The sequence below is a fragment of the Alphaproteobacteria bacterium HT1-32 genome, from assembly GCA_009649675.1.
Classification (GTDB): domain Bacteria; phylum Pseudomonadota; class Alphaproteobacteria; order Rhodospirillales; family HT1-32; genus HT1-32.
The window spans coordinates 2,248,860-2,305,040 of sequence record WJPL01000001.1 but is presented as its reverse complement, the minus strand read 5'-3'; the positions used below and the strand labels follow the sequence as shown (position 1 = coordinate 2,305,040).

Genomic DNA, 56,181 nt, shown 5'->3' with positions numbered 1-56,181 from the left:
CAACCCAGCCGAAGGCACAAAGTTCGACATAGACAATACCCGGACGCTGTTCCGCCAGCCGTTCCGCCGACCAGCCACGGGCGGCAAGGCTGCCCGGACGATAGCCCTGCGCAAAGACATCCGCATTATGGATCATGTTGGCCATCGCCACCTCGCCAGCATCCGTCCGCAGGTCGATATGAGCGGCATACTTCCCGAAACCCGTCGCAACGACACTGTCTTCGACAAAGGGCAGGTCCGGGCTTGAGATACGGAACACGTCAGCGCCGAAGCCCGCCAGGGTGCGCCCGCAAACCGGCCCGGCGATAACGCGGGACAGATCAAGCACACGGATACCGGCAAGCGGCCCGCCTTTCTTTACCGGGGCTTCCGGCGGCGCATCGCCGATCCGCTCAATGGTGAAAAGCGGTTCATCGCGCAGCGCCTCTGCCTGCGGATGGCGTTCCCATTCCTCCGGGCTTCGCATCATCGCCGCTGCCATACCGGCATCGATCAGGGCCTGTTCCAGTTCAGGCCCATCCCGCTTCGCAACCTGCCGGGCGACATCCTCCCGATCCTCACGGGCCCCGAGAATACCCAGGATACCATCACGAAAATGCGGGAAGTTGCAGTGAAGCTGCATCCACCGGCCATCACGGGCCTGATAGTAGCCGGAAACAGACTTCCACTTATCCGGCGCCGGACCGTCATCAACATGGATATGATATTCACCCCGGAAGGCTGCTGCCGCATGGCGCAGGTCAACACTGACCTGCTGATCCTCACCCGTGCGGGTTCTGTGCAGGGCAGCCGCCGCCAGCCCGGCCACACCGATCGAGGCCCCTGCGGCTGCATCAACCCGGAACGGTGATGGCAGAACCGGTTCTTCACTGCTGAAGCTGAGGCGCGACAGATCATCCGCATCTCCTCCCGCATCACGCCAGATTTTTGCCGCAAGGTCGGAGATCGATGGTCGATTCATGATATTATTTCCTGATTAGACTTCCCGGACGGCAACGATATCAGCCTGCTTTGGAGAACATCAGCAGGCCGATCATGATCGCCATCAGCACAACCACCATGACAAAACGCCATAACTTGTTGTTCAGGGATTCAATGATGATCCGCTGGTAATTCAGATAATCTGCGGCCGTCAGCAGCATTTCAGCCTTATCCGGATCATCCTTTTCCTGTGCAGCAACTTCCTTCAGGGCATCCGACAACATGAACATTGACCGCCCCCCGTCACCCAGACCGGGCTTGCGTTCGATTTCAGACAGGGCTGCCGCGTACTTGGTCTTGCCGAAATGCTTCAGGGAAAACATGGTCAGTAACTCACAATTTTGAGACGTTCTCCCCGTTGTATCGGCGTATTCCCGGAAATGCCATTCAGTGTTGCAAATCGTTCCTCACGGAATTTCTCAAAAGGCATTGTCGAGGCCAGCCTTGAGAAACTGTCATTCGCCTGTGCCGTAATAACCCGCAGCAACAGCGGTTTGACCTCACGGGCTTCGGGGCCTGTCAGACGGCGGAAGCTGTAAGTGGTCCGGCGAAAGCCTTCTTCCATCTGCGCCGTTGCCGAAACCGGCGACACGAACAAAAAGCGGAAGATATAGCCGTCCGACCCGAAAATCGCGAGCAGACGAATGTCGGCCGCACCATTGCTGGTTTGCTGGCGAATCACCCCGGTTGCCGCCCGCATGCCGCTGACGGTTATCGCCTGAACAGCCTGCACCTGGATTTTCTCTGCCCAGACACGCTGAATATAATCACTGGGACTGACATTCGGTGCCTTTCCCGGATGAATATCGAAGACAATCTGGGCCCCGCGCGGGCCGACCGCATTCACCGACTGCGCGCCGTTGATCAGGGTAAAGCCGGGAGGCGCCTCAAAGGTAAAAGCCAGTCCCGGATGGAGGAACTTGCGGTTGCGGATCACCCCCTGTGCCGGGTCATCACCATACAGAATGCCATCAACCTGGTTCAGATATTCAGACCGTCCGATCCGGGGATTGGCGACACGCACCACCTTCGCCGCCTCGATTGCCTTGGCAACACGGTCCGCCGTTCGCGGATGGGTCGACATGATATTGGCATCATTCGCGCTGCTGTCTGACTTGCCGGCAATCTTGGCCTGAAGCGCGGAGTCCTGCTCCAGCTTCTCCAGAAAGCCCGGCATGCCGTCTGCCGTATATCCGGCCCGTGTTGCATAACGGATACCCAGAATATCAGCCTCGAACTCCTGATCCCGCGAGTAGCTCTGAATCGCGAGCCCTGCGATTCCGGCCCCCAGCTCTGCGGCACCGCCACCCAGCGCGACACCCAGCAGGGCCGCCCCCAAATTGGCAACCACGGACTTGCTGTAACGCTCCGCCGAATGCCGGGCCACCACATGACCGATCTCATGGCCAATCACGCCCGCCAGTTGCGCCTCATCATCCGCCAGCGCCATCAGACCGCGGGTGATATAGACATACCCTCCCGGCAGGGCGAAGGCGTTGACGACATCTGAATTCAGAATCGTAAAAGTGTAATTCAGCTGCCCCGCAACTTCCGTGCGGGACGCAAGCTGGTTGCCGATTGATGTTACATAGGCCCGCAATTCCGGCGACCCGTATTCTCCGCCAAACTCGGCGATGATCTGCGGATGCTGTTCTGCACCGACACGTCGTTCCTCTGCCGGTGACATCAGACCCGTAAAGGAAGACCGCCCTGTCGCCGGATTAACCGAGCAGGAAGCCAGTGGCACCGCAGCCCCGGCAACACACATGCCACAGAAATGACGGCGGTTTGGCCGGAAAGCAGCAGCCTGGGGCCGGGAGATTTCAGGCAGATGGAAATGGTTTTTCGGGGAATGTGTCATTGCGAACTCGCTGGCTCCTGATCGATCAGTTCAATTTGCTCCGGATGGGATACCTCTATCAACGCCCCATTCCGCTTTTTGATCCACCCGCGCACCCGGACCTCCCGCCCCTGATAGGCAAGCGGATCAATGGAGGACTTCCTGAACAGGGTCGCCACCCGGGGGGACAGGGATATCGTGAAGTCGGTACGGTAGTCTTCACCAAAATTCAGATAGACCCGCCCCCGGACATCCGCCGTCTGCAACACCCTGCCCTCAACGATCTGGAAACTGCCGATATCGTTTCGCAGATCATCATGCCGGCGAATATAATAAAAGGGATGTCGCCAGATACCGCGCCGCCCTGACCGGGCCTCACGCTCTGCGGTCAGCAATTCTGCTGCACAGGCCCGGTTATCCGAAAAGCTGTAGAACCGGGCCATGCCGGCGCGGATCATCTCAAGCTGTATCCAGCGCCCGTCCATATCAAACAAATGCGCCAGATCACGGTCATAACGATCCGTCCGCGAACCGCCATAAGCCAGCCGCAGAGTACGGCCCCGCGTCATCTCACCAAGCAATTCCCGGCTTTCTTCCCCCAGCGGCCAGGCCTTGAAACCCGGCCGGCCGAGCGGCAATTTCGGTGCCTGCAGGGCGACCAGCCGCACAATACGGCCATCTTCCAGTTCCAGCGTATCGCCATCAACGACCGTCACAACCTTCCCCGGATGGCCGTCGACAAGGTCGCATGGGGCGGCCTGTGCTTGCGCCACCATCCATGGAATGATTATTAGGCAGAACAAAATTCGAACCATGGACGGAGTGTAAGCTCCATCTTCGTCCGGGCCAATGCAGGATGGCTGATGACCCCGCAACGAACGACACTCTACCCCGAAATTTCTCCCTACCGGCAGGATATGCTGGATGTCGGTGACGGTCACCAGATCTACTGGGAGGCCTGTGGCAACCGAAACGGTGTGCCGGTCATCTTTCTGCATGGCGGACCGGGAGCCGGCTCTGCCGCTGTTCACCGGCGGTTCTTTGACCCGGCTTATTACCATATCATCATCTTTGATCAGCGTGGCTCCGGACGGTCACGCCCGCATGGCAGCACCGACGCAAACACCACCTGGCATCTGGTTGCCGATATCGAAAAACTGCGGGCTCATCTGAATCTGGAAAGCGCCCTGATGTTTGGCGGCTCCTGGGGATCGACGCTCGCCCTGGCTTATGGTCAGACCCATCCCGACCGTTGTCAGGGCTTCGTTCTTCGGGGTGTCTTCACAGGCCGTCAGCGGGAACTGGACTGGTTCATCCATGGTATGGGGCGCGTCTTCCCGGAAGCCCGGAAAGCCTTTCTGGAGTTCCTGCCACCGGAAGAACGCAATGACCCGGCACAGGCCTATTACCGCAGGTTGATCGATCCGGACCCGACAATACACATGCCGGCCGCCAGTTCCTGGAGCAGCTACGAATCACGCTGTTCATCCCTGATGCCATCCCGCGACAGCGGCAGCGCAGGTGGCAGCGGCGCATTGTCGCTCGGACGGATGGAAGCCCATTATTTCGTCAACCGGATGTTCCTGAAGGAAAACCAGCTGCTTGATAATGTTGACCTTATCCAGCATCTCCCGGCGATCATCGTTCAGGGGCGCTACGATATCGTCTGCCCGACCGAGACCGCGCATGAACTGGCGGCCCGCTGGCCAATTGCAGAACTGAACATTGTCCCGGACGCCGGTCATTCAGCAATGGAAAGCGGCACACGAACAGCACTTGTCGCCGCAACCGAACGATTCAAATACATCATCGGCTGACCACTTTTCAGACGTTAACCATTCGTCAAGGTTGCGCGACCGGTTATCGGTCGTAAGATGCCGCCAGAAGATGATGGGGAAGACGATGTCATTTTTAAGAAATGGTATTCTGGTTGCGTTGTTCACGGTGATCTCATCATCACCGTTACTTGCGCAGCAAACGCAATCCGGTCAGCAAACTCCGGTTCAGACCGCGCAGCAGACCAGCGCGCCTTCGGGCAAGGAAGATCCGAAATTCCTCAACTTTTCTGCCGGCTGGTTCGACATGAACCGCCAGAAGGATCAGGCTGCCGAGTTCCGGCTGGAATATCACCACGACGAACGATTCTGGATTTTCAAACCCTTTGCCGGTGCCATGGCCACATCTGACCGGGCAACCTATCTCTATGGCGGGGTGAAAATTGACGTCTATGTCGGCAATCGCTGGGTCATTACGCCCTCATTCGCACCGGGCTGGTACCGGCGCGGTGGCGGTCACGACCTTGGCTATGCCCTGGAATTCAGGTCACAGCTTGATGTCGCCTACCGGTTCGACGACCGGTCCCGTCTCGGCGTCTCTTTCGGGCATATGTCGAATGCCAGTCTGGGTGATACCAACCCGGGAACCGAAAGCCTGATGCTGAATTACACGGTGCCGCTGGGCCATTTCGAACGACTGTTCCGGTAAGATTCCCGGCTATTCCCGGAACGCCCGGGCGAACACCCTTTCAACAATCGGCTCGAACACCTCAATCGGGGCTATCGGAAGTGCCGGGTTGATCGTGTTCTGATCGTACTTCCTGACAAATTCAGCGGTCCATTCAAAATACGGATGCCCGCGCCATTGCTCCCGTTCATCCGGATCGATGGAGGGATCAGGAAAATCACCGAAATGCGCCTGCTGAAAAATGGCGTGATGACGCAGCATCCAGACCTGGCGTTCCGGCAGATAGGGTGACATCAGATCCGCTGCAAAGCATCCATGCGATGCATTACAGACAATGAAGCCCACATCGTGAAACAGGGCGGCCACCACACTTTCCTCGTCCAGCCCGTCCTGCAGACAGAGTGTCGCGGATTGCAGGCAATGCTGATAATTGTTGATCTGATAACCGAAGGTCGGTGCATTTGCCGACGCTTTGAGAAGATCCAGCGCCTGTTTCGCCGCCTGATCTTTCAGATAGGCTTCCCGCTGCGCATCCAGCGTCGCCCAGTCCTGACGGGAATAGAATTCCAGCGCCGGCGTTGTAACGAACGTCCAGTCCGGGTCCAGCAGCTCGGCTGGTTTTGCCCTGAAATCATCGGCCACTTTCATCTGACCCCATCTTCTTCTCCAGCCGGCGCACGCCCCAGGAAACCACCAGTACCAGCACCAGATACTCGATCACCAGAAAGCTGTAAATTTCCAGCGGGCGGTATTCATTGTTATTGATGTCGTTGGCTCGCCGAACCAGTTCATCCAGCCCGATAACCGAAGCCAGCGCCGACATCTTCAGAATATAGACAAACTGGTTTGCCAGTGGCGGCAAAACCCGGCGCAGCGCCTGCGGCAGTATGATGAACCACATTTTATCGGCATAAGACAAACCAACAGCCTCGGCCGCCTCATGCTGTCCGCGGGCAATTGACTGTATACCGGCGCGGAAGATTTCAGCCTGAAACGGTGATTCACACAGCACCAGCGCAATCACGGTCGCCGCAAACGGGTCCAGCCGGATATCCAGCAAGGCAGGTAATCCGTAATAGACCCAGATCAGCATCACCAGCAGCGGTATGGCCCGGAACAGTTCGATATAACCACGGGCAACCATCCGTGCGCCGGGATTGACGGACATATTCATCAGTGCAGCCACCAGACCGATCGCCATCGACAGCACCATGGCGATGATCGAAATGCCAATGGTGATCCACAACCCGCCTACCAGAAACTTCATGTTCACCGCGCCCTGCGGTGTGGACGGATTGATGACATACCAGCCCATCGACTCATGACTGGTCATCCGCCAGAGAAACCAGCCGATGAAGATCAGGGCCAGACCAAGTATCCAGTAATCAGAGACAATACTGCGTCTGCGCATGATCAGTGTCCCAGAATCTGGCCGAGGAACAGACGTGCCCGCTCGGTCTTCGGCTGACTGAAGAAATCTGCCGGTGCCGAGGTCTCGACAATCTCCCCGCCATCCATGAAGACCATCCGGTCGGCCACGGTTTTGGCGAAACCCATCTCATGGGTCACACAGATCATGGTCATGCCATCACGGGCCAGCCCCTCCATGACATCCAGCACCTCAGCAATCATTTCCGGGTCCAGTGCGGATGTCGGCTCATCAAACAGCATCACCTTCGGGCGCATGCAAAGTGCCCGGGCAATGGCCACCCGCTGCTGCTGGCCGCCGGACAGTTCCAGCGGCTTCTTGTGCGCCTGATCCGGTATCCGGACACGTTCGAGATATTCCATTGCCAGTTTCTCGGCCTCCGGTCGCGACAGCTTCCGCACCCGAATCGGGGCCAGTGTCAGATTGTCCAGGATGGTCATATGTGGAAACAGATTGAACTGCTGAAAGACCATCCCGACCTCGGCGCGGATCTGCGCCAGATGGCGGTCATCTTCATCCAGTGTGACACCGTCGACCACAATCTCACCGGCCTGATGCTGTTCCAGCCTGTTGATGCAGCGAATCATCGTCGATTTGCCAGAGCCCGACGGACCGCAAACCACCACCCTTTCTCCGGGCGCTACGGACAGGTTGATATCCTTCAGGGCCTGGAAATCACCAAACCATTTGCCAACGCCAGACAGGCGTATGATCGCCTCAGACCCGCTGGTCATGCTGTCTCCCCTGTTACCCCTGACCGCATTGTGACCTGCCTGCGGCTGTACCGCAATATTGTGCAGCGCAAAAGCGCCCGGGAATCTTTGACTCCGCCCCGCGCTCACCGGAAGATCATCCAAGGCAAGGTGGTCGGGTCCGGATTGAACCGGTGGGGGGCTGCCCAATGCCCCCGTCTGAAACACCGGCATAATGGAGGCTCTACGGTGAAAAAACTTTCCATGCTTGCGGCTGCGGCTGCAATGATTGCGATCTCGCTGCCTGCAATGGCGCAGGATTCTGCCCTGAAGAAAATTCTGGAAACCGGCACACTCCGGTTCGGTACAACCGGTGACTGGAATCCGATGAGCCTGCGTGATGCAGCTTCCGGAGACTACAAGGGATTTGATATCGATATCGCCACGGAACTGGCGAAAGATCTTGGCGTGAAACTGGAATTCGTGAAGACCGACTGGAAGACACTGGTGAACGGCATCGTCGCCGGACAGTATGACATCACCTCATCGGCTTCGCTCAGCGCCAGCCGTGCCAGGGTTGCCGGCTATTCCGAAAGCTACTTCGAACTCGCCAGCGTACCGCTGACCCGCAAGGAACTGCTCAGCAAGTTCAGTGACTGGACAGACATCAACAAACCGGATGTAACCGTCGCCACGACCTCCGGCACAACGCAGGAAGCCCTCGTAAAGGCGATCTTCCCCGATGCAACGATCAAGGTCATCGAAGCACCTGCCCGCGATTTTCAGGAAGTCCTGTCCAAACGTGCAGACGTTCATGTCACATCAAATATCGAAGCGGCGACGCTGGTAGAAAAGTATGACCAGCTGGCCATTGTTCCGGTGCAGGAACCGGTTGCTCCGACACCGGTTGCCATGTTGATGCCGCAGGCCGATCAGGTCTGGATCAATTACGTGAATCACTGGATTGCACTGAAGAAAGCCGGTGGCTTCTTCACCAAGACGGCCGCCAAATGGGGTCTCGCAACCAAATAGACGATACCCTTATCCCGGCTGTCAGATCACTGATGGCCGGGATACCGGTCTCCGGCCTTTCTATCTGGCCGGTCAGTCTTCCGGGCCACCCATATCAATGGGCACACCGGGCTGGTCCTTGGAAGTACGGATCGTCTCGAACGTTGTAACCGTGGCGACATGCGGGGCCGAGGTCAGACGCATGGTGATATCGTCACGCTGTTCCTTGTCGCGGGCGACAATCTTCAGCATGAAATCCCCGCCGCCCCGAATCATGTGACATTCACGAATCTCCGACCATCCGGAGACGGCCTGTTCAAATTCGCTGAGCACAGTCTGTGACTGGCTGTCGAGCCCGACCAGCGCAAAGAACATCTCCTTCACGTTGAGCATCCCGGCATCAACTTCCGCATGATAGCCCCGGATGAAACCGGATTCTTCCAGTGCCCGCACACGACGCAGACAGGGGGGCGCAGAGATACCGGCACGTCGTGCCAGCTCCACATTGGTCATACGCCCGTCACGCTGCAGGTCTTTGAGGATCTGAATGTCGATGGAATCAAGCTTTTCGCGATGCACGCGCAGTCTCCGATACGAAAGGAATTGCGAAAGAATATTGCGATCCGGCCAGCCAAACGCAACATCATTATCAGCTTTTATTCGCTGTCGGGTGCCTATTTATCCCTGACCAAGCAGCGGCGGGACCATCAGCATCAGCCCGCCAAAGACAATCACCACATCAAAAATCAGATCATGGCTGGTTGCTGACAGCCGGTCAGCAAGCCATTTTGCCACAAGGGAGCCAGGCGTCGCCATCACACCGATCAGGATAGCCACCAGCCACAGCGACGGCGGCAATTCACCGGCACTGTAGAAAACCCCGGTCTTGAACAGCCCAAGGAAGGTCGAGATGGCAGCATCGGTTGCGATTACCGCCTTACCGGACAGCCCGGCCGACATCAGCATCGACAGCAACATCACCCCGCTGCCCGTTGTCCCGCCCATAAGCAGCCCGTAACCAAAGCCTGAAATAGCCAGCCCCCGTTCACTCAGTTTCAGGCGAACGGCTTTCATCAGATGGCGCAAGGGTACCAGACTGATCAGCATCCCCCCGATAAACAATTGCGCATGCTCTCCCCCCAGCAGGGAAAACCCGAATGCACCGAGCATGACCGTCGGTATGCCAACCACGGACAGAATCACCGCTTTGCGACGATCCAGATATTGCCAGAAGGTAATCAGCCGTGTCGGATTGGTGATCAGTGATGCCATCGCAATCACCGGCACGACAGCCTCTGCACCAATCAGTGGTACCAGTATCAAGGGCATGATCAGCCCTGTGCCATAGCCTGCAACACCACCCAGAACCTGCGCGCCAAAGGCCACCGCGGCGATAAGAAACAGGTCGGCAAAAGCGAGGGACAAGGAATGATTCGATTCATGAAAAAGGCGATAAGGGGACTGACACCAGACCGTGGCGACCAGTTCCATATAAAATCATTCAAATAGCCGCATTGTCACCCGCAGAAAGCAATCAGCATTTATTTAGGCGCCGGGCTGTGATCAAAATCACTGCAATGAGTTTGTTTGACTCTATTCTGACCAGTCAGGGTCATGAAATATTACTTGGGAGGCGTTATGCCGGTTTTCTCGGATGCGGACCTGTTTCGCCGCATCGCCGTCGAAAACCCCTGGTGGGCTGATACCCAGTCTGCCGGTGAAGCGACACGTGGACTCGGCGCCCGCCGCCTGTTCGATGTCGTGCTGCGCGTTGTCGCCGACCGCAACCGTAAGGATATCCCGGTCATTGTCGGCCCCCGACAGACTGGCAAGACCACAATCATCCGACAGGTCATTGCCCGGCTGATCGCCGCCGGAGCTCCCGCCCGGTCCATTGTCTATCTCTCCATGAAGCGCCCCGCCTATTCAGATGTCGAACCGGCGGCCATGATCAAGCTGTACCTGTCGCGTCTGAAAACCGATGTGACCCCGCAGCCGCTGGTTATCTTTGACGATGTTCATTACCTGAAAGACTGGCGGATCCGGCTGACAGAGCTGATCGACCTGTTCCCCAGCGTGCGGTTTCTTGCGGCAACATCTCTGGGAGGCCCCACCACACGGGGAGATGCAGACAAACCCGACCGGACAATTGATCTGGCTCTCCCGCCACTGAGCTTTCAGGAATTCCTGACCCTGCGCGGTGCCGAAGAAGGCCTGTTCCGCTCACGCATTGATCAGGACCGCAACAAGACCATGCTGTATCTGGACCAGCGCGGGGTCGTGCTGCTGAATGAACAGTTCCAGCAATATCTGAATCTCGGCGGCTTTCCTGAAGTTGCCGCCGACCGCCGGTCGACTGCACATGGTGTGGCCGACAAGCTGGACGAGATCGCGGACCGGCTGCTGTCATCGGAATTGCCCGGACGGGTTGGCATTCAGGACACCCGGGAACTCCAGCGCCTGTTCTCACTGCTGGCCTGGCAGACCGGGGATGAATTTTCCATTGATGGGCTAGCTCAGGCTATTGGCGTCGCCAAGAACACCCTGAAACGCCAGCTTGATTACCTTGAATCAGCCGGGCTGATCCGCCGGACCCACCGGCTGGATGAAGATGGCCAGCGATTCCAGCGCGCCGTGACCTTCAAGGTACATCTGACAGCACCGACCATGCGTGCCGCCCTGTTCGGACCTGTCGGTGTTGAAGACCCGGTCATGACAAAAATCGCCGAGACTGCCGTTATTGGTCAGTATCTGTCCGATCCGAATCTTGACCGGGTGATGTATGCCCGCTGGACCAGCCGCAATATAGACGTTGTTGTCTGTGACCCCGTCACCGACAAACCGACCGAGCTTTACGAAATCATCTGGGAAGAAAGCGGTCTCAAGGAAGCCCGGCGCTTCACCGCCCTGACAGGTTTCAAAAAGCGGAATGAAGACGTTCTGAAAGTTCAGGCACTGACCCAGACCACGGCAGGTGGTGCCAATATATCCGGTGTCGATATCCGTTATCTGCCGGTTGCCGCCTACTGCTACTGGGTCGGCAAACAGGTCTCAGACCGTCTCGCCGACTATTATCTCGGCCCGGGAGCCAGTGCCGCTGCCTCAGAACGCCGCCCTGCCCCGGTCATCGCTTCTCCGCAACAACAGACCGCAGCCGCCGGTGGCGGCCTGTTCGACCCCGCTGCGGAGTAAATTGAACCGGCTGCATTTTCATGTCGTTTTCAGGAGGGATTGAATGAAGAAATTGCCCTTTTGGTTTATGGCTCTGGCCATCCTCTATGTCATAATCGGAATGGCTTACGGCATTCACATGTCTGCCATTGGTGATCATGTGACAGCACCTGCCCACGGCCATCTGAACCTGTTAGGTTTCGTGATGGGCGCAATCTTTGCCTTCTACTATCATCTGGTCCCTGCGTCCGAGGGCAGACTTGCCTGGGTGCACTTTGCCATCCATCAGGTGGCCGTTGTACTGATGTTCCCCGGCGTCATCCTCGCCATCGAAGGTCAGGGAGAAGAACTGGCAAAAATCTCATCACTGCTTGCCCTGATTGCAGCGCTGGTCTTCGCCGTAGTGCATTTCCGACGCGGCAGAGCAACTGCGTAATCACCGGGTTGACCGAAGACGGTGCCAGCACTGTCGTCTGTCCGTCAATCACCCCCAGCCATTGGCTGGGGATGATCAACCCGGAGGTCAGCCCTGAAGTCGGCCACGCAGACGCAGACGCAGCGCGTTCAGCTTGATGAAGCCTTCCGCGTCATGCTGGTCATAGACCGAGTCTTCTTCAAAGGTCACCACAGCCTGATCATAAAGGCTGTAGGGTGAGCGGCGGCCATCAACGATGACATTACCCTTGTAGAGTTTCAGGCGAACGTCACCGGCAACCTTCTTCTGGCTTTCGTCGATCAGTGCCTGAAGCATTTCCCGCTCTGGTGAGAACCAGAAGCCGTTATAGACCAGTTCCGCATAGCGCGGCATGATCTCGTCTTTCTGGTGCATCGCACCCCGGTCAAGGCACAGCGTTTCAATGGCCCGGTGAGCCTTCGATAGGATGGTACCGCCCGGTGTCTCGTAAATGCCACGGGATTTCATGCCGATGAAACGGTTCTCGACGATGTCTTCCCGGCCAATGCCGTTCTTGCCCGCCAGTTCGTTCAGCTTCGTCAGCAGTTCCGCCGGGCTGAGTTCAACGCCATCAACGGCAACTGCGTCACCGCGTTCAAAAGAGACTGTGACGAATGTCGGCTCATCCGGAGCCTTCTCCGGCGAGACCGTGCGCAGGAACATGCCTTCTTCGGCACCGACCCACGGGTCTTCCAGTGCACGGCCTTCATAGGAAATATGCAGCAGGTTGGCATCCATCGAATAAGGCGGTTCGTCTTCTTTGTCGCGGGCGATGGGAATCTGATGATCCCGGGCATATTCCATCAGCTTGGTGCGCGAGGTCAGGTTCCACTCACGCCAGGGGGCAATAACCTTGATGTCCGGGTTCAGGGCATAATAGCCAAGCTCGAACCGGATCTGATCATTACCCTTACCAGTCGCACCATGGCAGACAGCATCTGCACCGGTTTCACGGGCGATCTCGATCTGGCGTTTGGAAATCAGCGGCCGGGCAATCGAGGTACCGAGCAGATAGGTGCCTTCATAAAGCGCATTGGCGCGGAACATCGGGAAGACGAAGTCGCGGACGAATTCCTCGCGCACATCATCAATATAGATGTTCTCTTCCTTGATACCCATCAGGCGGGCTTTTTCGCGCGCCGGCTCGACCTCTTCACCCTGGCCGAGATCGGCGGTGAAGGTCACAACCTCGCACTGATATTCGTCCTGCAACCAGCGCAGGATGATCGAGGTATCAAGACCACCGGAATAGGCGAGGACGACTTTCTTGACGCCTTTGGACATGGCGCAGCTCCTGTTAGATGGGGATTACGTCTGGGCGGCGGAGTATAGGCAAGATGCGCCCGCCGACAAGCCTTGTAACGTCACGAAGTGACCGTATAGAGCGCAACTCTGCCGGTTTTACCCCGTATTTCGGCTTCTCCGACAGCCCGGAAGGAGAACCCCTCACCCGCCTGCTGCACGGTCGTCTCCGACAACAGGATATCCGTCCCATATTCCTTGTTCATGCTCTCAAGCCGGGCGGCCAGATTAACCGCGTCACCGTGGACCGTATAATTCTGCCGCCCCCGGCTGCCGACACTCCCCGCAATCAGTGGTCCTGTATTGACGCCAACCCGCACACGCAGGCTTTGCCCGGCGAACTGCCGCCCCGAGACGGCACCACAAATCGCCAGCGCCGCCTGCACTGCGTTGGTGGCATGAGCTTCATCCTCGACCGGGACATTGAAAGTGGCCAGCACCGCATCACCCTGAAACTGGTTGATCACACCGCCATGCCGGGCGATCGCATCGGCTGCCACATCGAAATAGACATTCAGCATATCAACAACCTGCTCCGGCTTCAGGCTCTCGGCGATGGTCGTGAATTTTGCGATATCAACGAACAGAACGCTGGCCTCCCGTTCAACCGGTGCCAGCGTTCCGCCTCCGGCGATGAGGGAATCTGCGACAGCCGCCGGCACATAGCGACCGAAGGTCCGGTTGACCACTTCCCGTTCCCGGTCACTCTCTGCCTGACGGCGAACAACAGCCCGTGCCCGGCGGGTCGCCAGCATCAGCAGCAGGGTAACCAGTATCAGGGCAATCGCTTCCTGCGCACGCGACCCAAATCCGATGAAGTGGTCGTCAAAAAATATCGCGAGATACTGTTCGCGGGTGGCCCCCACCGGGATATCCCGCCAGTCGACAACACGATCCATCTGTTCGACGATCCGAACCCAGGGGACGATCCAGGCAAAAGTGGTACAGATACCGGTCCACAGCACCAGCCCCGGTGAATAGGCGAAAGCCGCCGCTGCAATCAGCAGAACCAGCCAGGGAAACACACCGAACCGGTACAGCATCACCGGCTCCAGCCCCGGCGCGAGAAGGCTGAGATCAGTGAAGGCGATGCACAGGCCCAGCATCAGCGCATCAATGGTCGCGAACAGATATTTGACCCAGCTGTAATCATAGCGCGAGCCAAGCAGTTGCAGATGTATCAGACCGATACAGACGAAGGTCATGACAACGGCAACGATAATCAGGTTCTGCGGATAGTTTCGGGACAGCCCAAGCCAGAGGCCGATGATCAGGAGGACAATCGTCCGCCCGATCATCGCGGCTTTCAGCCCGCTTCGTTCCTCCTGCCGGAAGACAGCAGCCAGATGCTGGTCACCATCATGTCCGGAAAAGAAGGTATTCAGGCCCTGAAACAAGCGAAGCCTCCGGCTCAGCTCTTACGCTGTTTTTCTTCAACCGGCCCACCGGCTTCCGTCCAGGCACCAAAGCCACCATCCATATGGCAGACGCGGGGCACACCCATATCGGTCAGCTGTTTGACCGCCAGCGCCGAGCGCCAGGCTGCCGCACAGAAAAACACCAGCTTTTTGCCGGTACCGAACACCTCTTTGTAATAGGGGCTTTCCGGATCAACCCAGAATTCCAGCATACCGCGCGGCGTATGAACGGCACCCGGAATTGTTCCGGTGCGCTCCAGTTCCCGCACGTCGCGGATATCAAAGAAGGTCACATCCTCGTCACCCTGTAACTTCAGTCCTTCTTCAACCGTGATGGTTTCGATATCGGCCATCGCCTCTTCAACCAGCTTCTTGTAACCCTTCTTCAGCGTCATCTTGGTTCATCCCTTGTTAGACTGACCGGGACTATAAGCGGATCACGGGGAAAGATCAGCCGGAACCGACAAGCATTGTGGCAATTCGTTTCGCCCGCCCGGCTTCTGCCCGGCCTTCACCATCAACCAGTGCCCGTGCGGTTGCCCCCTCCAGCAACAGCAGCAGATCATCAGCCAGCCCGGTTGCATCGGGAAGGGATGCGGCCACGGCATTCTCAATAAAAAACCGGCGATACCATCCCTTATGGTCAGATGCAGCCTGACGTACCGCGTCATGAGACACCCCGAGCTCCCCCACCGCGCGGACAAACAGACAGCCCCGAAACCCATCACTTCCGAGCCAGTCAGCCAGCACGTCAAAAACCGCCAGCAGACGCGATGCCGGATCATCCGCCCGTCTGTTGACCCCCTCCATAACCCATGCCGTCAGATCCTGATGCCGGCGTTCCAGCACCGCCTCGATCAGGGCATCTTTCGACGGAAAGTGATTATAGAGGGTCATGCGGGCAATACCGGCCTCCGCAATAATGGCATCGATACCCGCACCATTATAACCGTCCTCATTAAACCGGGTCTGCGCCGCTGCCAGCAACCGGTCCCGCGCCGGAGACGGCCGCCTGCCTGATGAAACTGCCATTCAGTTTACCTCATGATTTTGTTACTTGAATATATAGACCGGTCTGTCTACTTTCAAACCTGAAAACGAAAACAGGAGGCGGTTGTGCCGACAACCCAGGCCTATGTAAGTGATATCGCCTTTACGCCCGCCGTAAAGCAGGAGCAGGAAAAGCGCGGATCGCGGGACGGCTATGCCCGCATGGAACAGGGGAATGGCTGGCGCAGTCTGATTGATGACGACCTTCGTGCCTATATTGCTGAACGCGACAGCTTCTATCTCGCGACCACATCATCTGATGGCTACCCCTATATCCAGCATCGGGGCGGACCGAAGGGCTTTCTGAAGGCCCTGGACGACCGGACCCTGGCGTTCGCCGACTTTGCCGGCAATCGCCAGTATATTTCCATTGGCAACTCCCGGGAAAATGACCGCGCCAATCTGTTTCTGATGGATTACGCGCACCGGCGGCGGGTCAAGATCTGGGGCCGCATCCGCTTCGTCGAAGATGATCCTGATCTTCTGGCATCACTGGCCATCCCGGACTATCGGGCGAAGGCGGAACGTGCCGTCCTGTTCACAATTGAAGCCTGGGACACAAACTGCCCGCAGCATATCACCCCGCGATTCACCGAAGCAGAACTGGCACCGACATTGCTGGCCTATGAAGGTCGTATCGCAGAGCTTTCAGCAGAAATCGAGTCGCTGAAGGCGCGATTACGCCAGAACCAGCCGGGCGACGAACGGTTCAGTTGAATCCGGGTTGTCCGTTATTTTGCCCGAACCCGGTAAATCCGCCCGGCATGATCATCTGAAATCAGCATGGAGCCGTCCGGCAGTTCGTCAATATCCACCGGCCGTCCCCAGTAGGAGCCGTCTTTCAGCCAGCCATCAATAAAGACTTCGCTGCCCAGCACCTTGCCCGTGTCATCCATTCGCACCCGCATGACCCGATAGCCCGCAGGTTCTGTGCGATTCCATGAGCCGTGCAGGGCGACAAAGGCATCCCGGCGATATTCGGCAGGCAAGTTTGACCCGCGGTAGTGATGCACGCCAAGCGGTGCCTGATGTGCTCCGAATGTCTGAACCGGTCCGGTCAGCGCCTCTGGCGGGCTGACTTTTGCAAACTGCGCGGTCCGGAAGTCGCCACCGCCAAAATAGGGATAGCCAAAATGCTGACCGCTTTTCGTTGCCCGGTTGAGTTCCTCTGACGGTTTGTCATCCCCCATGTTGTCCGCGCCGTTATCGGTGAAGAACAGATCGCCGGTTTCAGGGTGGAAGGCCAGCCCGACCGTATTACGAATCCCCTCTGCAAAAACTTCCGGGTTGCTGCCATCAAGGTTCATCCGGACAATCGTGCCCTCATACCCTTCGACCGCGCAGATATTACAGGGCGCACCAACACCGATATAGAGCTTCTCATCAGGCCCGACAGTCATATAACGCCAGCCATGATGGCGCTTGTCCGGCAGGTCACTGAACAGAATTTCCGGCGAGAATTTCCGGAGCGAATTCTGATCCGGAATGACCCAGCGCGAAACCTTGTCCTGCTCGGCGATATAAAGCGCGCCCTTATGCCAGACCAGCCCGTTGACCGATTTGAATCCCTGCGCAATCTCGATCACATCGCCGCCGCCCGAACTGTCGGCAACACCGCCAACCACGGCGCGCAGCGTCTCGCCGCGGGATCCGACAAAGATGACATCAAGTTCCGGTACAACCACCAGCGTGCGGGCGTTATCGACCTCCGCAAAACTGGTAATTTCCAGCCCGTCAGGAAGTTTCAGTTCTGACAGGCGATTCTGGGCGATAGCGCAGGCCGGAACGAGGCCCAGGATGACCAGCAGCGCGGAAATTCTTGCGAATATCATGATCTTCTCCCGATAAGCAGTTCATCAGGAGATTGTTGCCCCGGTCTGCCAATACAAGAGACAGCGCCTGAACCGTGGCCGGGAGTTTACTTCTTGGCGTGAAGGTCAGCGACTGAAGGCGCCGGACTGCGTTCCGCATCCCAGGGCAGCAGAATCCAGGTATCCTGACTGACCTCAGTAATGAAGCTGTCGACATGTGCCCGGCCTTCCGGCTTGGCGTAAACCGTCGCAAAATGTGCGTCCGGTAGCAGTTCTCGGATTTTCATGTAGGTGCGACCGGTGTCAACCATGTCATCAACAACCAGCCAGCCCTTGCTGTCGCCTTCAAAGCCCTTCAGCACATGGGCTTCTTTCTGGCTGATCTTCAGATTGCCTTCCTTCATGTCGGCATAGGAAGACACGCAGACCGTGTCGATCAGCCGGACATCCAGTTCACGGGCGACAACTGCCGCTGGTACCAGCCCGCCGCGCGCTACCGCAATGATGCCTTTCCAGGGACCAAGCTCCACCAGCCGCCAGGCAAGAGCCTTCGCGTCACGATGCATTTCATCCCAGGAAACCGGAAAAAGTTTGGTATAGCGACTGTCCGCCGACATTTTTGTCCCCTTGTCACTCGATCAACGTCATGCCTGAAATCAGCTCGACGTCAGCAGCTTGCTCACTTCCGCATGCAGTTGTTCACTGGCGCAGGCCAGTACATGCCCGTCTGAATTCAGGTCGAGCGGCTGACCATGCCAGTCGGTAATGCGCCCGCCCGCAGCCTGAATAGGCGCCAGCATTGCACAGTAATCGTAGGGTTTCATATTGGCGTCGATCACCACATCCACATGTCCGCTGGCCAGCAGACCATAGGAATAGCAATCACCGCCATAGCGGACGGTACGGGCAACTTTCCGCACACGGTCAAACCGACCGAGATCGGGGCGATCAAAACTATCGGGGGAGAAAGTATAGACGCTGGCTTCTGACAGGGAGGTCGCCGGCCGGGTACGGCAGAGCGCGCCGTTAAAGGTGGTTTCCATTCCCAGCCCGCCAACCCAGCGTTCACGCAGCACCGGCATGTCGATAATGCCCAGCAAGGGCTGGTCACGGTGCAGCAGGGCAATCAGGGTACCGAAAATCGGCATCCCCGTCACAAAGGCACCGGTTCCGTCAATCGGGTCGAGAACCCAGACGAACTCTGCGTCGAGGTTTTCGGATCCGTGTTCTTCACCGAAAATGCCGTGGTCGGGAAAGCGTTCCGTAATCAGCTCCCGCATCGCCGATTCGACTTCGCGGTCGGCAATGGTTACCGGCGACGCATCGGACTTCCGGTCGATCTCGATATCACTGCGAAAATAAAGCCGGGCAATGGGTCCGGCGGTATCCGCCAGTTCATTCGCCAGATCGATAAATTCCTGCGGGCAGGCATTGAACATAATAAAGGGCCCGCAGGAAATTTCTGTTTACTGAGGAAGCGGAACCGGACTGTCGCTCAGGGAGCGCAGATACACGATCACGTCAGCACGGTCACCAATCTTGGAAAGACCGGCAAAGCCCATCTTGGTGCCCGGAGCCCACTCACGCGGCTTCTTGAGGAAAGCGCTGAGTGATTCGAAAGTCCAGGAACCTTCTTTTCCGGTCAGGGCATCGGAGTAGGCAAAGCCCGGAACAGCCGCGATATCATGACCCACAATACCCCAGAGTGCCGGACCAACCTTGTTGGCACCGCCATTTGCCGGGTCGTGGCAGGCTGCACATTTCTTGAAAATCTTTTCGCCGGACGCAACGTCGGCTGCAGCCAGCAATGTTTCAATCGCCGGTTCAGCAACTTCCTGCGCGGCTTCACCGCCTGACGAGGCCACTTCCGGTGGTGCAAAGGCGACAATACGATCTTCGCCGCCATGACCACCTGTCGGGACCAGGACACGGCTGATAAGGCCTGCGACCATTGCAATAAGCATTGCCAGAATGACAGCGCCAAAAATCTTGTTCAGTTCGATGCCGGACATGGTTTTCCTTCAGTCTTCTGCTTGTCCCGAAACGCGCCGTTTTATACCGAACCCCATCGCGGCTGTCCAACGTCATCCGCCACCTGATTCCAGCTATTTTCACAACCGGCCCTCGCGGTTATCTTATCGGCATGACTGAAAAATCAAATCCTGTCGTTATCATCCCCGCACGAATGGCCTCCCAGCGCCTGCCGGGAAAGCCACTCGCCGACATTCACGGACGCCCGATGATCCTGCATGTCCGCGACCGCGCACTCGAAGCAGATATCGGCCGGGTGGTCATCGCCTGCTCGGAACAGGAGGTTGCGGATGCGGTCCTGGCCGCTGGCGGCGAGGCCGTGATGACCGACCCCGATCTGCCTTCCGGTTCCGACCGGGTTTTTCAGGCGCTGAAGGAAATCGATCCAGATGGTCAGCATGACATCATCGTCAATCTGCAGGGTGACCTGCCAACCATCGAGCCCGCAACAACCCGCGCAGCCGTGCGCCCGCTGGACGACCCCTCAATTGATATCGGCACTGTTGCCGTAGAAATCACCCGGCCCGAAGAACGGACAAACCCGAATGTCGTGAAGGCCATTGCCGGACTGGAAGACGGACAGACTGTCGCCCGCGCCCTGTATTTCACCCGCGCCACCGCCCCCAGCGGGGACGGCCCGCTTTATCATCACATTGGTATCTATGCCTATCGACGCGCAGCCCTGGAACGATTTGTCTCCCTGAAGCCCGGTGTCCTTGAGCGCCGGGAGCGGCTGGAGCAGTTGCGCGCACTGGAAGCAGGCATGTCTCTGGGACTCACTCTGGTAAAGGCAGCACCACTTGGTGTCGACACGCCGGAAGATCTGGAGCGGGCACGGGACGCCCTGACCCCGCGTTAATTCCTCAGGGCCTTTATCTCTGCGCCTGCCTCACTTCCCGCTGCCCCCTCCCAACCGGCCTCAAGCCCGGAACCTTTTGTGATGCCTGAGTCTGGGCGAACTGCGGGCGGTATCTCCAGACGTGAAAGAAGCTATAATATACAGTTGACGTATATTATGCATACAGATAAAACCTTCGCATGAATGGTTTCGGTCAGCGCCTCCGACGCGCACGCAAACGTGTGGGAATGACACAGCAGGATCTTGCGGTGAGCCTCAAGGTCACGCAGCCGACCGTGAACCGCTGGGAAACCGGTGCGGTAGATCCGCCGCGCCGCCGCATTGTACTTGCCGGGCGTCTGCTCGGCGTGACGCCAGCCTGGCTGGAATTTGGCGACGAGGAAAAGGTCAGTCGAATGGAAAACGAACATCAGATGCATCGCGCAGGCCGTGAAGGCCGGATCGCATATCAGGGCGTGCCGGGAGCTTACTCTCATCTTTCCTGCGCCAATGTTTTTCCAAAGATGGAACCGGTTGCCTACGCCACCTTTGAAGCAGCCTTCAACGCGGTCGAAGACGGTGATGCCGATCTGGCCATGATCCCGATCGAAAACTCGCTTGGCGGCCGGGTAGCAGATATTCATCATCTGCTGCCGAATTCGAACCTTTATATTATCGACGAGCATTTCCAGCCGGTTCAGCATCAGCTGCTGGCCGTTGAAGGTGCAACACTGGACCAGATCCGCGAAGTCCGCAGTCATGAGCAGGCCCTGGCGCAATGCCGGGATCTGGTTGCAGAACTGGGCATCAAGGCTGTGCAGCGGGGCGATACGGCTGGTGCCGCCAGCGAAGTGGCCGAACTCGGCGATCCGACAATTGCCGCGATTGCCTCCAGCCTTGCCGGTGAAACCTATGGGCTACAGTCTCTGCGTGGCCGTATCGAAGACCGGATTGGCAACACCACACGGTTTGTCGTTTTGTCCCGGCGTCGGGAAGAACCGGATCTGCGCGACGGCCCCTGCATGACCAGCCTGATCTTTCAGGTCCGCAGCGTACCGGCCTCATTGTATAAAAGCCTCGGTGGTTTCGCGACAAACAGCGTCAACATCACCAAACTCGAAAGCTACATCGTCGATGCCAGCTTCACGGTCGCCCAGTTCTATGCGGAAATCGAAGGGCACCCGGCGGAGAAGAATGTCGACCTCGCCTTTGACGAGCTGCAATATTTCTCCAGCAAGATGAAAATCATCGGCACCTATCCGAAACACCCCTTCCGTCTGAAAGGCTAAGTTGCGGGGTCAGGCTCCCTCATCCAGCCAGTCATTTATCAGGCGGCGGGAAACCGAAATGGCGCGCGGCAGATGAATGCCGACGCTTTCGGGGTCTCGCAACTGTGCGCGGGTAAACCAACGGGCGTCCTGCAACTCATCATCCTCAAGGCTGATGTCTGTCGATTCGGCCTCGCCATAGAAACCCAGCATGATCGAGGCCGGAAACGGCCAGGGCTGAGAGGAATGATAGGTTACCTGACCAACCGTAATACCGGCTTCTTCCTTTACCTCGCGACGGACCGCGTCTTCCAGGCTCTCACCGGGCTCAACAAATCCGGCAAGCGTTGAATACATCGGCGTATCCCATCGCTGATGATGCCCAAGAAGACAGCGGTCACCGTGATGGATCAGCATGATGACTGCCGGGTCCGTGCGCGGGAAATGCGGCGTCCGGCAATCCGGGTTGGTACAGGCCCGCATATGTCCGGCGTCCCGGGCTTCCGTTGGCGCTCCACAGACACCGCAGAAGCGATGGCGTGTGTGCCAGTAGACCATGGCCCGCGCATGAGCGAGCAGCGATGCTTCCTCATGCGTCAGATGCCCGCCGATTTCCCGCAGATCGGCAATCTCTGCACCAACACGTGCCGGCGCATCATCCTGCGAACTGATATCGACGGCAAAGTAAGCAGCCTCGTTGAACATTCCGAGAAAGATATAGCCGGAATCCCTGTCGAGCAGATCCCCGTCCGGCAGGTCCGGCAAAAACAATGCCTGCGGCTTATCCAGCCTCACCATCATGCTCATATTTCGCCAGACCGGAACGATACGCGCCGGGCCGGAGAGCAGGCCATCCAGTTTCGCGTGATCTGCCCTGAACTGGGCAGCACGGTCATAGACAACCTGTGAAAAGAAATTTGGATTCCTCATAATGCGAAAATTGTCACAGCTTCCGAGCAGTTCCAAGCACAGGCTTTGCATTGCTTATTGCTTGCAGATTCCCTGTCTTCTAGACTCTCGTGCGATTCGTTTGCAGGATGGTCCTGTTGCACCATGCTGTTTCTCTGGGGGACCAAGATGACCGGACGTCTGATTTCAGTCGCATTGGCCGCAGTTCTGCTGCTTGGCGCTTGTGAAAATGCTAGTGTACTGGATGAGTTCAGCGCACGCCCCCATGATGTTGCCGATCCAGCTGCGGTCATTGCTGCGGCCGACTGGGACAAGGCAACCGAGATCAAAATGACACTGGGCGCCGATTACGGTGTGGAGCCAACCTATCTGTCACTGGAAATCAACAAACCCTACAAACTGGTTGTCCGGAATTTCAACTGGACGACCCAGAGCCTTGCGGCAGACGAATTTTACAAGACCATCGCCATCAAGACAGTCACTTCAGGTGACCATAGCTTTGAACAGCCGCGGCTCGATGAACTGCTGATTCCCTCCGGTGAAACGCGGGAAATGTACTTTGTTCCGACCGAACGCGGCGTCTTTGAAATTCAGGGTCGCTTTATTCTTTATACGTCCCTCGGTTTCGTTGGTCGCATCGAGGTCGAATAATCTCGGCATTCATGCTTGCGCGTTCTGCTCACAGAGACGATATAAAGGGTGGGAGATCGGGCGGACGGGAGTCTCGCCAACCCGGTCAGGTCCTGACGGAAGCAGCCGCAACGAGTTTCCTCCCGGGTCGTTCCGGTCTCCCGCCTTCGGGCTTTTCGCAGTCGCCCCACCGGGCACTGCCGACCACGGGATCCGTGACCGCATGACCGGCGATACCAATTCATGACAACAGACGGCGACCCCAACTACCGCGTCCTTGCCCGAAAGTATCGGCCCTCGACCTTTGCCGAACTGATTGGCCAGCAAGCGCTGGTGCGCACCCTGACAAACGCCATTGATACCGGCCGGATTGCCCACGCCTTTGTGCTGACCGGGGTCCGTGGCATCGGTAAGACATCAACCGCCCGTATCATTGCCCGCGCCCTGAACTGTACAGGTGTCGATGGCAAGGGTGGCCCGACCATCACCCCCTGTGGCCAGTGCGACAATTGCCGCGCCATTGCCGAGGACCGGCATGTCGATGTCATGGAAATGGATGCCGCCAGCCGGACCGGTATCGACGATGTCCGTGAACTGATTGAAAGCGTTCGCTATCGCCCGGTTTCTGCCCGGTATAAAGTCTATATCATCGATGAGGTCCACATGCTCTCCCGGCAGGCCTTCAACGGTCTGCTGAAAACCCTGGAAGAGCCGCCGGAGCATGTGAAGTTTATTTTCGCAACGACGGAAATCCGCAAGATCCCGGTTACCGTGCTGTCCCGTTGTCAGCGTTTCGACCTTCGCCGCGTCGACGCCGATACCCTTAGCAAGCATTTCGCCGGTATCGCCGTCAAAGAGAATGCCGAACTTGAAGACGAAGCACTGTCGCTGATCGCGCGCGCCGCTGACGGCTCGGTCCGTGACGGTCTGTCCCTGCTGGATCAGGCGATTTCCCATGGTGCCGGCAAGGTCAGCGCCGAACAGGTTCGCGACATGCTGGGTCTGGCCGACCGCGCTTTGATCTTCGACCTCTATGACCTGCTGATGAAGGGCGACATTGCCGCCGCCCTTACCTTGTTTGCCGATCAGTATTCCAGTGGCGCCGACCCCCTGATCGTGGTGCAGGACATGCTGGACCTGACACACTGGCTGACCCGCCTGAAGGCAGCCCCCGATGCCGCCAGCGAGAATGCACCGGAGGCTGAGCGTATCCGCGGTGGCGAAATGGCCACCAGTCTGCGCATGGCTGTTCTGACCCGGAACTGGCAAATGCTGCTGAAGGGACTTGGCGAAATCGAACAGGCCCCGGATTCGCGTCAGGCCGCCGAGATGCTGTTTATCCGGCTGGCCTATGCCAGCGAACTGCCGGATCCGGCAGAAGCCCTGCGAACCCTGTCCAGTGGCGGCACCATTCCTGCGGGTCCGCCGGCAGGAGGTGCTCCCCGTGGAGGTGGCGGTGGCGGCAATGGTGGCAGCGCCTCGGCTGCAATGCTTCAGGCCGAGCCGGAGGCTGCTCCCGCGGAAGTCCCGCGTGCGATTGATTCCATAGAAGCTGTCATTGCCATGCTGACCGAAGGTCGCGAAGGACTGCTGGCCAGCCAGGTCCGTAACTGGGTACGCCCGGTTACGATTGCCAAGGGCCGTATTGAATGCCGCTTTGCCGAGGGCGCCCCTGCGGACCTCGCACCAAAACTGAGTGCGGCGCTCCGGCAGCTTACCGGCGATAACTGGATGATAACGGTCGCCACGGATGAAGCCGAGGCATTGCCATCAATTATCGAAGCACGGGATGCCGAACTGAAAGTACGGTTTGATGAAGCCAGTCAGCACCCGACGGTCCGGGCATTGCTGGAAGCCTTTCCCGGCGCCCAGATAGAAGCTGTCCGGGATATCGGGCCTGACGCAGAACTGGATGCTGAAGCTGACCCCGAAGACGCCCCGGACATTGATCAGACAGAAGGTGACATATGAAAAATCTCGGGCAAATGCTCAAACAGGCGCAGGAAATGCAGGGCAAGATGGCCCAGATGCAGGAAGAACTGTCCGCCATTGAGGTTACCGGCCAGTCCGGCGCCGGAACAGTAAAGGTGACCCTGAACGGCAAGGGTGAGGCACGTGCAGTTCGCATCGACCCGGCCCTGCTGTCCGGCCCCGAAGATGTCGAGGTTCTGGAAGACCTGATCGTCAGCGCCATCAATGACGCAAAACGTCAGTCAGAGGCCCGGGCACAGGAAAAGATGGCAGAAGTCACCGGCGGCCTGCAGCTTCCGCCGGGGTTCAAGCTGCCATTCTGAGATGATCGGTCCCGAGATCGAGCGGCTGATATCGCTGCTGGCAAAACTGCCCGGCCTTGGCCCGCGCTCGGCACGACGCGCCGTGCTGCATCTGGTCAAGAACCGTGATCAGTTGCTGACTCCGCTGTCTGACGCACTGCAGGCCGCTGCCTCGACGGTGACGATCTGCAGCACCTGCGGAAATGTCGACAGCACCAATCCCTGTGGAATTTGCTCAGATGAACGGCGTGACGGTTCGCGTATCTGTGTTGTTCAGGATGTTGCCGACCTCTGGGCACTGGAACGTGCCCATGCCTTTGTCGGTCGCTACCACGTTCTGGGCGGCACACTCAGTGCACTGGATGGTGTTGGCCCCGACGATCTCGCCATTCCGGAACTCGTGGCCCGCGTTCGGTCAACCGGTGTGACGGAAGTTATTCTGGCACTCAATGCGACAGTCGATGGACAGACCACGGCGCATTATATTTCAGACAGAATTGCGGGAAATGGTGTCGATGTATCCCGTCTGGCACATGGTGTCCCGGTCGGGGGTGAACTTGATTACCTCGACGATGGTACGCTGACGGCAGCCCTCAAGGCGCGCCGCCCGGTCTGACAGCGATCGTTTTCCGGCAGGTCAGGTTAAAAGATAAATTAATGCCGAAACGAAAAACGGCTCTCCGGGGAGGCGGAGAGCCGTTTCGAAGCGCCAGACCGGCAGGGATGTTCAAGGGGGGAGAACACCGGTCAGGCGCTGATGCGCCAAAATTACTTGCGCAAAACCTGAATGACATTGCCATCCGGAAGACGGGCAAACCCGATATCCGAAAGCAGGCGATCGTCCAGCGCCTTCAGCTGACGATAGGCATTGCGATTACGCAAAGCCTTGCCAAAGCCCTTGGCTGCTTTTTCGATCTGTCTGGTTGCCGTGCGAACCAGAATAACGATTTCTTCGAAAGCCCCGCCCCAAACCGAAGACGGAATGGCGGCAAGACCTGGATTCTGATGGTAGCTGTTCATCAGTGTCTGTCCTTTGTCATGCGACATCCTGGCGCTGCCGGTGTTGTCTGTTGCGAAACGCCAGCACTCGCTGACGGGGCGGATATAGTCCTGTCGGCCGGAATCGAGAACTGCTTTTATTGCATTGCAGCATGAATGTTTGTGCATAGCCGAAAAATCAGACCGGGAGGTCACGGAATCTACGTATAGCCTGACGGTATCCGAACCTGCATTATTCAATGGCGCGAACATCCCGGACAGCGAAAGGCAAACGAGGCATGCAGAACAGGGCAACGAACAGAATAAAGCTGGTCTCTCTGTCTTCCGCATTGCTGCTTGGAGCCTCTTTGTTAACCCAGAGCTTCGCCGCATCCGAGATCCGAATTCAGCGATATGACAAAGACGGCAATGTGGTTGGTGTTGACCGCGCCCGGAACTCTGCACCAAACAGTGCACAGACAGAAAAAAGCGACGGACAGGATAACGGGATAGAGCCTGATGGCATTCTCGCTGCGGGTCCCACACATCAGATAAAGACTGCGGCCCGGGCGCTGGGCCTTTCGATCACCGGTATCGATACCCTTTCCGCTCTCGACTTGACTGTCGCCGAACTGAAGGTACCAAAAGGCAGAAGCGCTGACGATGTTCTTGCTGCATTGCAACAGCACGCCCCCGGTCTGACGTCAGACTATAATCATCTGTTTGCGGAAGCGGTCGGCAAAGCCGATACCCCCCGCGGCTTCATGGGATGGCCACGCAGTACGGCGCAATGTGGTGCCGGTGCCCGGATCGGCATGATCGACGGATCTGTTGATGCGACCCATCCGGCGTTTGAAGGTCGCGATCTTGTCGCAAAATCCTTCATCGGCAATCGTCATAACCCCGGCTCACATGATCATGGTACTGCCGTCGCCTCGATCCTGATCGGCGGACCTGACTGGGGAGGGATATTGCCGGGCGCCAGACTGTACGCTGCAAATATCTTCTACGAGAAGAACTCCGGCAAGCGCGCTGCCAGTGCCCGGGCCCTGACGAAGGCACTGAACTGGCTGCTCGACAGCGATGTCCAGGTCATCAACCTGTCGATCGCCGGACCGGACAACGCCGTTATTCGCAAGATCGTCGAGGCTGCTGCCCGACGCAGCATTGTGCTGGTTGCGGCCGCCGGAAATGGTGGCCGGAAAGCCGCCCCGGCCTTTCCCGCCGCCTATGATGAAACCATTGCCGTCACAGCCCTGAATCATGATGCGAAAATCTATACCGCTGCCAATCAGGGTGCCTATATCGACTTCGCCATGCCGGGTGTGAAGGTATGGACAGCAGTTCCGGGTGGCGGGCGGTATCAGAACGGCACATCCTTTGCCGCACCCTTTGTAACCGCACTGGCTGCTGCCGAAATGGTGAACGGGGCAGAGGGATCACCGGCCAGTCTGCGAAAACGCCTGATTCCCAATACTGTGGATCTTGGCCAGCCCGGCAAAGACAGCATCTTCGGACATGGCTTCATCAAGCAGCCTCCCCGCTGCTTTGCCATGCGATGATGGTAAAACCTGTTAAATGACCTTTTCCACAACCGGCTGACAGGTCTAGACTTCTTTCTGAAATAGAATCAGGGAGATGGCAGACATGACCAAGACAAAGACACCACATCGCGGTTATCACGATATGGGCGGTCTTGATGGTGGTCCGATTGACCAGTCAGAGCATATTCTGGCCCCGTGGGAAAAGCGGGTCGATTCAATCCGAACCCTGCTGGGTGACCAGAAGCGCCGGATCATGCGCTCTGATGCACTGCGCCATGCCATCGAAACCATGGGGCAGGAAAAATACGAAACCTATACCTATTATGAAAAATGGATCACTGCCGTCCGCAAAGTAGTGATTGATCGCGACGTGCTGACCGGCGACGAAATCGACCGGCGCAAAGCTGAAATCCGGCAGCGCCTTGGCCTGGAGGGAAGCTGATGGCTGCCCGGTTTAAAATTGGTGATCAGGTCACGGTGCGACAGGACTATCCGAAAGGACATATTCGCACCCCCTTCTACATTCGTGGAAAAACCGGGGTGATCGCTGATGTTATCGGCGCCTTCGGCAATCCCGAATCCTACTCGGTCTATGGCGACGGCCTGCCGAAGCAGAACCTCTATCGGGTCCGTTTCCGGCAGGACGAAGCATGGCCCGATTACAAGGGTGCGCCGGACGACAGCCTCGATATCGAGATTTATCAACACTGGCTGGAGCCGGTGCAGAAAGGAGCAGACCATGCCGCATGACGGCCACGATCACAGCAAGACATTCGTCCCCGATGAAGAGGAAAGCCTCAATGATTTTGCCATTGAAGAAATGGCGATCCGGGAACTGCTGATTGAAAAAGGGGTCTTCACTGCCGACGAATTCCGCCGCAGTCTGGAAATACTCGACAGTCGCAGCCCGGAAGCCGGTGCCGCAGTTGTTGCCCGAGCCTGGACGGATCCGGATTTCCGCGAGCTTCTTCTGCGAGACGGGAATACGGCTGTCGCTGAATATGGAGTCGAGATGGGAGACACCGTTCTCTACACGGTCGAGAACACCCCCGACGTTCACAATGTCGTCGTCTGCACGCTCTGTTCCTGCTATCCGAAACCGCTCCTTGGGATTCCGCCGGACTGGTATAAAAGCCGCAATTATCGTACCCGCACCGTTCGTGAACCCCGGGAAGTTCTGAAGGAATTCGGCACTGAAATTCCCGCAAACAAGGAAGTCCGGGTGCATGATTCGACCGCGGACCTCCGCTATCTGGTTCTCCCCGAACGGCCTGAGGGTACAGAAGATATGTCAGCCGAAGATCTGGCGGCTCTGGTTACCCGCGACGCCATGATCGGTGTTACCCTGGTTCAGAAATCCTGAACCAGGGCAACCTGCCTATGCCTTGAGTCCCATTTTCGTGCAATAGGCTGCCGCACGCGCTGCATCCCAGCCCAGATCAGACATCAGCAGTTCAGCTGTATGCTGACCGAGCAATGGCGGTGGTGACGGATCAACGACAGGCGTTCCCGACAATTTCAGCGGTGAGCCGGCCAGCTTCAGTTCACCGGCGGTCGGGTGATCAACTGTAACAACCATTCCCCGTTCCAGTGCTTCCGGCGCAGACAAAGCCTCGTCAATACCCCGGATCGGACCAACGGGAAGCGTGTGCTGACGCATGGCGGTGATCCAGTGATCCCGCGGGCGGGTCCGGAAGGCAGCAGACAGTTCAACCAGCAGCGCCTCCCGGTTAACGATGCGACCGGGATTGCCGGCAAATCTTTCATCTGCGGCAAGGTCAGGCCGCCCCAGAACTTCCCGGCAAAGTGTCGCAAATTGCCTGTCGTTCCCGATTGCGATCACAAAATGACCGTCAGAAGCTTCCATCGCCTGATACGGCACCACGGTCGCGTGGGAATTGCCATAACGCTTCGCGCCCTCGCCCGTGACCAGATAACTGCTGCCGACATTCGATAGCATGGCCAGCTGGCAATCCAGCAATGCCATATCGATATGCTGCCCCTTACCGGTCCGGAACCGGGAGAACAAAGCTCCCAGCACTGCCTGAGCCGCGGAAGCCCCTGTGAACAGGTCAGCAATCGCCACGCCGACTTTCTGCGGCTCCCCCTCCGGGTCTCCGGTAATCGACATCAGGCCACCTTCCGCCTGAATGACAAAATCATAACCCGGTTCGGCCGCCCGTTTGCCGGTACGGCCATAGCCTGAAATGGAGCAATAAACGAGGCCGGGATTGGAACGGCTCAGTGTTTCATAATCGAGGCCATATTTTTTCAGGCCGCCAAGTTTGAAATTCTCGACGACCACATCGGCCTTGTCGGCCAGTTCCCGCAATAACGACAGACACTCTTCATTCTTGAAATCTGCAACCAGGCTCTTCTTGTTCCTGTTCGCACACAGATAATACGCCGATTCACCCCCCGCATAGGGCGGCCCCCAGCGACGCGTATCATCGCCTCCCCCCGGATTCTCCACCTTGATTACATCAGCACCGAGATCACCCAGCACCATTGCGCACCAAGGCCCGGCAAGAACCCGGGACAAATCAAGAACGCGTATTCCTTCCAAAGCACCCTTCATTCGACCCATCCGTAAAAATACCTATCCGTTACGCAGTTCATATACATGGTCTGATGCCTTAGACTTGTTGCTCAGGTGAGGTAAGGGCAGAGTAGACAGACAGCGCACAATCTCAAGCGACTGTTGTAATCAAATGAGGGACAGAGATGGTTTTAGAGAGGCTGGCTGAGCTTTGATACGGGGAATCAGCGATACCAGCATTTCTGCTCATCTGGTGGCGATTGCCGATCTGGTAGATGTTGCAATCCTCAGCTGGGATGCTGATCTCCGCATCGTTTACCTGAATGACCGATATCGCCGTCTTATCAATACAGAGCCGGAAAATCTCTATATCGGCATGCAGCTTGAGGATCTGATCCGTATTCTGCCGCGTTCGGGAACGCTGGGCATCGTCACGGACGAGAAATCCCTAAAAGCCAATATCGATCAGCTCCGGACGATGACGTCTCCGACTGTTACTCAGCATGTCTCGACAAACGGGCGGCTGTTTGAACGTCATCGCTATCCTTTCAAGGATGGTGGCGGCTGTGTGCTGTTACGGGATGTGACATCGAACGAGCGCACCCCTCTTGGTGATTCAACCGCACTTCTCGCCGATTTTCTTCACTATCATCCGGACGGATGTGCGCTGTATGACCCCGAAGACAGGCTGATGACCTGCAATGCGATATTTGCGAAGCTTTATGGCGCCATGCCGCAGGATCTGATCGGCCTCCACTTTACAGAGATCATTGCGCTCGGAGACTCCAACAGCTCGGGCTTTCCATCCAGTGACGGGATCATCTCCGGTGGCCTGACCGCATCCCGCAAACGTCGCCGTTCGAGAGATGAGCCAAACCGCTTTGGTCTCCGCAGCCGGGATGGTCGGTTTTTCCTGATACAGGACAATGTGCTGCCAAGCGGCCACCTCCTCACATTCAGGACTGATGTTACCGACATAAGATCAACGGAAGATGCCGTTCGCCGCAGCGCACAGGCAACAGGGGCCGTTAACCGGCTGGCACGTATCGGTTCATGGTCACTCACCTTTCCAGATGAGAAACTTGAATGGTCGGATGAACAATACCGGATCTACGGGTACGAACCCGGAGAAGTAAATCCCAGCCGGGAACTGTTTCGCTCCCACATTCACCCGGATGAAAAAAGCGCTCCCGGCCGGACGATTGATTCTTCAGCTGCCAGCCACAAAGACGAACAGTGGCTCGAATTTCGGATAGTCAGAAAGGATGGTGCCGTTCGCTGGCTAAGCGGTTACCGGCAATATTTCTATTCAGAAGACGGTACCCTGCTCCGTGTTAACGGAGTGTCACAGGACATCACAGACCGGAAGCATATCGAAGAAGAAGTCGAGCGTGGCCGTGAGCTTCTGCAAAATGCCATCGACAGCATGGAAAGCGGATTTCGTCTGATCGGTCCGGACGGCACCATGGTCACCTGCAATCAGCGCTACCGGGAAATTTATCCGGAAATCGCTGATCTGCTTCAGCCCGGCACACCCATCGAGACAATGCGGCGCAAATATTACAAGGAAACCGGCACTCTCTATCACGGCGGTGTTCCCAGCGATGACACCCGGTTCACATCGCTGAAGCCGCTGAAACGCCTTGAGACCCGGACACCCTCCGGTGCGTGGATAACAGTCAGCGAAAGCCTCACCCGGGACGGCAGTCTGGTTTCTGTCGCAACGGACATTTCTGCCTATAAGGAAATCGAGCAACGGCTGGCCAGAAGTGAAGCCCGGTTCCGGTCCTTTACTGACATCAGTACCGACTGGTTCTGGGAAGCGACATTCGATGCCAAGGGCGACCTTCGCTACAGAACAATGTCGTCCCGGTTCTATGAGTTTTCCGGCCTGCAAAAGGAACAGGTTGAGGGCGAGGTCTTGCGCAAACTGCCGATCAGAGGCCGGATAAGTGAAAACGGTGCCGAAGTTGATGCCGCAATCCGGGCAGGAAAGCCGTTCCGTAATGCAGTCGTCGGCTTCCTGCGCAACGATGGCAGGCGGGTCTTTGCCAGGATCAGCGCAAAACCGGTTTCTGATACGGATGGCAATGTCACAGGCTATCTTGGTACGGGTCAGGACATCACACAGGAACGGATTCAGGCCATTGAACTGCGCGAGGCAAAGGAGCTTGCGGAGTCGGCAAACCGGGCAAAATCTGATTTCCTGGCATCCATGAGCCACGAGCTCCGGACGCCGCTGAATGCCATTATCGGTTTCTCCGAGTTGATCCAGAGCGAAATTTACGGCCCGATCGGCGCGCCACAATATCACGAATATGCGGGCGATATCATGTCGAGTGGCAATCACCTGCTTGCCCTGATCAACGATATTCTTGATCTTTCAAAGATCGAGGCCGGGTCGTGGGAACCTGTTTTCGAACCGGTAAGCCTGGTCGAAATCTCGGATCGTTGCCGACGGCTGTTTGAACGCCAGATACGTGACCGTACCCTGAACCTGAATATACAGATTTCGCAGACACTACCGGAAGTTCACACCGACAATCGGGCAATCTTCCAGATACTGGTAAACCTGATGTCGAACGCCGTAAAATTTACCAACCCCGACGGTACGGTTTCTGTCATGGCGGTTCTGGATGGTGACAACATCGAAATCTCGGTTTCCGATAACGGTATCGGTATCCCTGACCATGAGCTGTCGCGGGTTCTGGAGCCATTCGAACAGGTGGAATCCGTGCTCGAACGCAGTCACCAGGGCAGCGGGCTTGGTCTCAGCATCGTCAAATCACTGACCGAAATTCTGCATGGCGAATTCACCCTGACGAGCAAAACCGGGGTCGGCACAACGGCAACCGTACGGCTGCCGTTACAACCGGATCTGACGGACTGAGATCAGGCAGCCTTCGGTTTATCGCCGAACAGCTTGTCCAGATCAGGCGCCTGATCCAGAGACCACAACTGATCCGCCAGCGCCTGCGCGCCGGTGACACCAAAGACTGGTGCCGCCAGATCGGTCAGCTTGTCTGTGACTTCCGCATCACTGAGCGGATCTTCCGGGTCCCCCCGACGGGTGGGGGCATGATGTGAGACGACCTGACCACCGGTTGTCGTAATTTCAACCAGGGCTGACCGGATCGACGGGAACAGCTTGTCGGCTGTCTCATCAACAGAAGCTTCAACCCGGGTCATGACATCCCGTATCACCGGATCGGACAGACGCTCCGGCGTGAATGCCGCCAGACGGCAGCCTCCGGTCACCAGTGCCGCAGCCAGACAATAAGACAGGCTGAACCTTGCCTGATACGGCGATTGCGGATCGGTTGTCGCGCAGACATCCAGCGCTTTCGAATAGGTTCCAGTCTTGATCTTCGCGACATTATCAGCGTTCAGGCCATGATCGCCCCGCAGTTTCAGAACCGCATCGACCGCCGCAAAGGTATGACCGCAACAGGTGTGATTCTTCTGTGTGATCTGAAGCATCGTGTAGCCGGAGTTCAGGCGCTCAACAGCCTGCTCCCAATCCACCCCTTTGGTCAGGGCTGCGCCGAACCCAACCGGCCCTTCCAGAATATCCATCGCACCGGTAACCCCGTGGCGTGCAGCCTGTGCAGCCATCACACCGACATCAGCCGCATGTGCCGCATGCAGGGGCTTGGTCATCGCATCAGCCCGGAAAGCCTGTTGCAAACCACTGGAGAAGGTCGCCGCGGTTGCGACGGCATGCGCGATCTGTCCCGCAGATAATTCCAGCGCCGCTGCCGCACCTGCAGCCGCGCCAATAGCGCCGACAGTTCCGGTGGTATGAAAAAATTCATAGTGGGAAGGCTGAATTGCCTCGGCAATCCGGTTCGACAGCTCATATCCGCAGACAACACCCCGCAGAAAGCGGTCACCGGACAGTCCCTCGGACTGGGCGATCGCCAGAACAGCGGCAATTACCGGCGAGCCCGGGTGATAAAGGCCCGGTTTGTAAATATCATCGAATTCGATGGTGTGAGAGGCCGCACCGTTAATGAAAGCCGCCGAACGTGCCGGAGCCGCCAGGCCATCCGGTAACAGACGTGCACGGCCATGGCCAAGTTCATCAGCCATTGATTTGCGTAAAAGAGTGGCCGGTGCCTCGACACTGCCGGGTATAGCAGCAGAAAACCAGTCGACGACACAACGGCGTGCTGCATGCGACACATCATCAGGTAAAGCCTCGTTTGATATCGTCGCCGCCCGCCGGGCCATTTGCAGCAGAATTGTCATGACGTCGTTCCCCCTGTTTTTTTTCTGTTCAATTCTAGGCCTAATTGTCCGGACTTGTCGACCGGCTCTGACTCTCGCCTGAAATATTAAGCAGTCCTTAACCGCGTTCTTCAGCATTTGCTTAAGTCTTGATCCCTATTGTCGGGAGGTTGGGGAAACCGGGTGTTGGAAAATCGGAATATGACATATCGCGATACAGCTTTTGATGATGAGGAACTGCGTCATCGTCTCGAACCACACTGGTTTGAAGGCTCGTTTTCTGCGATGGGAGACGGCGGTGATCCGCTGCCTGACGAGTTGCTGAGTTTTTACGCCAAACGCTATGACTGCGATCTGTCAGACGTCCGACTGCATACAGACAACAATGCACAGGCCATTTGTTCAATGCTGGGAACCCGGGCATTCGTCGCCGGGGACAGGATCTTCTTTGCCGCAGCCTCTGCCGCACAGGACCAGACATTACTGGTGGCCAAATTGACCAAGATCGTCCGGCGGCATCTGTCAGCAAAGCAGGCTGCTGTCGCATGAGCCGCAAGATGCCGGTGTTCCCTGAACGCCCTGCCCGCACAACCCAAAGCATGCTGGAATCTACTGTGCCTGCCCGCCCCTGGTGGACGCAGACGGCCGTGCCCAGCGGTCCGCCGCTACGTCGTCTGAGGCTTTCGCGTCGACCCACTGCGGGCCTTGAGGCGTCTCTTCCAGTTTCCAGAAAGGCGCTTTCGTCTTAAGCCAGTCCATCAGGAAATTGCAGGACTGAAATGCCGCCTGACGATGCGCAGATGCCGTGGCCACCATGACAATCCGGTCACCGGGTTCCAGCCGTCCGTAACGATGAATAATCAGTGACGCATCCAGCGGCCAGCGGCGGTGCGCTTCCTGCTCGATTTCCTGCAACTGCTTTTCGGTCATGCCGGGATAATGCTCCAGGGTCATGCCCTGAATGGCCTCGCCACCGGCAATATCGCGGACCAGACCGGTAAAACTGCAAACGCCGCCAATCGAGGTCTTGCCACGGGTCAGCGCCTCAAGCTCGGCACCGATATCGAAATCTTCGCTCTGGACCCGGATCATGCCTGACCTTCCTATCCACCCGTGACCGGCGGAAAGAAGGCCACTTCATCATTCGCGGCAACCGGATGGTCCATACCGACGAACTCCAGATTAACGGCGGCCTTTACCACTTCCTGATTGGCAAAAGCATCCCGATGCCCGTCGCTCAGGGTCGCCAGATGCGCAACCAGGTCGCCAACCGTGCTGACGCCTTCCGGCAGGTCCAGTTCCTGTTCGCCATGCCCGGTTTTTGATTTCAACCAGGCAAAATACAGAACTTTCATCGCCTCACCTCACTGAACGGCAGAAAATCGATCATGTCACCGATGGATATGTCAGACATCTCCTCCGGTATTTCAACCAGCCCTTCAGCCGCGACCAGAGAATTGATGATTCCCGAACCTTCCCGAGGATAGCAGACTGCACGCCACCCCCCTGCGGCATCCGGTTCCAGCCAGGCCCGCAGCCATTCCCGGCGGCGTCCCTTGAAGCTGCGTTCGAACCCGGCACGAACCTGATACCGGCGCGACCGGACATCAGCGACCCCGGCCAGTTTCAGCAACAGAGGCCGGGCGAACATCCAGAAGGTGACCATGACCGCAACCGGGTTACCGGGCAGTCCCACAAACGGTGTTGTTCCGATCTGCCCAAAGGCGATTGGACGGCCCGGCTTGATTGCCACCCGCCAGTGATTGAGCGAACCGAGATCATGAACCGCCGCCTTGACGTGGTCTTCCTCGCCCAGCGAAACACCACCAGAGGTGATAACCGCATCCGCCCGGTCCGCCGCCTGCGCCAGTGCCGCGCGAATATCGTCAAACCGGTCCGGCAGAATGCCCAGGTCAATCAGCTCGCATCCCAGATCCGACAACAGAGCCGAAAGAGCATAACGGTTGGCGTCAAAGATACCGCCTGCGGGCGGGTCTGCCATTACGGCGGGGTCATAGACTTCATCACCCGTGGAGAAGACCGCAACCTTCAGACGCTGGCAGACCGGAAGCGTTGCCACGCCCCCTGCGGCGGCAAGGGCAATATCCTGTGGTCGCAGCCGGACACCCGCCTGAAGGATGACATCCCCGGCCGCTATATCCTCACCACGGTGACGCAGGTTGGCGCCCTTCCGGATACCGGGTTTAAGCTCGACCCGTTCACCATCAAAGTTACAGTCTTCGAGCATGAAAATCGTATCCAGCCCGTCCGGCACAACCGCGCCGGTGAATATCTGCACTGCCTCACCAGGCCTGATCCCGCCCGAGACCGGATGACCTGCCGCAACCCGCGCCGTAACATTCAGCAGGGTCAGCCCGTCAGGTTTGAGATCTGCATGCCGGACCGCAAAACCATCGACGGCAGCATTATTATGCGGCGGAGAAAACTTTCGTGCCGTCACCGGTTCTGCCAGAACACGACCGACCGCTTCGATCAGAGCAGCCTGTTCGCTTTCCACAACCGGGTGCACCCGGGAAAGCAGATTATCGAGAGCCTCACCAAACGGCGCCATCGGGCCATCAAAGGCAAAGCAGTCATTCTGCAGCGCGGTTGGCCGGTTCATGAGACCAGCTCATCAATCAGCAGCGCTGCAATGACGCCGGGCGGGTCGCTCAGCAGCCTGTCCTGCTGGCTCAGCCGGGTTTGCCCGTTTTCAGCAATTACCAGATCAAGCCCTCCGGGGTGGCAATCACCGTCAACCAGCAGAATATCCGGGCTTTCCAGCCGGTCTGCGACAGTCTTGCACTGTAATCCGTCGCCTGCCTCACACATCAGGGCGCGGGCTCTGGCGCTGGCCAGCAACACCTCACGGGCACCGGCCTTGCGATGCTCATAGGAATCCTTACCCGGAACGTCCGGATCGAAATCATCTTCATCTGACCGCAACAGCACTGCGACCGAAAGGTCACGCCGGCGCGCCTCGGTTACCAACGCCACACCGATATCCCTGCGACGCAGACTGCCGGTGAGGTTGATGATCTGCATTCAGGCCTTACCCGGCGCCGCAATATGGCGCAGACCCGCACGCAGATAATCGTAGCCGGTCAGCAGCGTCAGCAAGGCCGCCGCCCAGATGCCGTAGGTACCGATCATGACAGACGGAATGGCTTCAGGACTGTGTTCACCGACAATCAGGAAACCAAGGGCCAGCATCTGGATCGTGGTCTTCCATTTTGCCAGATTGCTGACCGGCACACTGATATGCAGTTCCGCCAGAAACTCCCGCAGGCCCGAAACCAGAATTTCCCGCATCAGGATGATCAGCGCCGGCAGCAGCGTCCAGCCGCCGATCTTGTCATAGCCGGCCAGCAGCATCAGCACGGCACCCACCAGCAGCTTGTCTGCAATCGGGTCCAGAAAGCGGCCCAGCGGTGACTGCTCATTCATGATCCGGGCGATATAGCCATCAAAGAAGTCGGTAACGCAGGCGTAGAAATACACCCAGAAAGCCAGCCAGCTGGCAGTCGAGCCTTCAAGCAGCATCATGACAGCAATCATCACCGGCACGGCAGCAATACGTGACAGGGTCAGAAGATTCGGAATGCTGGTCATCATGGTTTTGGTCCAGAACATGACGGGCCTGACATCATGTTAGCCCTCCGGGTGAAAATGGTCATAAATTTTCTGCGCTGTCGACCGGCTGATCCCGTCGACACTTTCCAGATCGCGCAAACCGGCATGTGAAACACCGCGCGCCGAACCGAAATGATGCAACAATGCCTTCTTCCTTTTCGCGCCAATGCCCGGCACCTCGTCGAGAGCAGACTTCTGAATTTGTTTTGAACGTCCCGTCCGGTGCGAACCAATTACAAACCGGTGGGATTCATCGCGCAGACGCTGGAGAAAATACAGAACCGGATCCCGCATCTCCAGACTGAAGGGGTCACGACCCGGTACAAAAAACCGTTCACGTCCGGCATTGCGGTCCGGACCCTTGGCAATCGATGCCACCGCCACATCTTCAATGCCCAGGTCTTCCATCACCTCGACGACCGCGTTCAGCTGCCCCTGCCCCCCATCGATCAGCACAAGGTCCGGCCAGTCACCTTTCTGCCGGTCCGGATCTTCTTTCAGGGCACGCGAGAACCGCCGGGTAAAGACTTCCCGCATCATGCCGTAATCGTCACCGGCTGCGGCCTCCCGGATGCGAAACTTGCGATAGGCTTTCTTGATGAAGCCTTCCGGTCCTGCGACGATCATTGCACCGAAAGCTTCGGTTCCGCTGATATGACTGTTGTCATAGACCTCGATCCGCTCAGGCGGGCTATCCATATCGAAGACTTCCGCAACACCATCGAGTAATCTGCGCTGCGAGGCACTTTCGGCCAGCCGGCGCTCCAGCGCTTCCCGCGCATTCGACATTGCATGAGTAACCAGTTCGCGTTTATCGCCCCGTTCCGGCCGATGCAGCCGCACCTTCCGCTCTGCCTTGACACTCAGCGCTTCCGCCAGCAGCTCTGAATCCGTCGGCATATCGCTGACCAGCACCAGCGGCGGTGGCGGCTTGTTGTCATAGAACTGCGCAATGAAGGCAGAGATGACGTCGGCGATATCATAGGACTTCGCGTTTGCCGGGAAATAAGCCCGGTTACCGTTATTCCGCCCGGCGCGAATAAAAAACACCTGAATGCAGGTCTGTCCCGCGACCTGAAAGGCGGCAATCACATCAGCAGAGTCAACGCTGGCAGGGTTGATATCCTGATGCGACTGAATCATCGCCATCCCGCGAATACGGTCGCGGAATTTCGCTGCCTGTTCAAAATCCAGCCGGTCACTGGCCTCCTGCATTTTTTCGGCCAGGCCTTCCTGAATTCTCTTGCTGGCCCCGGTCAGGAAGGTACGCGCCTCGCCGACCAGCGCACCATAATCCCGGCTGGATATCTTATCGACACAGGGACCACTGCAACGTTTGATCTGAAACAGCAGGCAGGGGCGCGAGCGGTTGGCAAAGACGTTATCGGAACAGGAACGCAGCAGGAATGCCCTCTGCAACGCATTGATCGTACGGTTGACCGCTCCTGCTGACGCAAAGGGGCCAAAAAATTCACCGCTGACCGACCTTGCGCCCCGATGCTTCTTGATCTGCGGATAATCATGGTCACCGGTAATCAGAATATAGGGGAAAGACTTGTCGTCCCGCAGCACGATATTAAAGCGCGGACGCAGCTTCTTGATGAGATTGCTTTCCAGCAGCAGCGCCTCGGCTTCGGTATGCGTGGTGATGAATTCCATCGACCGCGTATCCGAGACCATCCGCATCAGCCGGTTATCCAGCCGCAGGGGCTGGGTATAGGCGACAACACGCTTTTTGAGATTCTTGGCCTTGCCGACATAGAGCACATCGCCGGAAGCCGAGATCATTCGGTAGACCCCCGGACTGTTCGGTAATGTCTTCAGATGCCCCCGGATAACGTCAACGCCTGTCGCGAACGAGGGACGCCCGCCATCGTCACCTGATTTACCGGAATCTGCTGGTTCAATTTCGATCATGACCTGATCTGTATAACCTCTCAGAACCGACTAAGCCATTGATCCGGTTAGGAAGCGATGTGTCTTCTGTCATAAATCCACGACGCCTGTGGATAACCTTGTTGATAGACTGTCAGCCTCCGCCTCATCCCGTGGTATTTCCTAGGTTTCTGGAATGTGCCGAATTATTAGGCAAAATATTCAAGCCATTGATATTATTCATGTAATAATATTACAAGACTGTCATACAAAATCTGAAAAACGCGGAAACACCGAATTTCCAGCGTTGACAGCCGCAAGCTATTGAATGTGCACAGCTTGGCGTTAACCAAGTTCGTCCGGGTAAGGTTTTTTCGGATTAGTCAACTGGGAAATCAGCTGTTTTTACGCTCAATTTCGATTCCGACACTGGCCGCATTTTCAAATACATCGAGCTTTTCAACCCGCACGCGGGCGATGCGCACACGCGGGTCTTTCAGACAGGAAGCAGCAATCCGTTCTGCCAGCGTTTCAACCAGATTTACATGGCCATCCAGAACCAGGCCGGTAACCCGGTTCACGATCTCCTCATAACAGACGACGTTATCAAGATCATCATGCAGAGGCGCTTCAATTTCGCGCACGGCGAGGTCAAGATTTAACCGCACCCGCTGGGGGTTGCCATGTTCGTGCGGATGAACGCCAATGTCGCAGGTCACGACAAGGTCACGGATAAAAACATGGCGCAACGATGCCGTGCTATCTGCCAGTATCAGCGGCTGGACTTTTGCGGCGATTGTCATCTGATCAGCGCTCCTCGACAGCGATCGGGTGTCGGTAACAGGACCTAATTACGCGTGGACGACCCTGGATCGGGCTGCGCCCATCCAAGATGTTCGCCGCCATCAAGCGCAATCATTTGCCCGGTCACTCCATTGGCAGCAAGCAGAAAGCGGACCGCGACGCATATTTCCTGCAGCGTTGTCGCACGTTGCAGCGGCACGGAACGATACTGCGCTTCAAATTCTTCATCTGTCTGATGAATGCTTGGCAGGGTTGGCCCCGGCCCGATTGCATTAACCCGGATACGCGGAGCCAGATCCATTGCCAGGGTTTGCGTAACCGCCCACAAACCCGCCTTGGATGCCGTATAGGACAGAAAATGCGGTGTCAGATTCCACACCCGCTGATCAATGATGTTGATTACGCTGCCGGTCGCCGTTTCTGCCAGTTGCTCCGCAAAAGCCTGAACCAGCTGCACAGGCGCACGCAGGTTGACCGCCTGGTGCAGGTCCCAGTTCTCAACCGTCATGCTGGCTGTCGTATCATACCGGAAAACCGACGCATTGTTCACAAGGGCTGTCAGCGGGCCGGTTTCACTTACTGCCCGGTCGATCAGTGTTGCCGTCTCGGCGGCGTCCGCCAGATTGGCTGACAACGCGACCGCGCTGCCGCCAGTCTCCGTGATTTCATCAACAACCGCATCCGCCTCATCAGCGGATCCGTTGTAATGGATCGCCACTGTCCAGCCATCTGCCGCCAGATCAAGTGCGACAGAGCGGCCGATTCGGGCAGCAGCACCCGTTATCAGTACGGCACGCCGGGTCGTCTTCGTCATGAATGTCGATCCATCCCGTAACGTCGAAAAGAAAGTCTAGAGAACCGGTTTGATCGCGTAGAACTGCGCAAGGATATAATAGGTATAGAAGCCCAGAAATCCGACACCGACCACACGACCGATTGTCCGTCCGGCCCACATCATGACGATCAGCATCAGGGTCGCAAGCAGCACAACCGGCAGATCGAAGGTCATGAAGGACTGATCAACCGGCAGGTCTGTCACCAGCGACACCACACCACCGATCCCCAGCATGTTGAACATATTGGAGCCGACAATATTACCCAGCGCCACATCGGCATGGCGACGCAGCGCGGCGACCACAGAAGTCGCCAGTTCCGGTACAGATGTACCGAACGCGACAAGCGTCAGGCCAATGGCAGCCTCGCTGACGCCGACGGCGCGGGCAACAAAAACAGCCCCCTCAACCAGAATGTCGGCACCAAAGACCACACCGGCAATACCGCCGAACAGCATGGCAATCGCCAGCGGAATACTGTGCGGTACAGCATCCACATCATCCGCGAGGGTGGAGTCAGATGACCGTTCCCGCCACCAGGAATAAACAAGGAAAGCCACAAACAGCACGACCAGAATGATCCCGGCCATTTTTCCCAGCATGCCGAAATAACAAAGCCCGACGAAGGACAGCGTACCGACAATCATCACCATGCTGTCAGAAGCAGAACCGTCCGACTTTGTGGCAAAAGGCAGGATCATCGCCGTCGCGCCAATGATCAGCAGAATATTCGCTATGTTGGAGCCGACGATATTACCAACCGCAAGTCCGGGAACACCGGTCAACGCCGCATCCAGTGAAACAACCAGCTCCGGCGCCGACGTACCGAAGGCAACAATGGTCATACCGATGACCATCTTTGAAACGCCAACACGTTCAGCCAGACCAACTGCGCCACGAACGAGTATCTCAGCTCCGCCCAGCAACAGGACGAGCCCGCCAATCGTCTGCAAGGCTGCTATCAGAATAGTTCCATCCCCCGGGTTATGAATGCTTCCCCGGATAAAGGGGCATCCAAATATTATCTTAACTCAGTAGTGTTAATCGTAGGTTTCATCGCAACCTGCAAGTCTGAACTATATCGGAAATGCCAGTCGTAACCACAAGACCTTGTGGTCCGATTGATCGATTGTACGATGAAGCGGGAGGGTTGATCGGGAAGAGCATGCACGAGACAGGGTTTATTCAGGAAATAGTCATTTTGATCGGCGCGGCCGTAATTGCCGTTCCGATTTGCCAGAAACTGCGGGTTGGCTCTGTGCTCGGCTATCTGTTCGCCGGGCTTGTGGTCGGTCCGTTCGGTCTGACACTGGTTTCCGATGTTGAGGCCATCAAGGCCATCGGCGAGCTTGGCATCGTCTTTCTGCTGTTCGTCATCGGCCTGGAGCTTCCGATTGAACGTCTGAAACGAATCGGACTGGCGACCTATGGGCTGGGGAGCCTGCAAATTCTTGTCACCATGAGCGCCATCGGGCTGGTTGCCTGGCTGCTTGACTTCAATATCGTTGCGGCTGTTGTCATCGGTGGCGCGCTGGCCCTTTCCTCGACCGCCATTGTCATTGAAACCCTGCGGTCCCGCCAGCAGACGCGCAGCGCCCTTGGTCGCGTCGCTATCGCCATCCTGCTGTTGCAGGACCTTGCCGTCAGCCCGCTGCTGGTTGTCATCGAGGTTACCGGCAACAGCGTCTCGCAGTCACTGGACGCTAACCTTGCAGCAGAACTGGGACTGGCCGCCGTCAAAGGCATGATCGCAATCGGTATCATCATGATCATCGGCCGGCTACTCCTCAGCCCCCTGCTGCGCATCGTTGCCGGTGCGCGCTCTCCCGAACTGTTCGTCGCCAGTGTGCTGCTGGTCGCGCTTGGCACCAGTTACTTCACGGAACAGGCCGGCCTTTCGCTGGCTTTCGGTGCTTTTCTGGCCGGCATGTTGCTGGCCGAAACTGAATACCGCCATCAGGTCGCCGCTGACATCGAACCTTTCCGGGGTATTCTGCTCGGTCTGTTTTTCATGACCGTCGGCATGTCCATCGACATGCTGTTCGCCCTTGATCATATCCTGGTCATCGTTGGGCTGGTCATTGCTATCATGGCTGGCAAGGGCGCTTTGATCTTTGGGTTGGGACGGCTGTTTGGCATTGAAAAGTGGCGGGCGATTCGCCTCGGTGCGCATCTTTGTCAGGGTGGTGAGTTCGGTTTTGTGTTGTTTGCCCTGGCCGCAGACAACGGCATTCTGACCCGGGAAGCCTCGCTCAGCCTTGTGGTCGCTGTGGCGATCTCGATGGCTCTGACACCGCTGATCCTGTCACAGGGGCTCCGCTGGCTGGAGCAGATGGAAAGCAAGGGCACCAGCGACAGTGAAGAACTCGCCGCTGAGGCTGATGGTGTTGCCAATCATACGATCATCGTTGGCTATGGTGAAGTCGGCGGCATTGTTGCCCGGCTGCTGAAAGCCCGTGAATTGCCCTATCTTGTGCTGGATATGAGCCCCCGTGTCATCAAGGAAGCCCGCAGTCATGGTGAGCCGGTCTTCTATGGTGACGCAACCATCGGTTCCGTACTCGAAGCCGCTCAGGCCGGAACCGCACATGCCGTGGTGATCTCAACACGTACCCCGCAGGTCGCAATCAGGGTGCTGCGGGCTGTCCGCGAACATTTTCCGGACTTGCCCGTCTTCGCCCGCGGCGGCAACGAGATAACGGTTTCCGAACTGCGCAAGGCAGGCATCACCGACGCCATTCCCGAAACACTGGATTCCGGGCTTCGGCTGGTAGGTGCCGTGCTGGACGAAATCGACAGACGCGACAGCTGAACCGCCGGCTCAGGGGCCGCCGCCCGTGATTTTCTTGCCAAGCCGCGCTTCACGCTGAGCGATATAAAGGGTAGAGGCGATAATTACGGAGGCTCCGATATAGGTGTAGATATCCGGCACCTCGGCAAACAGCAGGAAGCCACCGACCGCTGCAAACAAAACCCGGAGATAGGTAAAGGGAGCCACGACGCTGGCCTGCCCCGCGGCAAATCCCTTGATGTCCGCATAGGAACGGGTCGTCCCGCACAGAATCACCGCCAGCAGCATGAAACATTGCGGCAGATCCGGCCATATCCATACGGAAACACCTGCCGGCAATGTGCAGACCGACGATACACCCGTTACATACATCATCATGGTCGCAGGCGATTCGGTGCGGGCCAGCACTTTGGTGATGATCAGACCGAAAGCGAAACAGATCGCAGCCAGCAGGGCGAACAGCATTGCCGGGTCAACGCCCTCCAGCGAGGGCCGGACAACAATGATGGTTCCGCAAAAACCAACCAGCGTCGCCCCCCAGCGCCGCCAGCCGACATCTTCACGCAACAGCACCGCTGCCAGCCCGGTAACGAACAAGGGTGTGGAGAAAAACAGCACGGTAACTGTCGCCAGCGGCAACTGCGTAATGGCGTGATAGCCGGACAACATGGCAATCGCCGTCAACACTCCCCGCAGCACATGCCAGTGCCATTTGGGCGTCCACAAATGGCCGACACCTTCCCGCAGGATGAAGGGAATAACGATACAAAGACTGCCCAGCGAGCGCACAAAGGTAATCTGCCAGGAATCAATGCCGGTCTGGGCCACTGCTTTGATGCCCATACTCATGCCCGCAGCACCAGCCGACGCCAGACAGATCCAGAGCGCGCCCCGGAGATTGTCCGTAAGTTTCATGAAGGCGCCACGCGGTAATGGTAACCATAGGCAGGCACAAAACCCGCACGCTCATAAAGACGCGACGCCGGTTCGTTGTCGGACTCGACCTGAAGGATGGCCTTTGTTGCCCCGGCCCCCCTTGCCCAGTCTGCCAGCCCTCGCAGAATTGCCGCTGCATGACCCGCCCGCCGGTGATCCGGTACGGTCTGCATACCCTGAATCGTCAGCCAGCCATTCTGCAGAACACCCACTCCAGCCGCGACCGGCTGCCCGTCCTTCATGGCCACCGCGAAACGACGTGCCACGGAAATCCGCCGCATGATTTCGATATAGCGGTTTCGCTTCGCATGGTCCTCACCTTCCAGATAGGCCGTCCGCCACTGTTCGGTGTCCTTTGAGGCCAGAGACACATCGGCCTCCGACCCACTGATGCCGGCAACCGCTGCCAGATCTGCTGTCCGTACCTCGGAGCTGCCTTCAGCTGTAAATCCCCGGTCTTCCAGCGCGGCATCAAGGCCGGAGGGTGCACTTGCCGCGGTGATCGTAAAACAGCAGGGCAGGTTGTGTTTGCGATAGAAATGGGTCGCGGAAAGCACCCGGACATCGAGCGACAGATTACCTTCCGCCCGCAATGGCAGCACCGAATTGGCGCGCCGCGTTACGCCATGGTTATAGCGAAACAGCCAGCCGAAATGCTGCTCGGTGACCTCTGCCGGCCAGGCCAGCGCATTGCGTCTGTCATGTTCAGTGATCTGGTCGATGGGAAGGGTCGCTGTGATCGTCTCGGACATCATTCACCGGTATGGTTGAAAATACATTACGACCGACCTGCCGGGATTTGGAAAGCACAACCCACCTTGCCCCGGATCAGGGGCCGCGACGTTTACGAACCTTCTCGGTTTCCTTTGCCCGTGCCGGTGCGATTCCCGGCCGGTCCAGCCCCAGTTCCATGGCCTCCAGACGGCGAATTTCATCGCGCAGTCTGGCAGCTTCCTCGAACTCCAGATTTGAGGCGGCTTCACGCATCTCCTTTTCGATATCCGCGATAACGGTCTTCAGATTATCCCCGATCGCATGCTGGCGCTTCGACGCCCCCGTACCGACCGTGACATAGTCTTTCTCTGCGACACTGTTCAGAACATCGGAAATGGCCGTTCGCACACTCTCCGGCGTGATACCGTTCGCCTCGTTATAGGCCTGTTGTTTTTCACGACGCCGGTTGGTCTCACCAATCGCATAATCCAGCGAGTCCGTCATCTTGTCGGCATACAGAATGACACGGCCATCCAGATTACGGGCTGCCCGGCCAATTGTCTGAACCAGCGAGGTGCGTGACCGCAGGAAGCCTTCCTTGTCCGCATCCAGAATTGCAACAAGCGCACATTCCGGAATATCCAGACCTTCGCGCAGCAGGTTGATACCGACGAGGACATCAAACGCACCGAGACGCAGGTCGCGGATGATCTCAATCCGTTCGAGCGTGTCGATATCGGAATGCAGATAGCGGACCCGGATACCGTTATCATGCAGATATTCGGTCAGATCCTCGGCCATTCGCTTGGTCAGGGTCGTCACCAGAACCCGTTGTCCCTTGGCCGCACAGTCCCGGCATTCTGCCAGCAGGTCATCAACCTGCTTTTCCACGGGGCGAATGATGCAGACCGGGTCAATCAGACCGGTCGGGCGAATCACCTGTTCGACGAAGACACCACCGGTCTGCTCGATTTCCCACTTGCCGGGCGTTGCCGAGACAAACACCGACTGTGGCCGCATCCGTTCCCATTCCTCGAATTTCAGGGGCCGGTTATCCATGCAGGAGGGCAGACGGAAGCCATGTTCCGCCAGGGTTGTCTTGCGCGCATAATCACCACGATACATACCCCCGATCTGCGGCACGGTGACATGGCTCTCATCAACGATCAGCAGCGCATTATCGGGCAGATATTCAAATAATGTCGGCGGCGGCGACCCCGGCGGGCGGCCGGTGAGATAGCGGGAATAATTCTCAATCCCGGCACAGGAACCGGTTGCTTCCATCATCTCGATATCAAACCGGGTACGCTGTTCCAGACGCTGCGCTTCCAGCAGGCGGCCATTGGCTTCAAGATCGGCCAGCCGTTCCTTCAGTTCGACCTTAATCTGCGAGACGGCCTGATTCATGGTCGGGCGCGGCGTCACATAGTGACTGCCGGGATAGATCACGACCTTTTCCAGATCGGCGACGCTTTCCCCGGTCAGCGGGTCGAATTCCTGAATCGTCTCGATTTCGTCGCCAAACAGATCAATCCGCCAGGCCCGGTCTTCAAGGTGCGCCGGGAAAATCTCGATCACATCCCCCCGGACGCGAAATGTGTTCCGATGAAAATTCGCGTCATTGCGTTTGTATTGCAGCGCCACGAATTCCTTCAGGATATCAGAGCGGTTGATTGACTGACCGACACTCAGCGGAACGGTCATCTGGGAATAGGTTTCGACCGAACCGATACCGTAAATACAGGACACCGACGAGACGATGATGACATCATTGCGTTCCAGCAGGGCGCGGGTCGCGGAATGCCGCATCCGGTCAATCTGCTCGTTAATTGATGCGTCTTTCTCGATATAGGTATCGGTGCGCGGAACATAGGCTTCCGGCTGATAATAGTCGTAATAGCTGACGAAATATTCCACCGCATTATGCGGGAAGAACTGTTTCATCTCGCTGTAAAGCTGGGCAGCCAGGGTTTTGTTCGGAGCCAGCAGCAATGCCGGCCGTTGAATCGCTTCCACCACATTGGCCATGGTGTAGGTCTTGCCCGACCCGGTCACCCCGAGCAGAACCTGATCGCGCTCCTTGCCCTCAATGCCGGCCAGCAGTTCGGCAATCGCCTGCGGCTGATCACCGGACGGCGTATAGTCCGAAACCAGTTCGAATTTTGCGCTGCCTTCGACCGGCGGGCGGCTTTCGGGAATGAAGATGGGTGCGTCGACGGAGTTCATGACGTGGTTATAGGTATGCAGACCAGAGTTTGCGAGTCCCTGCTGCTGTCACCTTGTGTCAGCAGTCGGCCCGATGTCCGGATCATCACCTTCAGTCTGTGCCCTGTAACGCCGTCAGTTTGATTTCCACCAGATCACCCGGTGCCAGATCGGTCCCGACACAGGCCCGGCAGGGCCAGCCATCTTCGGGCAGCATTTCACACCAGACGGCATCCATCTCCGCTTTCGCCGACATATCCTTCAGATAGACCACCGCCTCCACCAGATGATGAAAATCAGTGCCGGCTTCAGCCAGTGTTTCCGCCAGTTTGTTCAATGTGGCGCGAGTCTGCCCGGCAACGGTATCTCCGGCACCGGTGGCCACGGCCCAGACCAGACCATTCGCTGCCACAGCCTTGCAACGCCCTGCATAGGGGCCGGCATAGCGCGTGATTTCAGACATCTCTGTATTTCTCCTCCATGATCAGCAGCCAGATACCCTGCCCGTTCGGACGGCAGCCGACAACGGTCAAACCAGCCGTCCGGTCAAACAGATGCAGCCCGGCGGTCATATCGATGAGCGACACCGGTTCCGGTGAAAGGGCAAACCACCGGCGTCCTGCCTGCACAGCCCCGTAAGCCAGGTCCTTCAGGCCACCACGGGTAAAGGCCGGTGAGGCACTGCGTCCGGGCAGTATCACCTCACCCGATACCCATCCCTCCCCGCCGGGAAACACGCGGGTTGCCCGGCGAGTGGCAAAAGCCCGGCGAACCGCCCGTTCGGTCATCAGCGTACGCAACATCACCCCCGGCAATGCCAGAGGTGCCCAGCCATGAACGGGAGTGTCAGATATCGGCATATCCGCCCTCCCCTTCCAAACACACAGCCAGTCGCCGGAGGTTCCCGGCATTCAGGCCTTCTGAAAGACGGAGAAGACTCCATTCCTGATACGCAAATCCGCTGATCTGCGTACTTTTGGGTGAAGGGGCTGACGACAACAGATATATCCGCATGATCTCAGCGCCGGGAAAGTCTGCGTGGGCGCCGGAGAACACCAAGTTGCCGCAGCCGGACAGTCGCCGCTGACCAGGAGACAATGAAATGCTCCGTCACACCGGCGATCAGCACGCGGTCATGGTCTTCTGCGGTCTGGTCCGCACTGTGATTGATCTCGCTCAGCACATCCGCGACGGCATGATAAGGCATCAGCAGGGCCCCGGCCGCGTAATTGGCCTGCCACTCCATCCAGTCCACATCGTGGCGGGCCGGCTTGTGATCCACTGGCAGCTCAGGCGGCATGGCAAGGCCGTTCACGGGCGCAGGCTGTTCCGGCATGACCGGCCCAGCATCCTTTCGCCAGAGCGGGGCATGCAGCAGAACATGGCCATATTCATGGGCCAGCGTCATCCGCAACCGGCGTTCCCGGCGCGGGTTTTCAGCCAGTTTGCTGTCGATACGCACCACCGGCAGGCGGTCCGGGAAAAAGTCCGTAAAACCTTCGACATCTTCTCCTTCCGCCGACAGGTCAGCGAATTCATCAAAATCGCTGGTATCCCGTTCGATCAGCTTCTTCAGATCCTCGGTCTCCAGCGGGAAGCGGGCGCGGCCATACAGGTCTTCAAGAAACTGCCGGACAGTCGCCGTGCAGAGCTTCTCAATCTCACCTTTGGCGAAGACCGGACGGGCCGGGAGCCTGCCGGTCGTGTCACGGGCATACCAGGGCATCAGTCAGCGCCCTCCATGCCGGTCATGCTGCGGCGAAAAGCACGCATGCATCGTTCAACAACCTCGGCAGAGGCGGCATGGTCACGGATGTCCGCCGGCAGAGAACCGGACAGAAAATGCAGATAGTCTGCGCTTTCTCCCAGAATCTCAGCAAATTGTTCGATCAGATGGTCGGAACGGGGGGAACGCCGGTCATGCTCGATATCATTCAGATATTGCGGTGAGATCGCCCGGCCATCCTCAAGCAGCACCTGGCTTGCCAGCTCACGCTGACTGAAGCCGTTGCGCTTGCGCGCTGTGACGATGGCATCGCCAAATGTTGTCCGGTCTATCATGCCTGCTCCTGTCGAGAGGCCGAGACTATGCGCATCGCGATATTGTCGCAACGAAAAAAGTTCTTGTTTTGTTCTTTTTTGCAAAGCCATTGCACCCAAAAGTATTTCATGCTTAAAATATCTCTCTAAGGCTGACTGGCTAAGGCTTGCATAGAGCGGGCAAGCGAGTAGGCTTTCCAGAGAGCGCCGCGCATAGCTGAAAAAAAAGCAACGAGAAAAGCAGGCTGGCGGCGCATCAGACAGGGCGAAAACAGGGAGTCCCACTTATGAAAAAGCTTCTCATGATGGCTGCTGCTGCGTCGATGGTCGCGACCACCGCATTTGCAGCCGACAAGGTCAAAATCGGATTTGTAACGACAATGACAACCCCGGCCGGCGTTATCGGTCAGGACATGGTTGATGCCGTAAACCTCGCGCTGGAAGATATCGGCGGCAAGATGGCCGGGCTTCCGGTTGAACTGATTCTTGAAGATGACGGTTTCAAGCCGGACGTCGGCAAGCAGAAGACCGACAAGCTGGTGAAACAGGACGATGTTGATTTCGTCGCCGGGTTCATCTGGTCGCATGTCCTTCTGGCATCCCAGAAGTCAGCCCTCGACGCGGGCAAGTTCCTGATCAGCTCGAACGCCGGGCCGTCCCAGATGGCTGGCAAGCTCTGCCACAAGAACTTCTTCTCGACCTCCTGGCAGAATGACCAGACCCCGATGGCCATGGGTGAAGTGCTGAACAAGAAGGGCGTCAAGAAGCTCTACCTGATGGCCCCGAACTATGCAGCCGGTAAAGACATGACGGCAGGCGTGGAACGTACCTTCAAGGGCGAGATTGTCGGCAAGGACCTCACGAAATGGGGTAAGGACGCACAGCTCGACTTCTCTGCAGAACTGGCGAAAGCCAAGGCTTCCGGTGCAGAAGGCATCTTCATCTTCTATCCGGGCGCTGCCGGTCCGGCTTTCATCCGCCAGTATCAGCAGGCCGGTCTGAAAGACAGCATCCCGCTTTACTCCACCTTTACCGTCGATGCCCTGGCCCTGCCGAAACTGCAGGCTGCCAATATGGACGGTGTTCTCGGCTCGCAGATGACCCAGTTCTGGTCACCGGATCTGGACAATGCTCAGAACAAGAAGTTCGTCGATGGCTTCAAGAAGAAGTACGGCAAGTACCCCTCCTTCTATGCCGCGCAGTCCTATGACACGATCTTCATGATCAAGGACGCGGTGGAAGCTGTGAAAGGCGACCTGAAAAACATGGACGGCATGCGTGCCCGGATGGAAATGGCTGACTTCCCGTCAGTTCGTGGCAAGTTCAACTTCGGCAAGAACCACTTCCCGATCCAGAACTTCTACGTCCGTGATGTCGTGGCCGATGCCGATGGTGTCTGGACAACGAAGATTTCCGGTATTGCTCTGGAAAATCATCAGGATTCATACGCCACTCTCTGCAAGAGCTGATATCGCTCCTGCGATGAACGCCTGACGGTCGGGGGCGCTCTGGCGCCCCCGCACCTGCCAATCCCGTATTCATCACCAAGCCAGAATACCAGACATGGATACAGGACTTCTCCTCATACAGTTACTGAACGGGCTGCAACTCGGCATCCTGTTGTTTTTGCTCGCCGCCGGCCTGACGCTGGTTTTCGGAATCATGGATTTCGTCAATCTCGCACATGGCTCCCTCTATATGATGGGCGCCTTCTTCTGCGCGACGCTGGCACAACTCACCGGCTCTTTCCTGCTGGCGATCCTGCTCTCGATCCCCGCCGTCATTCTGCTGGGAATTGTCGTCGAGATGATCGCTGTGCGGACGCTTTACTCCCGCGACCATCTTGATCAGGTGCTGGCGACCTTCGGCCTGATCCTGTTCTTCGACGGCCTTGTCCATCTGTTCTGGGGCACCTCCGGCATGACCGTGCCCCTGCCCGACTGGCTCGAAGGTCAGGTTGAGATCGGCACTTTTGTCTTCCCGTCTTTCCGCATTCTTATCATAGCAACCGGTCTGCTGGTTGCCCTTGGCCTCTATCTTGTCGTCACCCGCACCCGCATCGGCATGCTGATCCGCGCCGGTGCCTCAAACCGGACGATGGTCGGGGCGCTTGGAATTGATGTCAAAACCCTGTTCACCCTGGTCTTCGCCGGTGGTGCGGCACTGGCCGGGCTGGCCGGCATGATGATTGCCCCGATCACCGAGGCCAGTATCGGAATGGGCAATCAGATCATCATCGTGGCCTTTGTCGTTATCATCATCGGCGGGATCGGCTCGATCAAAGGCGCGTTCATCGCCGCCCTGATTGTTGGCCTGATCGACACCCTCGGCCGTTCATTCCTCGATGACCTGCTGACCGTCGCCATGTCGACAGAGGCCGCCGAAACAGCGGCCCCGGCATTGTCGGCCATGCTGATCTATATCCTGATGGCGGCGATCCTGGCCTTCCGGCCTCAGGGTCTTTTCCCGCCGAAGGGGCGCTGAGAATGTTGTCACCTGTTTCCTGGCGACTGCGTGAATGGGTCACCGCTGTCAGCCTTCTCGTTCTGGCCTTTGCACCAGCTATCTTCACCGCCATTGACGAGCCGTTTTATCTCGACCTGCTGAGCCGTGCGCTGATCTTCGCCATTGCCGCGATCAGTCTTAATCTTGTGCTTGGCTATGGCGGCATGATCAGCTTCGGCCATGCGGCCTATCTCGGGCTTGGTGCCTATTGTGTCGGCATCCCGGCCTATTACGACATCTACGACGCCTCCGTACATATCCCGCTCGCCATTGGCGTGGGAGCCCTGTTTGCGCTGATCACCGGTGCCATCAGCCTGCGTACGAAGGGCGTCTATTTCATCATGATTACCATGGCGTTCTCGCAGATGGTGTATTTCGCCCTGGTCTCGCTCGACGAATATGGCGGGGATGACGGACTGGTCATCAACCTGCGCAGCGAACTGCCGCTTGATCTGGGTTTCTGGTCTTTCGACATGGAAGACGATGTTCATCTCTATTATCTGATTTTGATCTCCCTGGTCGCCGCCCTGTTTATCGTCAGCCGGCTGGTCGGCTCCCGTTTCGGCATGGTCATCCGCGGGGCGAAAGACAACGAACGCCGGATGCAGGCAATCGGCTTCGACACCTATCGCTACCGGCTCATCTGCTATGTCATTTCCGGCGCGATGTGTACCTATGCCGGGGCGCTGCTCGGCAATTTCACCAGCTTCATCTCACCGGAGATGATGGACTGGGCGCGATCCGGTGAACTGATCTTCATGGTCGTACTGGGAGGGGCCGGCAGTATCTTTGGCCCGGTCCTCGGTGCCCTGGGCTACCTGCTGGCCGAGGAAACTCTGTCTTCCATGTTTGAAAACTGGCACATCGTCTTCGGTCCGATTCTGATTATCATCGTCCTGTTTGTCCGTGGCGGCATTGATGGCCTGCTGGGATCAAAGCGTCCGGGGGGAGAAGGCTGATGGCCCTGCTCAGGATCGAGGACCTCCGCAAAAGCTTTGGCGGTGTTACCGCCACCGATAACGTCAATCTGGATGTCACCGAAAACGAAATCCACGCGATTATCGGCCCGAACGGTGCTGGAAAAACCACCCTTATCTCCCAGCTTTCCGGCGAACAATATCCGGATTCCGGGCGAATTATCTTCGACGGACGGACCATCACGCGGTCCACGGCCTATCGCCGGTCGCATCTTGGTCTGGCCCGGTCTTTCCAGATTACCAGCGTCTTTCAGTCGATGACGGTATTGCAGAATGTCGCTCTCGCCGTGCAGGCCCACAGCGGTCATTCCTTCCGGTTCTGGAAAGCAGCCGGACAGGATCCGGAACTGACCGGACCGGCAGAACAGGCACTGGCCCGCGTTGGCCTGACCGACCGCCGGCAGGATCTGGTCTCCAACCTGTCGCATGGCGAAAAGCGACAGCTTGAGATTGCCATGGCACTGGCAACCAGCCCGAAGATGCTGCTGCTTGATGAACCAATGGCCGGTATGGGGCCGGAAGAGTCACAACGCATGGTTCAGGTGCTGCAAAGCCTGAAGGGCGAAAAGACGATGCTGCTGATCGAGCATGACATGGATGTCGTCTTCGCGCTGGCAGACCGGATTTCCGTCCTGGTCTATGGCCAGATCATCGCGTCCGGCTCGCCCGAAGAGGTCCGCAACGATGACGCGGTAAAGCGTGCCTATCTTGGTGACGAGGCAGCCTGACATGCTGAAAGTCGAAAATATCGAAACATTCTATGGCTCCAGTCAGGTCCTGTTCGGCATGTCACTGGAAGTTGGCGAAGGCGAAGTCGTCACCCTGCTCGGCCGCAACGGCATGGGGAAGACGACGACCGTCAACTCCATCATGGGCATCGTGCCGACACGCGGTCATATTGAATTCAATGGTCAGCCGATTGCCGGGCAACCCTCCTTTCGCATCGCCAAGGCCGGGCTCGGGCTGGTGCCGGAAGGCCGCCAGATATTCCCCAACCTGACGGTCAGCGAAAACCTGATCGCAACCGCCGCCAACCGGTCCGGCAGAAAAGACAGCTGGACCATCGAACGGGTGTTCGAAATGTTCCCCGAACTGCGGGCGCGGGCGGGTTCCATGGGTAATCTGCTCTCCGGCGGCGAACAGCAAATGCTGGCCATCGGACGGGCCCTGATGACCAATCCTCATCTGCTCATCCTTGATGAAGCGACCGAGGGTCTGGCCCCGCTGATCCGCCAGATCATCTGGTCCTGTCTGGAACGTCTGAAAGCCGAGGGACAGTCGATCCTTGTCATCGACAAGAACGTCCGGGACCTGACACGGATTGCCGACCGTCACGTCGTGATTGAAAAAGGTGTCGTCGCCTGGACCGGCAGCTCAGCGGACCTTGCCTCGAATGATGAAATTCTGCACCGCTATCTGGGTGTCTGACGGCTGATGACGGATCTCGCCGAACGCACGCCGGAAGATGTGCGGTTCGCCGATATCGGCGGCGAGCGGATTGAATATCGCTGGCTGGGCCTGCAACAAGTCGATCACCCCGTTCTGGTCTTTCTGCATGAGGGGCTGGGATGCGCCGGTCTGTGGCGCGACATTCCCGACACCATTGCGGCCGCAAGCGGTTGCAGCGCTCTCGTGTTCAGCCGCCGGGGATATGGCAACTCCGATCCGGTTGATCTGCCCCGGCAACCCGCTTTCATGCATGACGAAGCACTCGACATGCTGCCTGCCGTTCTCGATCATTTCAGCATCCGCAATGCGATCCTGATCGGACATAGCGACGGCGGCTCCATTGCCCTGATCCATGCCGGTTCCGATGTCGCAGGCGGGCGTATTCTGGGTCTGGTGACCCTTGCCGCCCACGTCTTCAACGAAGATGCCTGCCGGCGGGGCATCGAGGCCGCCCGTACTGCCTATGAAGACACCGACCTGCGTGAACGGCTGTCCCGCTATCACGGGAAGAATGTCGATATCGCCTTTCGCGGCTGGAATGATGTCTGGCTGAGTGA

At 57.6% G+C, this 56,181-nt stretch carries 62 protein-coding genes and 1 other RNA gene (2 of these 63 running past the window's edge); 26 read left to right on the top strand and 37 right to left on the bottom strand.

Annotated features, from left to right (window positions below; translation table 11 throughout):
* From GH722_11005 to GH722_10990, 4 genes are all read right to left on the bottom strand, one after another.
* Positions 1-961, bottom strand: the 5' portion of a protein-coding gene (locus GH722_11005; GenBank protein ID MRG72302.1) for a CoA transferase. 434 nt of this gene lie to the left of the window's left edge; 961 of the gene's 1,395 nt are visible here — the first part of the coding sequence; the start codon lies at positions 959-961; its stop codon lies beyond the left edge, outside the window.
* Between the two features lie 40 nt (positions 962-1,001).
* Positions 1,002-1,304: a hypothetical protein gene (locus tag GH722_11000; protein ID MRG72301.1), complete on the bottom strand. Its 303-nt coding sequence runs from the start codon at positions 1,302-1,304 to the stop codon at positions 1,002-1,004.
* Positions 1,305-1,306: 2 nt separating this feature from the next.
* Positions 1,307-2,749, bottom strand: a complete 1,443-nt coding sequence (locus GH722_10995) for a M48 family metalloprotease (protein ID MRG72300.1) — start codon at positions 2,747-2,749, stop codon at positions 1,307-1,309.
* Between the two features lie 89 nt (positions 2,750-2,838).
* On the bottom strand, positions 2,839-3,636 hold the full coding sequence (locus tag GH722_10990; protein ID MRG72299.1) for a thermonuclease family protein: 798 nt from the start codon (positions 3,634-3,636) through the stop codon (positions 2,839-2,841).
* Between the two features lie 48 nt (positions 3,637-3,684).
* On the opposite strand from GH722_10990, the gene pip reads away from it, so the two are divergent.
* Both pip and GH722_10980 read left to right on the top strand, forming a co-directional pair.
* Complete coding sequence (gene pip, locus GH722_10985) at positions 3,685-4,638, top strand: prolyl aminopeptidase (GenBank protein ID MRG72298.1); 954 nt, start codon at positions 3,685-3,687, stop codon at positions 4,636-4,638.
* An 85-nt stretch (positions 4,639-4,723) separates the two neighbouring features.
* Complete coding sequence (locus tag GH722_10980; protein ID MRG72297.1) at positions 4,724-5,305, top strand: acyloxyacyl hydrolase; 582 nt, start codon at positions 4,724-4,726, stop codon at positions 5,303-5,305.
* A 9-nt stretch (positions 5,306-5,314) separates the two neighbouring features.
* Here the strand turns inward: GH722_10980 and GH722_10975 are convergent, their stop codons facing one another.
* The 3 genes from GH722_10975 to GH722_10965 all read right to left on the bottom strand — a co-directional run bounded on the left by GH722_10975 (position 5,315) and on the right by GH722_10965 (position 7,426).
* Entirely contained in the window at positions 5,315-5,932 is a 618-nt protein-coding gene (locus GH722_10975) for a phosphohydrolase (GenBank protein ID MRG72296.1), read from the bottom strand.
* The gene (locus tag GH722_10970; protein MRG72295.1) at positions 5,916-6,617 is read right to left on the bottom strand and encodes an ABC transporter permease subunit; all 702 of its coding nucleotides are present in this window, start codon (positions 6,615-6,617) and stop codon (positions 5,916-5,918) included. The genes GH722_10975 and GH722_10970 overlap by 17 nt, the downstream gene beginning before the upstream one ends.
* 80 nt (positions 6,618-6,697) lie before the next feature.
* Positions 6,698-7,426: an ATP-binding cassette domain-containing protein gene (locus GH722_10965; protein MRG72294.1), complete on the bottom strand. Its 729-nt coding sequence runs from the start codon at positions 7,424-7,426 to the stop codon at positions 6,698-6,700.
* A gap of 243 nt (positions 7,427-7,669) precedes the next feature.
* Here GH722_10965 and GH722_10960 point away from each other — a divergent pair, with 243 nt between their 5' ends.
* Complete coding sequence (locus GH722_10960; GenBank protein MRG72293.1) at positions 7,670-8,437, top strand: transporter substrate-binding domain-containing protein; 768 nt, start codon at positions 7,670-7,672, stop codon at positions 8,435-8,437.
* A 72-nt stretch (positions 8,438-8,509) separates the two neighbouring features.
* Here the strand turns inward: GH722_10960 and GH722_10955 are convergent, their stop codons facing one another.
* A complete protein-coding gene (locus tag GH722_10955) occupies positions 8,510-8,995 on the bottom strand; it encodes a winged helix-turn-helix transcriptional regulator (protein MRG72292.1) in 486 nt (161 codons plus the stop codon).
* 99 nt (positions 8,996-9,094) lie between these two features.
* Positions 9,095-9,907, bottom strand: a complete 813-nt coding sequence (locus tag GH722_10950) for a TSUP family transporter (GenBank protein ID MRG72291.1) — start codon at positions 9,905-9,907, stop codon at positions 9,095-9,097.
* 123 nt (positions 9,908-10,030) lie between these two features.
* On the opposite strand from GH722_10950, the gene GH722_10945 reads away from it, so the two are divergent.
* A complete protein-coding gene (locus tag GH722_10945; protein MRG72290.1) occupies positions 10,031-11,608 on the top strand; it encodes an AAA family ATPase in 1,578 nt (525 codons plus the stop codon).
* A gap of 43 nt (positions 11,609-11,651) precedes the next feature.
* Positions 11,652-12,023: a hypothetical protein gene (locus GH722_10940; GenBank protein ID MRG72289.1), complete on the top strand. Its 372-nt coding sequence runs from the start codon at positions 11,652-11,654 to the stop codon at positions 12,021-12,023.
* A gap of 87 nt (positions 12,024-12,110) precedes the next feature.
* Here the strand turns inward: GH722_10940 and GH722_10935 are convergent, their stop codons facing one another.
* From GH722_10935 to GH722_10920, 4 genes are all read right to left on the bottom strand, one after another.
* On the bottom strand, positions 12,111-13,325 hold the full coding sequence (locus GH722_10935; protein ID MRG72288.1) for an argininosuccinate synthase: 1,215 nt from the start codon (positions 13,323-13,325) through the stop codon (positions 12,111-12,113).
* A gap of 80 nt (positions 13,326-13,405) precedes the next feature.
* Positions 13,406-14,740: a hypothetical protein gene (locus tag GH722_10930; protein MRG72287.1), complete on the bottom strand. Its 1,335-nt coding sequence runs from the start codon at positions 14,738-14,740 to the stop codon at positions 13,406-13,408.
* A 14-nt stretch (positions 14,741-14,754) separates the two neighbouring features.
* Positions 14,755-15,150 carry a rhodanese-like domain-containing protein gene (locus GH722_10925; protein MRG72286.1) on the bottom strand — a complete coding sequence of 132 codons (396 nt, stop codon included), beginning with the start codon at positions 15,148-15,150 and terminating at the stop codon, positions 14,755-14,757.
* A gap of 61 nt (positions 15,151-15,211) precedes the next feature.
* Positions 15,212-15,793: a TetR family transcriptional regulator gene (locus GH722_10920; GenBank protein MRG72285.1), complete on the bottom strand. Its 582-nt coding sequence runs from the start codon at positions 15,791-15,793 to the stop codon at positions 15,212-15,214.
* A 180-nt stretch (positions 15,794-15,973) separates the two neighbouring features.
* Between GH722_10920 and GH722_10915 the strand changes: the two genes are divergently transcribed.
* The gene (locus GH722_10915; protein MRG72284.1) at positions 15,974-16,528 is read left to right on the top strand and encodes a pyridoxamine 5'-phosphate oxidase; all 555 of its coding nucleotides are present in this window, start codon (positions 15,974-15,976) and stop codon (positions 16,526-16,528) included.
* Positions 16,529-16,542: 14 nt separating this feature from the next.
* On the opposite strand, the gene GH722_10910 is transcribed toward GH722_10915, so the two are convergent.
* From GH722_10910 to GH722_10895, 4 genes are all read right to left on the bottom strand, one after another.
* Positions 16,543-17,643, bottom strand: coding sequence for a sorbosone dehydrogenase (locus GH722_10910; protein ID MRG72283.1), 1,101 nt, complete (start codon positions 17,641-17,643; stop codon positions 16,543-16,545).
* Positions 17,644-17,729: 86 nt separating this feature from the next.
* Positions 17,730-18,239: a xanthine phosphoribosyltransferase gene (locus tag GH722_10905; GenBank protein MRG72282.1), complete on the bottom strand. Its 510-nt coding sequence runs from the start codon at positions 18,237-18,239 to the stop codon at positions 17,730-17,732.
* Between the two features lie 39 nt (positions 18,240-18,278).
* Positions 18,279-19,061, bottom strand: a complete 783-nt coding sequence (gene hisN, locus GH722_10900) for a histidinol-phosphatase (GenBank protein ID MRG72281.1) — start codon at positions 19,059-19,061, stop codon at positions 18,279-18,281.
* Between the two features lie 27 nt (positions 19,062-19,088).
* Complete coding sequence (locus GH722_10895; protein ID MRG72280.1) at positions 19,089-19,634, bottom strand: c-type cytochrome; 546 nt, start codon at positions 19,632-19,634, stop codon at positions 19,089-19,091.
* A 131-nt stretch (positions 19,635-19,765) separates the two neighbouring features.
* On the opposite strand from GH722_10895, the gene GH722_10890 reads away from it, so the two are divergent.
* Positions 19,766-20,512 carry a 3-deoxy-manno-octulosonate cytidylyltransferase gene (locus GH722_10890; protein ID MRG72279.1) on the top strand — a complete coding sequence of 249 codons (747 nt, stop codon included), beginning with the start codon at positions 19,766-19,768 and terminating at the stop codon, positions 20,510-20,512.
* Positions 20,513-20,691: 179 nt separating this feature from the next.
* Positions 20,692-21,780, top strand: a complete 1,089-nt coding sequence (locus GH722_10885; protein MRG72278.1) for a prephenate dehydratase — start codon at positions 20,692-20,694, stop codon at positions 21,778-21,780.
* A gap of 9 nt (positions 21,781-21,789) precedes the next feature.
* Here the strand turns inward: GH722_10885 and nudC are convergent, their stop codons facing one another.
* Entirely contained in the window at positions 21,790-22,689 is a 900-nt protein-coding gene (gene nudC / locus GH722_10880) for an NAD(+) diphosphatase (GenBank protein MRG72277.1), read from the bottom strand.
* 147 nt (positions 22,690-22,836) lie between these two features.
* Here nudC and GH722_10875 point away from each other — a divergent pair, with 147 nt between their 5' ends.
* The 5 genes from GH722_10875 to recR all read left to right on the top strand — a co-directional run bounded on the left by GH722_10875 (position 22,837) and on the right by recR (position 26,187).
* Complete coding sequence (locus GH722_10875; GenBank protein ID MRG72276.1) at positions 22,837-23,319, top strand: hypothetical protein; 483 nt, start codon at positions 22,837-22,839, stop codon at positions 23,317-23,319.
* Between the two features lie 47 nt (positions 23,320-23,366).
* Positions 23,367-23,467, top strand: an RNA gene (gene ffs / locus GH722_10870) — signal recognition particle sRNA small type.
* 74 nt (positions 23,468-23,541) lie between these two features.
* On the top strand, positions 23,542-25,269 hold the full coding sequence (locus tag GH722_10865) for a DNA polymerase III subunit gamma/tau (GenBank protein MRG72275.1): 1,728 nt from the start codon (positions 23,542-23,544) through the stop codon (positions 25,267-25,269).
* A complete protein-coding gene (locus GH722_10860) occupies positions 25,266-25,592 on the top strand; it encodes a YbaB/EbfC family nucleoid-associated protein (protein MRG72274.1) in 327 nt (108 codons plus the stop codon). The genes GH722_10865 and GH722_10860 overlap by 4 nt, the downstream gene beginning before the upstream one ends.
* 1 nt (position 25,593) lies before the next feature.
* Positions 25,594-26,187 (top strand): recombination protein RecR, encoded by a 594-nt coding sequence (gene recR, locus GH722_10855; GenBank protein ID MRG72273.1) that lies wholly within the window; start codon positions 25,594-25,596, stop codon positions 26,185-26,187.
* 152 nt (positions 26,188-26,339) lie between these two features.
* Here recR and GH722_10850 read toward each other — a convergent pair whose 3' ends face one another.
* On the bottom strand, positions 26,340-26,942 hold the full coding sequence (locus GH722_10850) for a DUF1127 domain-containing protein (protein MRG72272.1): 603 nt from the start codon (positions 26,940-26,942) through the stop codon (positions 26,340-26,342).
* On the opposite strand from GH722_10850, the gene GH722_10845 reads away from it, so the two are divergent.
* The 4 genes from GH722_10845 (at position 26,810) to nthA (ending at position 29,456) form a co-directional block, all read left to right on the top strand.
* Positions 26,810-28,111, top strand: coding sequence for a S8 family serine peptidase (locus GH722_10845; protein ID MRG72271.1), 1,302 nt, complete (start codon positions 26,810-26,812; stop codon positions 28,109-28,111). The genes GH722_10850 and GH722_10845 overlap by 133 nt on opposite strands.
* Before the next feature lie 76 nt (positions 28,112-28,187).
* On the top strand, positions 28,188-28,535 hold the full coding sequence (locus tag GH722_10840; GenBank protein MRG72270.1) for a nitrile hydratase subunit beta: 348 nt from the start codon (positions 28,188-28,190) through the stop codon (positions 28,533-28,535).
* Positions 28,535-28,843 carry a nitrile hydratase subunit beta gene (locus GH722_10835; GenBank protein ID MRG72269.1) on the top strand — a complete coding sequence of 103 codons (309 nt, stop codon included), beginning with the start codon at positions 28,535-28,537 and terminating at the stop codon, positions 28,841-28,843. Before GH722_10840 ends, GH722_10835 begins: the two co-directional genes overlap by 1 nt.
* Positions 28,833-29,456, top strand: a complete 624-nt coding sequence (gene nthA / locus GH722_10830) for a nitrile hydratase subunit alpha (GenBank protein MRG72268.1) — start codon at positions 28,833-28,835, stop codon at positions 29,454-29,456. The genes GH722_10835 and nthA overlap by 11 nt, the downstream gene beginning before the upstream one ends.
* Positions 29,457-29,471: 15 nt before the next feature.
* Here the strand turns inward: nthA and GH722_10825 are convergent, their stop codons facing one another.
* Positions 29,472-30,671 carry a CoA transferase gene (locus GH722_10825; GenBank protein MRG72267.1) on the bottom strand — a complete coding sequence of 400 codons (1,200 nt, stop codon included), beginning with the start codon at positions 30,669-30,671 and terminating at the stop codon, positions 29,472-29,474.
* 172 nt (positions 30,672-30,843) lie between these two features.
* Here GH722_10825 and GH722_10820 point away from each other — a divergent pair, with 172 nt between their 5' ends.
* The gene (locus tag GH722_10820) at positions 30,844-33,522 is read left to right on the top strand and encodes a PAS domain S-box protein (GenBank protein MRG72266.1); all 2,679 of its coding nucleotides are present in this window, start codon (positions 30,844-30,846) and stop codon (positions 33,520-33,522) included.
* 2 nt (positions 33,523-33,524) lie between these two features.
* On the opposite strand, the gene GH722_10815 is transcribed toward GH722_10820, so the two are convergent.
* A complete protein-coding gene (locus tag GH722_10815) occupies positions 33,525-34,865 on the bottom strand; it encodes an MmgE/PrpD family protein (GenBank protein ID MRG72265.1) in 1,341 nt (446 codons plus the stop codon).
* 198 nt (positions 34,866-35,063) lie between these two features.
* Between GH722_10815 and GH722_10810 the strand changes: the two genes are divergently transcribed.
* Positions 35,064-35,411, top strand: coding sequence for a DUF4157 domain-containing protein (locus GH722_10810; protein ID MRG72264.1), 348 nt, complete (start codon positions 35,064-35,066; stop codon positions 35,409-35,411).
* A gap of 60 nt (positions 35,412-35,471) precedes the next feature.
* Here the strand turns inward: GH722_10810 and GH722_10805 are convergent, their stop codons facing one another.
* The 9 genes from GH722_10805 to GH722_10765 form a co-directional block, all read right to left on the bottom strand.
* The gene (locus GH722_10805) at positions 35,472-35,954 is read right to left on the bottom strand and encodes a molybdenum cofactor biosynthesis protein MoaE (GenBank protein ID MRG72263.1); all 483 of its coding nucleotides are present in this window, start codon (positions 35,952-35,954) and stop codon (positions 35,472-35,474) included.
* A gap of 11 nt (positions 35,955-35,965) precedes the next feature.
* Positions 35,966-36,217: a molybdopterin converting factor subunit 1 gene (moaD, locus tag GH722_10800; GenBank protein ID MRG72262.1), complete on the bottom strand. Its 252-nt coding sequence runs from the start codon at positions 36,215-36,217 to the stop codon at positions 35,966-35,968.
* Positions 36,214-37,485 (bottom strand): molybdopterin molybdenumtransferase MoeA, encoded by a 1,272-nt coding sequence (locus GH722_10795; protein ID MRG72261.1) that lies wholly within the window; start codon positions 37,483-37,485, stop codon positions 36,214-36,216. The genes moaD and GH722_10795 overlap by 4 nt, the downstream gene beginning before the upstream one ends.
* Positions 37,482-37,907, bottom strand: a complete 426-nt coding sequence (locus GH722_10790) for a hypothetical protein (protein MRG72260.1) — start codon at positions 37,905-37,907, stop codon at positions 37,482-37,484. Before GH722_10790 ends, GH722_10795 begins: the two co-directional genes overlap by 4 nt.
* Positions 37,908-38,477 (bottom strand): CDP-diacylglycerol--glycerol-3-phosphate 3-phosphatidyltransferase, encoded by a 570-nt coding sequence (gene pgsA / locus GH722_10785; GenBank protein ID MRG72259.1) that lies wholly within the window; start codon positions 38,475-38,477, stop codon positions 37,908-37,910.
* Between the two features lie 36 nt (positions 38,478-38,513).
* A complete protein-coding gene (gene uvrC / locus GH722_10780) occupies positions 38,514-40,412 on the bottom strand; it encodes an excinuclease ABC subunit UvrC (protein MRG72258.1) in 1,899 nt (632 codons plus the stop codon).
* 353 nt (positions 40,413-40,765) lie between these two features.
* Complete coding sequence (gene folB / locus GH722_10775) at positions 40,766-41,173, bottom strand: dihydroneopterin aldolase (protein MRG72257.1); 408 nt, start codon at positions 41,171-41,173, stop codon at positions 40,766-40,768.
* Positions 41,174-41,217: 44 nt separating this feature from the next.
* Positions 41,218-41,988, bottom strand: coding sequence for an SDR family oxidoreductase (locus tag GH722_10770; protein ID MRG72256.1), 771 nt, complete (start codon positions 41,986-41,988; stop codon positions 41,218-41,220).
* A gap of 36 nt (positions 41,989-42,024) precedes the next feature.
* Complete coding sequence (locus GH722_10765) at positions 42,025-42,969, bottom strand: calcium/sodium antiporter (GenBank protein ID MRG72255.1); 945 nt, start codon at positions 42,967-42,969, stop codon at positions 42,025-42,027.
* A 125-nt stretch (positions 42,970-43,094) separates the two neighbouring features.
* On the opposite strand from GH722_10765, the gene GH722_10760 reads away from it, so the two are divergent.
* Complete coding sequence (locus tag GH722_10760) at positions 43,095-44,819, top strand: potassium transporter KefB (protein MRG72254.1); 1,725 nt, start codon at positions 43,095-43,097, stop codon at positions 44,817-44,819.
* A 9-nt stretch (positions 44,820-44,828) separates the two neighbouring features.
* On the opposite strand, the gene GH722_10755 is transcribed toward GH722_10760, so the two are convergent.
* From GH722_10755 to GH722_10725, 7 genes are all read right to left on the bottom strand, one after another.
* Complete coding sequence (locus GH722_10755; GenBank protein MRG72253.1) at positions 44,829-45,713, bottom strand: EamA family transporter; 885 nt, start codon at positions 45,711-45,713, stop codon at positions 44,829-44,831.
* Complete coding sequence (locus tag GH722_10750) at positions 45,710-46,489, bottom strand: GNAT family N-acetyltransferase (protein ID MRG72252.1); 780 nt, start codon at positions 46,487-46,489, stop codon at positions 45,710-45,712. Before GH722_10750 ends, GH722_10755 begins: the two co-directional genes overlap by 4 nt.
* A gap of 73 nt (positions 46,490-46,562) precedes the next feature.
* Positions 46,563-48,674, bottom strand: a complete 2,112-nt coding sequence (gene uvrB, locus GH722_10745; GenBank protein ID MRG72251.1) for an excinuclease ABC subunit UvrB — start codon at positions 48,672-48,674, stop codon at positions 46,563-46,565.
* Positions 48,675-48,765: 91 nt separating this feature from the next.
* Positions 48,766-49,116, bottom strand: a complete 351-nt coding sequence (locus GH722_10740) for a RidA family protein (protein ID MRG72250.1) — start codon at positions 49,114-49,116, stop codon at positions 48,766-48,768.
* Complete coding sequence (locus tag GH722_10735) at positions 49,109-49,513, bottom strand: hypothetical protein (protein MRG72249.1); 405 nt, start codon at positions 49,511-49,513, stop codon at positions 49,109-49,111. The genes GH722_10740 and GH722_10735 overlap by 8 nt, the downstream gene beginning before the upstream one ends.
* 158 nt (positions 49,514-49,671) lie before the next feature.
* Entirely contained in the window at positions 49,672-50,379 is a 708-nt protein-coding gene (locus tag GH722_10730; GenBank protein MRG72248.1) for an ImmA/IrrE family metallo-endopeptidase, read from the bottom strand.
* Entirely contained in the window at positions 50,379-50,714 is a 336-nt protein-coding gene (locus tag GH722_10725) for a helix-turn-helix domain-containing protein (GenBank protein MRG72247.1), read from the bottom strand. The genes GH722_10730 and GH722_10725 overlap by 1 nt, the downstream gene beginning before the upstream one ends.
* Positions 50,715-50,980: 266 nt before the next feature.
* Between GH722_10725 and GH722_10720 the strand changes: the two genes are divergently transcribed.
* The 6 genes from GH722_10720 to GH722_10695 form a co-directional block, all read left to right on the top strand.
* Positions 50,981-52,162, top strand: coding sequence for an ABC transporter substrate-binding protein (locus GH722_10720; GenBank protein MRG72246.1), 1,182 nt, complete (start codon positions 50,981-50,983; stop codon positions 52,160-52,162).
* Positions 52,163-52,256: 94 nt separating this feature from the next.
* The gene (locus GH722_10715) at positions 52,257-53,177 is read left to right on the top strand and encodes a branched-chain amino acid ABC transporter permease (GenBank protein MRG72245.1); all 921 of its coding nucleotides are present in this window, start codon (positions 52,257-52,259) and stop codon (positions 53,175-53,177) included.
* Positions 53,178-53,179: 2 nt separating this feature from the next.
* Positions 53,180-54,157 carry a branched-chain amino acid ABC transporter permease gene (locus GH722_10710; protein MRG72244.1) on the top strand — a complete coding sequence of 326 codons (978 nt, stop codon included), beginning with the start codon at positions 53,180-53,182 and terminating at the stop codon, positions 54,155-54,157.
* Positions 54,157-54,903, top strand: a complete 747-nt coding sequence (locus GH722_10705) for an ATP-binding cassette domain-containing protein (protein ID MRG72243.1) — start codon at positions 54,157-54,159, stop codon at positions 54,901-54,903. Before GH722_10710 ends, GH722_10705 begins: the two co-directional genes overlap by 1 nt.
* 1 nt (position 54,904) lies before the next feature.
* Complete coding sequence (locus tag GH722_10700; GenBank protein ID MRG72242.1) at positions 54,905-55,603, top strand: ATP-binding cassette domain-containing protein; 699 nt, start codon at positions 54,905-54,907, stop codon at positions 55,601-55,603.
* A 6-nt stretch (positions 55,604-55,609) separates the two neighbouring features.
* Positions 55,610-56,181 carry the 5' portion of an alpha/beta fold hydrolase gene (locus GH722_10695; GenBank protein ID MRG72241.1) on the top strand. Its footprint extends 244 nt past the window's final position, so the window shows 572 of its 816 coding nt (coding positions 1-572); the start codon lies at positions 55,610-55,612; the stop codon falls past the right edge of the window.

Excerpts from the sequence above, each read along its gene's own strand:
- GH722_10935 (MRG72288.1), bottom strand. The coding sequence starts at position 13,325 with ATGTCCAAAGGCGTCAAGAAAGTCGTCCTCGCCTATTCCGGTGGTCTT.
- GH722_10945 (MRG72290.1), top strand. The coding sequence starts at position 10,031 with ATGAAATATTACTTGGGAGGCGTTATGCCGGTTTTCTCGGATGCGGAC.
- GH722_10845 (MRG72271.1), top strand. The coding sequence starts at position 26,810 with ATGGCGCGAACATCCCGGACAGCGAAAGGCAAACGAGGCATGCAGAAC.
- GH722_10760 (MRG72254.1), top strand. The coding sequence starts at position 43,095 with ATGCCAGTCGTAACCACAAGACCTTGTGGTCCGATTGATCGATTGTAC.
- GH722_10915 (MRG72284.1), top strand. The coding sequence starts at position 15,974 with ATGGAACAGGGGAATGGCTGGCGCAGTCTGATTGATGACGACCTTCGT.
- GH722_10770 (MRG72256.1), bottom strand. The coding sequence starts at position 41,988 with ATGACGAAGACGACCCGGCGTGCCGTACTGATAACGGGTGCTGCTGCC.
- GH722_10990 (MRG72299.1), bottom strand. The coding sequence starts at position 3,636 with ATGGTTCGAATTTTGTTCTGCCTAATAATCATTCCATGGATGGTGGCG.
- GH722_10910 (MRG72283.1), bottom strand. The coding sequence starts at position 17,643 with ATGATATTCGCAAGAATTTCCGCGCTGCTGGTCATCCTGGGCCTCGTT.
- GH722_10950 (MRG72291.1), bottom strand. The coding sequence starts at position 9,907 with ATGGAACTGGTCGCCACGGTCTGGTGTCAGTCCCCTTATCGCCTTTTT.
- GH722_10975 (MRG72296.1), bottom strand. The coding sequence starts at position 5,932 with ATGAAAGTGGCCGATGATTTCAGGGCAAAACCAGCCGAGCTGCTGGAC.
- GH722_10720 (MRG72246.1), top strand. The coding sequence starts at position 50,981 with ATGAAAAAGCTTCTCATGATGGCTGCTGCTGCGTCGATGGTCGCGACC.
- GH722_10790 (MRG72260.1), bottom strand. The coding sequence starts at position 37,907 with ATGCAGATCATCAACCTCACCGGCAGTCTGCGTCGCAGGGATATCGGT.
- GH722_10980 (MRG72297.1), top strand. The coding sequence starts at position 4,724 with ATGTCATTTTTAAGAAATGGTATTCTGGTTGCGTTGTTCACGGTGATC.
- GH722_10750 (MRG72252.1), bottom strand. The coding sequence starts at position 46,489 with ATGATGTCCGAGACGATCACAGCGACCCTTCCCATCGACCAGATCACT.
- GH722_10755 (MRG72253.1), bottom strand. The coding sequence starts at position 45,713 with ATGAAACTTACGGACAATCTCCGGGGCGCGCTCTGGATCTGTCTGGCG.
- GH722_11000 (MRG72301.1), bottom strand. The coding sequence starts at position 1,304 with ATGTTTTCCCTGAAGCATTTCGGCAAGACCAAGTACGCGGCAGCCCTG.
- GH722_10835 (MRG72269.1), top strand. The coding sequence starts at position 28,535 with ATGGCTGCCCGGTTTAAAATTGGTGATCAGGTCACGGTGCGACAGGAC.
- pip (MRG72298.1), top strand. The coding sequence starts at position 3,685 with ATGACCCCGCAACGAACGACACTCTACCCCGAAATTTCTCCCTACCGG.
- nudC (MRG72277.1), bottom strand. The coding sequence starts at position 22,689 with ATGAGGAATCCAAATTTCTTTTCACAGGTTGTCTATGACCGTGCTGCC.
- GH722_10735 (MRG72249.1), bottom strand. The coding sequence starts at position 49,513 with ATGCCGATATCTGACACTCCCGTTCATGGCTGGGCACCTCTGGCATTG.
- GH722_10810 (MRG72264.1), top strand. The coding sequence starts at position 35,064 with ATGACATATCGCGATACAGCTTTTGATGATGAGGAACTGCGTCATCGT.
- GH722_10715 (MRG72245.1), top strand. The coding sequence starts at position 52,257 with ATGGATACAGGACTTCTCCTCATACAGTTACTGAACGGGCTGCAACTC.
- uvrC (MRG72258.1), bottom strand. The coding sequence starts at position 40,412 with ATGATCGAAATTGAACCAGCAGATTCCGGTAAATCAGGTGACGATGGC.
- GH722_10920 (MRG72285.1), bottom strand. The coding sequence starts at position 15,793 with ATGGCAGTTTCATCAGGCAGGCGGCCGTCTCCGGCGCGGGACCGGTTG.
- GH722_10940 (MRG72289.1), top strand. The coding sequence starts at position 11,652 with ATGAAGAAATTGCCCTTTTGGTTTATGGCTCTGGCCATCCTCTATGTC.
- GH722_10875 (MRG72276.1), top strand. The coding sequence starts at position 22,837 with ATGACCGGACGTCTGATTTCAGTCGCATTGGCCGCAGTTCTGCTGCTT.
- folB (MRG72257.1), bottom strand. The coding sequence starts at position 41,173 with ATGACAATCGCCGCAAAAGTCCAGCCGCTGATACTGGCAGATAGCACG.
- GH722_10815 (MRG72265.1), bottom strand. The coding sequence starts at position 34,865 with ATGGCCCGGCGGGCGGCGACGATATCAAACGAGGCTTTACCTGATGAT.
- GH722_10725 (MRG72247.1), bottom strand. The coding sequence starts at position 50,714 with ATGATAGACCGGACAACATTTGGCGATGCCATCGTCACAGCGCGCAAG.
- nthA (MRG72268.1), top strand. The coding sequence starts at position 28,833 with ATGCCGCATGACGGCCACGATCACAGCAAGACATTCGTCCCCGATGAA.
- hisN (MRG72281.1), bottom strand. The coding sequence starts at position 19,061 with ATGTTCAATGCCTGCCCGCAGGAATTTATCGATCTGGCGAATGAACTG.
- GH722_10850 (MRG72272.1), bottom strand. The coding sequence starts at position 26,942 with ATGCGGCGAAGCTCTGGGTTAACAAAGAGGCTCCAAGCAGCAATGCGG.
- GH722_10905 (MRG72282.1), bottom strand. The coding sequence starts at position 18,239 with ATGTCGGCGGACAGTCGCTATACCAAACTTTTTCCGGTTTCCTGGGAT.
- GH722_10710 (MRG72244.1), top strand. The coding sequence starts at position 53,180 with ATGTTGTCACCTGTTTCCTGGCGACTGCGTGAATGGGTCACCGCTGTC.
- GH722_10705 (MRG72243.1), top strand. The coding sequence starts at position 54,157 with ATGGCCCTGCTCAGGATCGAGGACCTCCGCAAAAGCTTTGGCGGTGTT.
- moaD (MRG72262.1), bottom strand. The coding sequence starts at position 36,217 with ATGAAAGTTCTGTATTTTGCCTGGTTGAAATCAAAAACCGGGCATGGC.
- GH722_10890 (MRG72279.1), top strand. The coding sequence starts at position 19,766 with ATGACTGAAAAATCAAATCCTGTCGTTATCATCCCCGCACGAATGGCC.
- GH722_10885 (MRG72278.1), top strand. The coding sequence starts at position 20,692 with ATGAATGGTTTCGGTCAGCGCCTCCGACGCGCACGCAAACGTGTGGGA.
- GH722_10995 (MRG72300.1), bottom strand. The coding sequence starts at position 2,749 with ATGTGTGTTGCCGGGGCTGCGGTGCCACTGGCTTCCTGCTCGGTTAAT.
- GH722_10895 (MRG72280.1), bottom strand. The coding sequence starts at position 19,634 with ATGTCCGGCATCGAACTGAACAAGATTTTTGGCGCTGTCATTCTGGCA.
- GH722_10960 (MRG72293.1), top strand. The coding sequence starts at position 7,670 with ATGCTTGCGGCTGCGGCTGCAATGATTGCGATCTCGCTGCCTGCAATG.
- recR (MRG72273.1), top strand. The coding sequence starts at position 25,594 with ATGATCGGTCCCGAGATCGAGCGGCTGATATCGCTGCTGGCAAAACTG.
- uvrB (MRG72251.1), bottom strand. The coding sequence starts at position 48,674 with ATGAACTCCGTCGACGCACCCATCTTCATTCCCGAAAGCCGCCCGCCG.
- GH722_10825 (MRG72267.1), bottom strand. The coding sequence starts at position 30,671 with ATGAAGGGTGCTTTGGAAGGAATACGCGTTCTTGATTTGTCCCGGGTT.
- GH722_10795 (MRG72261.1), bottom strand. The coding sequence starts at position 37,485 with ATGAACCGGCCAACCGCGCTGCAGAATGACTGCTTTGCCTTTGATGGC.
- GH722_10860 (MRG72274.1), top strand. The coding sequence starts at position 25,266 with ATGAAAAATCTCGGGCAAATGCTCAAACAGGCGCAGGAAATGCAGGGC.
- GH722_10700 (MRG72242.1), top strand. The coding sequence starts at position 54,905 with ATGCTGAAAGTCGAAAATATCGAAACATTCTATGGCTCCAGTCAGGTC.
- GH722_10805 (MRG72263.1), bottom strand. The coding sequence starts at position 35,954 with ATGATCCGGGTCCAGAGCGAAGATTTCGATATCGGTGCCGAGCTTGAG.
- GH722_10840 (MRG72270.1), top strand. The coding sequence starts at position 28,188 with ATGGCAGACATGACCAAGACAAAGACACCACATCGCGGTTATCACGAT.
- GH722_10865 (MRG72275.1), top strand. The coding sequence starts at position 23,542 with ATGACAACAGACGGCGACCCCAACTACCGCGTCCTTGCCCGAAAGTAT.
- pgsA (MRG72259.1), bottom strand. The coding sequence starts at position 38,477 with ATGATGACCAGCATTCCGAATCTTCTGACCCTGTCACGTATTGCTGCC.
- GH722_10730 (MRG72248.1), bottom strand. The coding sequence starts at position 50,379 with ATGCCCTGGTATGCCCGTGACACGACCGGCAGGCTCCCGGCCCGTCCG.
- GH722_10970 (MRG72295.1), bottom strand. The coding sequence starts at position 6,617 with ATGACCAGTCATGAGTCGATGGGCTGGTATGTCATCAATCCGTCCACA.
- GH722_10740 (MRG72250.1), bottom strand. The coding sequence starts at position 49,116 with ATGTCTGAAATCACGCGCTATGCCGGCCCCTATGCAGGGCGTTGCAAG.